The organism is Myxococcus sp. CA033 (genome assembly GCF_013336625.1).
In the GTDB taxonomy this organism is placed as follows: domain Bacteria; phylum Myxococcota; class Myxococcia; order Myxococcales; family Myxococcaceae; genus Myxococcus; species Myxococcus llanfairpwllgwyngyllgogerychwyrndrobwllllantysiliogogogochensis.
Genome location: NZ_JABUMU010000001.1, coordinates 1,144,887 through 1,202,557, shown reverse-complemented (window position 1 = coordinate 1,202,557; position 57,671 = coordinate 1,144,887). Strand labels below are relative to the sequence as shown.

Genomic DNA, 57,671 nt, shown 5'->3' with positions numbered 1-57,671 from the left:
GAATGGCCGACAGCGCCTGTGTGCCGTCATGGGCTTCCTTGAAGACGTACCCCCGCGGCGCCAGCCCCTCGCGCACATGTGCCACGTGCGATGGATCGTCATCGACGATGAGCACCGTCCGGCCGCTCAGCTCGCCGCCTGCCCCAGTCCGCCGGGCTACCTCCGGCGTCCTCTTCCTGTCACCCTCCGCCATGCGGTTGCGCCCCCAGTGCAATCATCCCGCGCTGCCAGAATGCCTGTGATTGTCTCCCGCCGACTCCAGGAAGCCAAGGGGTAGGGCAAGTCCCCGTCTTTCGGAGGCTCAGGCGGGTTTGACGAGGCGGGCCCGGTACACCGGCTCTCCCGAGGTGAGATACCGCCGCTCACGCGTCGAGGGCACCTCCTCCGGGTCATACGGATGGAAAACACCGGAACCCAAGGGGTTGTGGAAACCCACGGATTCCAGGATGGAGAGCATGTTGTGGGCGCGGTCCTCGACGTCGGTGCGCATGTCGAAGCGGCCGCCGGGGGCGAGCCTGGTGAGCAGGAGGGCGGCGAAATCCGGCTGCACGACGGCGCGCTTGGCGTGGGCGCGCTTCCACCAGGGGTCGGGGAACTGGAGGTGGATGGCGGAGAGCGAGCCGGCCGCGAAGATGCGGGGGACGGCGAAGCGGGCGTCGGACTCGACGACGCGCAGGTTCTTCATCCCGGCCTTCTGGGCGCGCTCCTGGGTGTCGCGCGCGTACTTCTTGCGCCACTCGAAGGCGACGAAGCGGATGGTGGGGTTGCGGCGGCAGTACTCCAGCGCGTGGCCCCCGGCGCCGGAGCCGATTTCAAGCTCCAGGGGGCCCGGGAAGCCGAACTCGGCGTCCCAGTCCGGAGGGGTCTCCTGGGCGATGAGGTGGAGGCCGACGGGGTCTGGCAGCAAGCGGGGGCGTGGCATGAGGAGGGCGCTCCAACCACGGCCGAGCGGGGTCTGGCCAGGGAAAAACACTGGTATAGGGGAGGGATGAAGGTCTTCCAGTCGGTGGCGGAGGCGGGCCGGGCGCTGATCGGCCGAGCGCTCGCCCTGGGCAACTTCGACGGGGTGCACGTGGGCCACCAGGCCCTCTTCGCGGAGGCGCGCAATCACGCTTCCCCCGCGGCGTTCACCTTCAACCCCCACCCGGGCAAGGTGCTCCAGCCAGACCTGGCGCCCAAGCTGATTACCTTGCTGCCCCGCCGCCTGGAGCTGCTCGCCGACCTGGGGCTGGAGGCCACGGTGGTGCAGGCCTTCTCGCGTGACTATGCGCGCACGGGCCCCGCGGACTTCGAGGCCACGCTCTTCGACGCGCTCGGCGTGGCGCACGTGGTGGTGGGCAGCGACTTCACCTACGGCGTGGCGCGCGCGGGCAACGTGGAGACGCTGCGTGAGGCGGCGTCCCGGCGGGGCGCGCGCGTCCATGTGGTGACGCCCGTCACGGTGGACGGGGTGGTGGCCTCGTCCTCACGGGTGCGTGAGTACATCCTCGAGGGGCGCGTGTCCGCCGCGTGCCGGCTCCTGGGTCGCCCGTTCGATTTGGACGGGATGGTCGTGGCGGGGGCGGGGCGGGGGAGGACCATCGGCTTTCCCACCGCCAACGTGGACACCCAGAACGAGCTGCGGCCCGCGCCGGGCGTCTATGCCATCCGCGTGCGCTTCCTCACGGGGGAGGGCGTGGGCACCTGGCATGGGGGCGCGGCCAATATCGGCATCAAGCCCACCTTTGGCGGCACCGAGGTCACCATCGAGGCGCACCTGCTGGATTTCGCGGGGGATATCTACGGGCGGGAGCTGCGCGTGCAGTTCCTGGAGCGCCTTCGCCCCGAGCAGCGGTTCGGCTCCGTGGCGGAGCTGACCGGGCAGATCAAGCGCGACGTGGAGGCCGCTCGCACGGTGATTGCGCGGGCCGGGGAGTGACGCACGCACTTTTCCCGTGATTGTTCAACGGGTTGGCGAGTCCGGGCCCCCCAGAGGGCGCCTTGACGGATGTGCGCGGCTCCCCTCTAATTCGCTGTCAGGAACCGTGCCAAAGGTGCTGTGGGGCCCCGAGGCAACGCCCCTGTCTCCCAAGAGCGAGGCGGGCCCCCGCCCGTCTCATCCTTCTGTGCCACAAGGAAGAGGCTTCACGAATGTCCGGTCGATTGGGTGAACTGCTGGTCCGCGAGAATCTCATCTCCGTCCAGCAGCTGCGCAAGGCCCAGGAAGAACAGCAGAAGAGCGGCACGCGCATCGGCACCGCGCTCATCAAGACGGGCGCCATCGAGGAGTCGAAGCTCACCGACTTCCTCTCCAAGCAGTACGGCGTGCCGGCCATCAACCTGAAGGACTTCGATATCGACCCGGACATCATCAAGCTCGTGCCGAAGGAAGTGGCCGAGAAGCACCTGGTGATTCCCGTCAATCGCGCCGGTCCCTCGCTGATCGTCGCCATGTGCGACCCGTCCAACATCTTCGCGGTGGACGACCTGAAGTTCCTCACCGGCTACAACATCGAGACGGTGGTGGCCTCGGAGGTCTCCATCCGCGAGGCCATTGAGCGCTACTACGCGGAGAAGGGCCCCTCGATGGAGGAGATCGTCGGCGACGTCGACGACGAAGTCGAGCTGGCGAAGGAGGAGACGGAGAACATCGACGAGATGGCGAAGGCCGCGGATGACGCGCCCGTCGTCAAGCTGGTGAACCTCATCCTCATGGACGCCATCAAGAAGCGCGCGTCCGATATCCACATCGAACCGTATGAGCGCGACTTCCGCGTCCGCTTCCGGATCGACGGCGTGATGTACGAGGTCATGCGCCCGCCGATGAAGCTGCGCAACGCGATTACGTCGCGTTTGAAGATCATGGCCTCGCTGGACATCTCCGAGCGACGCCTGCCGCAGGACGGCCGCATCAAGATCAAGATTGGCGGCGGCAAGGAGATGGACTTCCGCGTGAGCGTGTGTCCCACGCTCTTCGGCGAGAAGGTCGTGATGCGTCTGCTCGACAAGAGCAACCTGCAGCTGGACATGACGAAGCTGGGCTTCGACGCGGAGCCCCTGGCCTGGTTCAAGGAAGCCATCGACCGTCCCTACGGCATGGTGCTGGTGACGGGCCCCACCGGTTCCGGCAAGACGACGACGCTGTACTCGGCGCTCTCCAGCCTCAACGACGTTGGCACCAACATCTGCACCGCCGAGGACCCGGTCGAATTCAACTTCGCCGGCATCAACCAGGTGCAGATGCATGAAGACATCGGCCTGAACTTCGCCGCGGGCCTGCGCTCGTTTCTCCGCCAGGACCCGGACATCATCATGATTGGTGAGATCCGCGACTTCGAGACGGCGGAAATCGGCGTGAAGGCCGCCCTCACCGGCCACCTGGTGCTCTCCACGCTTCACACCAACGACGCCCCTGGCACGGTGAGCCGTCTGCTCAACATGGGCATCGAGCCGTTCCTCGTGACGGCCTCGCTCAACCTCATCCTCGCCCAGCGTCTGGCACGCCGCCTGTGCCCCGCCTGCAAGAAGCCGGCGGACAAGGTGGACGAGCAGGCCCTCATCGACGCCGGCATCCCCCCGGACAAGATGGGCACCTTCACCGTGTACGAGAAGGTCGGCTGCCGTGACTGCAATGACCGCGGCTACCGGGGTCGCGTGGCCATCTACGAGGTCATGCCCTTCTGGGACGGCCTCAAGGAGCTGGTCATCAACGGTGGGTCCGCCGCGGAGCTCAAGCAGGAGGCCATCCGTCTGGGCATGAGCAGCCTTCGCATGAGTGGCCTCAAGAAGGTGATGGACGGCTTCACCACTCTGGAAGAAGTGGTCGGCAACACCGCCCCGGACCGTTTCTAGTCACCCCCTCCCCCAGCCTCACCGAAGGACATCCCCACCGTGGCCAACCTGCACCAGCTCCTCAAGGCGATGGTCGAGAAGGGCGCTTCCGACCTCCACGTCACCACCGGCTCGCCGCCGCAATTGCGCGTGGACGGCGAGCTCGTCCCCTTGAAGACGGCGCCGCTGACGCCCGTGGAGACCAAGCAGCTCTGCTACTCCATCCTCACGGACGCCCAGAAGCACAAGTTCGAGGAGGACAACGAGCTGGACCTGTCCTTCGGCGTGAAGGGGCTGTCGCGCTTCCGCGCCAACATCTTCATGCAGCGTGGCGCGGTGGCCGGGGCGTTCCGCACCATTCCCTTCAAGATCCTGACCTTCCAGGAGCTGGGCCTGCCGCCCGTCGTGGCGGAGCTGGTGAAGAAGCCGCGCGGCCTCATCCTGGTGACGGGACCCACGGGGTCGGGCAAGTCCACCACGCTGGCCTCGATGATCGACAAGATCAACACCGAGCGTCATGAGCACATCATGACCATCGAGGACCCCATCGAGTACCTGCACCCGCACAAGAACTGCCTCGTCAATCAGCGCGAGGTGGGTGCGGACACGCGGAACTTCAAGACGGCCCTCAAGTACATCCTGCGTCAGGACCCGGACATCGTGCTGGTGGGCGAGTTGCGCGACCTGGAGACCATCGAGGCCGCGCTCACCATCGCCGAGACGGGCCACATCTGCTACGCGACGCTGCACACCAACAGCGCGGTGCAGACCATCAACCGCGTGCTGGACGTGTTCCCGCCGTACCAGCAGCCGCAGGTGCGCGCCCAGATGTCCTTCGTGCTGGAGGGCGTGATGAGCCAGGCGCTGGTGGCCAAGGCGGGCGCTCCGGGCCGCATCCTCGCCCTGGAGGTCATGATTCCCAACCCCGCCATCCGGAACCTCATCCGCGAGGACAAGGTCCACCAGATCTACTCCTCCATGCAGGTGGGTCAGGCCAAGTACGGCATGCAGACCTTCAATCAGGCCCTGGCGGCGCTGCTTCTGCGCCGGCTCATCACCCAGGACGAGGCCTTCGGTCGCTCCAGCGACCCGGACGAGCTGCGCAACATTCTTTCCACTGGCGGTGGCGGGCTCCCGGGTACCCAGCGACCAGCCGGAGGAGCGACGGGTCGTTAGTTCCTGGTTTCGAGATTCAGCGGTTAGACTCGCGCGGCGTTTGCGGAGGTCGAGCTCATGGCAGCACCGGCAGTCCAGAAGGCAACAGCTTCCAAGAAGAACACCGCCCAGTTCCTCTGGGAGGCGAAGACCAAGAGCGGGGAGACGAAGAAGGGCGAGATGGAGGCCTCGGACAGCGAGGCCGTCAACGCCCGGCTCAAGTCCCTGGGCCTCAATCCCGTCAAGGTGCGCAAGAAGAGCGCGCTGGACGGAGAAATCAGCCTCCCGGGCTTCGGCGGCGTCACGGGCAAGGACATCCTCGTCTTCACGCGTCAGTTCGCGACGATGATCGACGCGGGTCTGCCCCTGGTGCAGTGCTTGGACATCCTCGCCAACCAGATGGACAACCCCGCCTTCAAGAAGGTGGTGCTGGCCATCAAGGCGAAGGTGGAGCAGGGCAGCACCTTCGCGGATGCGCTCAAGGAGCACCCCAAGGTCTTCGACGAGCTCTACATCCAGCTCTGCGCGGCCGGTGAGGTCGGCGGTATCCTCGACACCATCCTCAACCGTCTGGCGGCCTACCGCGAGAAGGCGGAGAAGCTCAAGCGCAAGGTCAAGGGCGCGATGACCTACCCGGCCATCGTCATCCTCGTGGCCATTGGCGTGACGGCGCTGCTGCTGCTCAAGGTGACGCCCGTGTTCGCGGCCATGTTCGCGGACTTCGGCTCGGCGCTGCCCGCTCCCACCCAGTTCGTGGTGGACCTGTCCGCCTGGGCGGAGGCGTACTGGCTGCATGTGATCAGCATCATCACCGCGCTGGTCGTCTCCTTCACCTGGAGCTACAGGCAGCCCAGGGGCCGCAAGTTCTGGGACAAGGTCTTCCTGAAGTTGCCGCTGTTCGGTCCCGTGCTCCGCAAGGTGGCGGTGGCGCGCTTCACGCGCACGCTGGGCACGATGATCTCCTCGGGCGTGCCCATCCTCGACGCGCTCGACGTGACGGCGAAGACGGCCGGTAACCGCACGGTGGAAGAGGCCATCTACTACGTTCGCGGGAAGATCTCCGAAGGCAAGAACATCGCCGGTCCGCTGCTTGAGACGAAGGTGTTCCCGTCCATGGTGGTGCAGATGATTGGCGTCGGTGAAGCGACGGGCGCCATGGACACCATGCTCAACAAGATCGCCGACTTCTACGACGACGAAGTGGACACCGCCGTCAGCGCGCTGACGGCCATGATCGAGCCCCTGTTGATGGTGTTCCTCGGCGGCGTGGTCGGTGGCTTCCTCATCGCCATGTACCTGCCCATCTTCTCCATTGCCGGTGCCATCAAGTAGCTCCGCTGTCGCCAGGGCGCGCGCGGACGAGTCCGAGAGGCTCCGCGCGCGCCTGGTCTGGCTGGTGTTGTTCCGGACGGTGGCGGCGAGCCTGTCGCTCGTCATCACCGTGGGTCGCCTGCTGCTCCAGCCCCTCGAGGAGCCGAGCCGGGCAGACTCGCTCTCGCTCTCCGTCATTGTCGCCGCGTATGTCTCCACGGTGGTGGTGGGCATCCGGCTGCGGCGGGAGAAGGCCGGCCGGCTGGACGCGTGGGTGCAGGTGCTGGGCGACGTCGTCATCGCCACGGGCCTCGTGTTCCTGAGTGGTGGTTCCGACTCCCCGCTGACGTTCCTCTACAGCCTGGCCGTCATCGGCGCCGCAGTGGTGCTGGACTGGCGAGGGGCCCTCTGGGTGGCGGCGGCGGCGGCGCTGTCCTTCGCCGGGCTGGTGGGGGTGCTGCGGCTGTCGGACGTCGCGCCGCTGGGGCCGCTCTTGTCCAGCCGGGGCTTCTTCGTGCTGGGCAGCAATCTGCTCGCGCTGGCGCTCATCGCCGTGTTGGCGGGCTACCTGTCCCGGCAGCTCTCCGCGACGGGCGGCGCGCTGTCCGCGCGAGAGGCGGACCTGCGCAGGTTGGGAGGGCTCCAGCAGCAGATTCTCTCCTCCATGCCGTCGGGGCTCATCACCTGCGATGCCCAGAAGCGCGTCACATACGTCAACGCCGCCGCGCACGGCATCCTTCAGCTGGAGGACATGGTCAGCACCGGTCAGCCGCTGGAGTCGCTGCTCCCCGGAGTGTCGGGGCTCGCGCCCCGCTCGTCGCGCGGCGAGCTGGTGGTGGGCATGGACGGGGGGCGTCGTCGCATCATCCTCGGGCTGTCGGTGACGCCGCTGGAGGGCGAGCCGGGGGCGCTGCTCATCGTCTTCCAGGATTTGACGGAGCTGCGGCGGATGGAGGAGGACCTGGAGCGCTCGGACCGGCTCGCGAGCCTGGGGGCGCTCTCCGCGCAGCTGGCGCATGAGCTGCGCAACCCGCTGGCGGCGATGCGAGGCTCCGCGCAGCTGCTGGCGCAGGAGTGCTCGCGGGACGTGGTGGTGCAGAAGCTCACCAACATCCTGGTGCGCGAGTCGGATCGGCTCGGGCGGCTGGTGGAGGACTTCCTGCGCTTCGCGCGTCCTCCGGAGCCCATGCGTCGCGAGGTGTCGCTGGACGCGCTCCTGGCGGAGACGGTGGACATGTTGCGGGCGGACCCCCTGGCGCGGGACGTGCGGGTGGAGGTGTCCGCGCAGGAGCGGCTGACGGCCGCGGTGGATCCGGACCAGCTGCGTCAGGTGCTCATCAACCTGGTGCGCAACGGGTTCCAGGCGGCGGGACCCAGGGGCGAGGTGCGGGTGGGGCTGGCGAGAAGCGAGAAGGAAGCGCAGATTCGGGTGTGGGACTCGGCGGGAAGCATCACCGAGGAGATGATGGGCCATCTGTTCGAGCCTTTCTTCACCACGCGGGACGGAGGCACGGGACTGGGGTTGTCCACCGCGCACTCCATCGTCCGCGCGCATGGCGGCTCCATCCGCGTGCGCTCGGACCCGGCCGAGGGAACGGAGTTCGTCGTGGGGTTGCCGCTGTGACGACCGCGCATGCAGCAGAGAGCGGAGTGAGAGGCCACATTCTCGTCGTGGACGACGAGCTGTCCATGCGGGAGTACCTGGAGCTGTTGCTGCACCGCGAGGGTTACGCGGTGACGAGCGTGCCCGGGGTGAAGCCCGCGTGCGAGGTGCTCGCGCGCGACGGGGTGGACCTGGTCATCTCCGACATGAAGCTGGGGACGGGCAGCGGCCTGGACGTGCTGCGCACGGCGCGGGCGCGCAAGGAGCCTCCGGAAGTCGTGCTGATTACGGCCTACGGGACGCCGTCCGCCGCCGTGGAGGCGATGCGCGAGGGGGCGTACGACTACATCTGCAAGCCCTTCGACAACGAGGAGCTGCGGCTGCTGGTGCAGAAGGCGCTGGAGAAGCGCACGTTGCGGCAGGAGAACATCACGCTGCGCGCGCGGCTGTTGCCCGGGCTGGGCGTGGCGGTGGGGCAGAGCGCGCGGATGCAGGCGGTGTGGTCCCTGGTGGAGAAGGTGGCGCCGGGGCGCAGCACGGTGCTGGTGACGGGGGAGAGCGGCACGGGCAAGGAGCTGGTGGCGCGTGGCATCCACATGCGCGGCAATCGGGCGGCCCAGCCCTTCCTGCCCTTCAACTGCGCGGCGCTCAACGAGGGCACGCTGGAGAGCGAGCTGTTCGGCCACGTGAAGGGGGCCTTCACGGGGGCGTTGCACGAGCGCGCGGGCCTGCTGGTGTCCGCGGGTGAGGGCACGGTGATGCTGGACGAAGTCGGCGAGATGCCGCTGGCCACGCAGGTGAAGCTCCTGCGGGTGCTCCAGGAGCGGAAGGTGAAGCCGGTGGGGAGCGCGGCGGAGGTGCCCTTCCAGGCGCGAGTCATCGCCGCGACGAACCGGCGGCTGGAGACGGAAGTGAAGGCGGGGCGCTTTCGCGAGGACCTCTTCTACCGACTCAATGTGATTACGCTGGAGCTGCCACCCCTGCGCGAGCGCGCGGGCGACATCTCGCTCCTGGCGGGCCACTTCCTGTCGAGGATGGCGGAGGAGCTGGGGCGGCCGGGCCTGCGCTTCGCGCCAGAGACGCTGGCGTTGCTCGAGCGCTACGCGTTCCCCGGCAACGTGCGGCAGCTGCAGAACATGGTGGAGCGCGCGGCCACGCTGTCCGACTCGGACCTGCTGGGGCCGTCCACGCTGCCGCCCGCGGTGCGCGGCGAGGCGGAGCCGGTGGCGCGTCCGGGCGAGGGCGGCGAGCCCCAGTTGAGCGGCGGCTTCAACCTGGAGCGCCACCTGGACGACAGCGAGCGGCGCTACCTGCTGGCGGCGCTGAAGCAGGCGGGTGGGGTGAAGACGCGCGCGGCGGACCTGCTCGGCCTGTCCTTCCGCTCGTTCCGCTACCGGCTGGCGAAGCATGGCCTCACGGACGAACTGGAGGACCCCGCGCCGGTGCGAAGCGGTGAGTGACGCTCCCCTCGCGGGCCCGGACCTAGAAGCCGAGCGCCGCCCTGGCGCCGTCCGCGGCCTCCAGGCCCATGCGCCAATTGGCGTCCTGGCTGTTGTAGGAGAAGCGGCCGCCGCGGCCGATGGAACTCAGGCGCTCGAAGTTGTCGAGGTGCTCCTGGAGGGGCTGGAGGACGCGTTGGAAGCCGGGCTGGTACACCGGATAGCAGCGCGGCAGGCGCACCACGTGGAATCGCCCGACCGGGGCCGGCCCCAGCAGGCCCACGGACTCCAGCTCCTTCCAGGCGAGCGCCGCCATGGCTTCATCGGACTCGCTCCAGAGGGCCTCGTCCTGGGAGCACCAGTACTCCGCGCAGAGGATGGTGGAGCGCTCCGCGCCGTAGAGTCCGGGGACCCAGTTGCGGAAGTTGGTGACGCGGCAGGTCCTGACCGCGCGCGTGTGCATCTCCAGCCAGGACTCGGGGAACAGCCCCGTCTCGTGGACCTCCAGGTACACCAGGAGCGCGCTTCGGAAGGTGAGCACGTCGCGCGCCTCGGTGAGCGCCCGTTGCACCTCGGGGGGCTGGCCTGGAAGCTGTGCCACGAGCGGCACCAGCGGGGCGCTGGAGATGATGTAGTCGTAGGCCCGCGAGCCGTGGGAGGACTTCAGCCCCGTCACGCGGCGGCCCTCGACCTCCAGCGCCTCCACCCGGCTCTCCAGGAACACCTCGCCGCCGTGGTCGCGGACGAACTGGGCCATGCGCTCGTACACTTCACCGGTGCCGCGCTGGGGGTAGGGGAACTGCTCGGTGACCTGCTTGACGGCGCGTGCCCGGGCGTTGCTCGCGCCCGTGCGCAAGGCGGCGAGCACGGTGTCGACCAGCGAGGCGTCCTTGGCCGCGGCGCCGGACACGCTGGCGTCCACCGCGGAGCAGGGCCGTCCGAAGAACTTCTCGTTGAAGTCTCGGAAGAACTGCTCGTAGACGCGGCGGCCAAAGTGCTGCACCAGCCAGTCCTCGAACGTTCGAACCTCCGGAAGCGGGCGCAGTTGCTGGCGCCCGTAGTCGAGCACGCACCGGATGGATTCGGTGAGGCCCACCTTGCGCACCACATCCACCACCTGGAGCGGGTAGCGCAGCACCTTCCCATCATTCCGGAAGACGCCGGGATGGGACTCGACGGTGGCCCAGTCCTCTCCCACCACGCTCTTCCAGAGCGAGTCGATGCGCGCATCCTGCGTGTGGAAGCGGTGCGGCCCCAGGTCCACCCGCTGGTTCCACAAGTCCAGGGTGCGTGACAGTCCGCCGACGACGCGGCTGCCCTCGTGGACCTCGACCTGGGCCCCGGCCTTCGCCAGGACATAGGCGGCGGTGAGGCCCGCGGGGCCGGCACCCACCACCGCGATGCGGGGACGGGGCGACAGGGGCGAGGGGGCGCTGGAGGCGGAGATGCTCATGGCGAGACGGGGCGCGGGGCGGAGCGGAAGTAGCGGGCGAAGGCGGGGTCCGCGTGTCGCGCGTGGACGTGCTCGGGGCGGTACACGCGCAACGTGTATTCGTAGAGGGGCCCCGCGGCATCCAGCTCCCAGAACCGACTCAGCTTGCCCACCACGAAGTCCAGCAGCGCGCCCGGCGGCTGATAGTACAGCTCCTCGCGCGTGTACTCGGGGTCGTGGAACGTGGTGAGGAAGTTCACCGAGAAGCCCTTCGTGCACAGCGCGTACATGGCGGCCAGCATGCCCTCGACGAAGCCGCGCCAGGCCTCGGGCGTGGCCGAGAGCCGGACGTTGAAGGTCCCCGACAGCGTCAGGTAGTCGTACCGTTCGGGCGGAAGGCTCGCGACGATGTCGCGCGTATGGAAGGTGCCCTGGGGAAACTTGCGCGCGCACGACTCCGTGAACGAGGGATGGACGTCGCTGCCGGAGTAGCGGGCCTCTGGGTGATGGTGCTGGAGGAACTCGCCGAAGTGCCCCATGCCGCACCCCACCTCGTGCACGGAGAAGGGGCCTGACGCGCCTTCGAAGAGCCGGGCCAGCCGGTGGAAGCGCTCGTATTGGGTGGCCTGGTCCCGGTGCGACAGGGCACGGGGGTCGTCTCCGTACTGGTCCAGGAGCGCGCCGTAGAAGGCGCGCTGCTCTTCAGCGATGTCCATGGAGGGTCTCCTGTCGCGCGGGCTCGGCCCGTGGCTCCGCGACGGCCAGCCTGGAGGTGCTCGTCGCCTGCCGCACCACCGCCTGGGGCTTCTGATTGATTTGGAGGAAGATGCGCGCCACGTACTCGGAGAGGATGCCCACGCCGAGCAGCGTCACTCCCGAGGAGAACAGCACCGCCACCGCCAGCGATGCCCAGCCAGGCACGGTGATGGTCCCGGTGATGCGCGAGAAGACCACCACTCCGCCCGCGATGGCGGACAGCACGGACAAGAGGAAGCCGCCGACGGAGGCGAGCCGGAGGGGGAAGGTGGCGTAGTTGAAAAGCAGGTTGAAGAACACCGTCACCAGTCGGCCCAGCGTGTACGAGCTGCGCAGCCCCTCGGGGTGCTCGTGGCGCACCTCGGCGGCGGTGATGCGGTCGGTGACCCAGGACAGGTAGATGTCGAGGATGATGTCGTGCCGCTCGCTGCGGGCGACCTCGGCGGCGACGCGCCCGGAGATGAGCCGGAAGGCGGAGATGTCGAAGGCCACCCGCATCACCCTGCGAGGGATGACCATGATGAGGCGCGAGGCCAGCGAGCGCCACCCGGGGCCCTGCCTCACGCGGGGCAGACCGTAGACGACATCCGCGTCGGCCTGCTCGGCGCGGGCCAGCAGCGCGCCAATCTCCTCGGGCGGGTTCTGCAGGTCCTCGTCGAGCGTCACGACCCAGCGCCCACGGGCATGCCGGAAGCCGCACACCGTGGCGTTGTGTTGCCCGAAGTTGCGCATCAGCCGCACGCCCACGATGTGCTCATCCCCCTGCGCCAGCTTCTCGATGACGGCCCACAGCGCGGGCCTGGCGCTGTCGTCGACCAGGATGATTTCGAAGGGGGTGTGGCGGGCCTCCAACGTGCGGACCAGCCGCGCGCACAGCTCGGGGAGCGAGGACTCCCCACGGAAGCAGGGGACGACCACGGAGATGTCGACGACGGGTGGGCTCATGCGAAGGGGGGCGGGCGGGGGAGCCCAACGCTCGCGAATCCTACCGCGTTCCCTGGACCTGTCGCGCGGCGGAGTGCGCTCGCCTGGTCGCCGCGAGTCCCTGGGGCACCCCGAGCACGGTGTCCTCCGGGCGGGCGGGGGAGCCCCTCCGAGGCTCGAGCGGCTCCCGGAGCCCGGGAGGGTGCTGTAGCCTGGAGGCCCTCCCGCCTGCTTCATCGTGACGCCATGACCATTCCCTTCAATCGGCTGCAGATGCTTGGAGACGAGGCGAAGTACATCGAGCAGGCGCTGGCCAACAGCCACCTCATGGGAGATGGGGGGTTCACGCGCAAGTGCCATGCGCTGCTGGAGGAGCTGCTGGGCGTGAGGCGGGCGCTGCTGACCACGTCCTGCACCCACGCGCTGGAGATGGCCGGACTGCTGCTCGATTTGCAGCCGGGGGACGAGGTCATCGTCCCGTCCTTCACCTTCGTCTCCACCGCGAACGCCTTCGCGTTGCGGGGCGCGCGTCCCGTCTTCGCGGACGTGCGGCCCGACACGCTGAACCTGGATGAGCGCAAGCTGGAGGCGCTCATCACCGAGCGCACGCGCCTCATCGTCCCCGTCCACTACGCGGGCGTGGGCTGTGAGATGGACGCCATCATGGACATCGCCACGCGCCGAGGCGTGGCCGTGGTGGAGGACAACGCGCATGGCCTCTTTGGCCACTACCGGGGACGGGCCCTGGGCACCTTCGGGACCTTCTCCACGCTCAGCTTCCACGAGACGAAGAACGTGAGCTGTGGAGAAGGGGGGGCGCTGCTCATCAACGACGCGCACCATGCCGAGCGGGCGGAAATCATCCGCGAGAAGGGCACCAACCGCAGCCGCTTCTTCCGCGGAATGGTGGACAAGTACACGTGGGTGGACATCGGCTCCAGCTACGTCATGTCGGACTTGCTGGCGGCCTTCCTCTACGGGCAGCTGCGCGAGCATGAGCGCATCCAGGCGCGGCGCCGGGCGCTCTGGGACACGTACCACCGGGAACTCTCCGCCTGGGCGACCGCCCAGGGCGTGGCCCAGCCCCACGTGCCCGCGCACTGCGAGCAGGCCTATCACATGTATTACCTGCTGATGCCGTCGCTGGAGGCCCGCACGCGCTTCATCCAGCAGCTGCGTCAGCAGGGCATCAACGCCGTGTTCCACTACCTGCCGCTGCACAGCTCGGAGATGGGCCGGAAGTTTGGCGGAGAGGTGGGCGCCTGTCCGGTGACGGAGGACGTCAGCGACCGGCTGGTGCGGCTGCCGTTCTACAGCACGATGACGGAAGCGGAGCAGTCCACGGTGCTCTCCGCCGTGAGGGACTTTCGGTGCTAGCGGCCCGGCACTCCGTCGCCATCATCCAATCCAACTACCTGCCCTGGAAGGGCTACTTCGACATCATCCACGATGTGGACACGTTCATCTTCTACGATGACGTGCAGTACACGCACCGCGACTGGCGCAACCGCAATCGCGTGAAGACGGCCCAGGGGCCGGTGTGGCTCACGGTGCCGGTGGGCTCCAGCACGGATCGGCTCATCTGCGACGTGCGAATCGAAGAGGGCACATGGGCGCGCAAGCATTGGGAGACGCTGCGACACCAGTACGGCCGCGCGCCCCACTTCGAGCGCTATGCGCCACTCTTGCGTGAGGTGTACCTGGAGCGGACGTGGACGCACCTGTCGGAGCTGAACCAGTTCCTGGTGCGCCGAATCGCCGAGGAGTGTCTGGGCATCCAGGTGCGCTTTCGCGACTCGCGCGAATGGACGCTCACCGGCGCGAAGCGGGAGCGGATCCTCGACCTGCTGCGGCACGCGGGCGCCACGCACTATGTTTCGGGCCCCGCGGCTCGCGACTACCTTCGACAGGAGGACTTCGACGCCGCGGGAATCCAGCTCACCTACAAGGACTACGCGGGGTACCCCACGTACCCCCAGCCCCATCCACCCTTCGAGCACGCGGTGACGGTGCTGGATGTGCTCTTCCACCTGGGGCCGGAGGCACCCGAGGCCATCTGGGGCTGGCGCCAGCGGGCTCGCTGAGGGGCTGCCTGCCCCCTGTTCGTCCTCGCGTCCGTGCTTGCGGCTTTGCCCGGCGCGCGAGGGGTGTGCTACCCCACGAGAGCGATGACTTCGGCTCGTGGCAGTACGGGATGGAACGCGGTGGCCCAGGGCGCCCTGGGGTGTTTTCTGGTGGCGGCCTTCTTCGGGTTGAAAGAGACCGCACCCGGGCTGACCGTCTCCTTCCGCATGCCCTTCAGCGCCAGCTCTTCCGGAGAGCTGTACCAGTGGCTGGGCCACGCGCTGTTGCTGGTGCCGGGAGGCGTCCTGCTGGGGCTGTCGCTCGTGCATGGGCTGTCGGCGCCAGCGGTCCGGATGTGGCGCCGGCTGGAGGCGCTGAGCGCGCAGGAGCGGCGCGCTGGAGCCGTGTTGGTGGCGGTGGTGGCCTTCCTGCTCGCGCGAGTCGGGCGCTTCGTGTTCCTGCTGGACCGTCCCATCACGGATGACGAGCAGGCGGCTCGCTTCGGTGGGCAGGTGCTCGCCAGCGGCAGGTTCCTGGTGAAGCTGACGGACCCGCTGGAGTCCTTCCCCACCATCTTCCTCTACGTGCGGGATGGCATGGGCTCCAGCTTCGAGTGGCTTGGGCTGCAGGTGGCGTGGGCGTTGGGGGAGCTGACGGGGACGGGCTCGCTCGTCTTCTCGCTGGCGGCGGCGGTGCCCGCGGTGGTGGTGGCCTGGGTGGCCACCCGGCGGCTGGGCCCGGCGTGGGGTGGGGTGGCCGCGCTGCTGGTGCTGCTGTCACCGATGTCCGCGCTGCTGTCGATGACCGCTCATGCGCACCTGCTGTCCCGCGCGGCCTTGTCGGTGGCGGTGGTGTGCTTCCTCAAGGCGGAGGAGAAGGGCGGGCGTTGGTGGACGTGGCTGGGGCTGGTGAGTGGTGTCTCCTTCCTGTGCCGGCCGTTCGAGACCCTCTTCTTCCTGGCGCCGTTCTACCTCTGGGTGCTCTGGCGGCTGGTGCGCCGGGAGCTGCCCGTGGGAGCGTGCCTGGGAGGGCTGGTGCTGGGCTGGTTGCCGGCGGTGGTGGCCTTCCTCGCCTTCAACCATGCGGTGACGGGGGACGCGTTGCTCCCCGCGCGCGTGTCCATGTACACCTTCCCGGCGAAGCTCTCCGCGCATGACGCCTCGATGCTGGAGCGCTTCGGCGCGAACACCAGCTACAACGCGTTGATGCTCGCGGTGTGGTTCCTCGGGCCGGTGGGGGTGCTCCTCGTGGGAGTCGGGGCGTCGTGGGACCGGCTGACGAAGCTGTTGCTCCTGTCGGTGCTGGCGCTGCTGGGGCTGGGGCTCTTCCACGACAACCACGGCATCCACTCGGTGGGTCCCATTCACTATTCGGAATGCGCGCCGGCGCTGGCGCTGGTGGCCGTGCATGGGCTGCGGAGGCTGGTGGATGTGGCCCGCCGGGCCGAGCTGCCGTCCGCGACAGTCATGGCGGGAGTGCTCGGTTCCCTGGTGGTCGGACTGGGCATCTTCGACATGCGCAACGCGCTGGCCCTGCGAGAGCAGGCCCTCATCCACGAGTCGATGGAGGCGTACCTGAATGACGCGGGGCTGGGGCGCGCGGTGGTGCTGGCGCCTCAGTACGCCGTGGCCTGGAATCAAGTGCCCGCGTTCCGGAAGGTGGGGAGCTTCGTCCTGGAGTGGCCGCCTCCGCACCCGGGCTACGAGGAGGACCTCATCGTCCTGCACGATGGGCCGGGCTTCGCGGAGAAGCTGCGACCGCGGTTCCCGGATCGCCGCTTCTTCCGAATGGTGCCCGGCAAGGCCCCGGACCCCTTCCGGCTGGAGCCCCTGGACGTCGGTGGCGCGCCTCCTCCCGCCTTGCCCGCGCCCACCGCGGAAACGGGCGGACGTTGAGGCGCGTCATGCGAGCGCGCGAACGTGTGGGCGCCGCGAGTCCGTCCCTCGCGGCGTTTCAATCCGCCGTCATCCCGTCCTTCTGGCCCTGAGCTTTCGAGGCCCCTCATGGCAACCTCCGCCGCGCGCCCCAGCTCCCTCCGTCCTTCTCCGCACTCCCTCCTCGTCTTCGTCACGGCGCTGGCGGTGTATGCGGGGACGCTGCGCAACGGGCTCGTCTATGACGACATCCCGCTCGTGGTGCAGAACCCGTGGTTGCGCTCGCTGGACACGCTGGCCGAGGCCTTCCAGCGCCCGCTGTTCGCGTTCGACGACGAGCCCACCTCCCAGGTGGATCGCAGCCCCGCGGAGAGCTACTTCCGGCCGCTCGCCCACGTGCTGTTCTTCGCGCAACGCGCGCTCTTCGGCACCACGGCCTGGCCGCACCACCTCGTGCTGATGCTCCTGCATGGCCTGGCGTCGCTCCTGGTGGGATGGCTCCTGCGTGAGTGCCTCCGTCGCCCCGGGGAGAACCTCTCCGAGGCAGGAAGCTGGGCCGCGCTCGCCGGCGCGCTGCTCTTCGCCGTGCACCCCGTGCACACGGAGTCGGTGGCCTGGGTGAGTGGGTGTATGGACGTCGCGGCCACGCTGATGGTCCTGCTCTCGGTGCGCCTCATGGTGGGGAGCTCCGGCTCATGGCGATGGGGCGTGGGAGCGGGCCTGTTGTGGTTCGCGGGCCTGCTGTTCAAGGAAGTGGCGGTGGTGTTCCCCGTGGTGCTGTGGGCCACGGACCGTGCGGTGGGCACGCGTCCCGCCCGCCCGGGGCTTCGGGGGTGGGCGCTCCGATATGCCCCCCTGGGGCTGGGGCTGCTGGGGTACGCGGCCCTTCGGCTCAACGCGGTGGGCCTGTCTCTTCCCGTCCCCGTGGGGTCGGGGCGCACGGGGCTGTATCCCCTGCACATGCTGGCCCTGGCGGGGAAGCTGCTGGGCAAGCTGCTCTGGCCCCATCCGCTCGTGCTGACCATTCCCCTGCGTGTTCCGCCCGAGCCGACCCAGGTCGCCCTGGGCTCCGTGTTGCTCGTGGCCCTGCTCGGCCTGCTGTGGTGGAAGCGCCGCGACGCGGGGCCGGCCTTCGCTGGCGGCGTGTGGCTCCTGGCCCCGCTCCTGCCCGTCTTCTTCTTGCAGCTGAGGGGCGTGGAGGCCTACGCGGAGCGGTTCCTCTACCTGCCTTCCGTGGGCTTCTGCCTGTTGGCCGCAACGGGGCTGCGAGGGCTCCTGGAGCGATGGCGCGAGCATGCGCGAGCAGTGAAGCTCCTGGTGGGGGGTGTCGTCGTGGTGTGCTCCGTGCTGACGCTGGTGCGTGTGCCCGCCTGGCATGACGAGGTCTCGCTCTGGGAAGACACGGTGGCGATGACGCCTGGCCAGCCCATCCTCAGAGGCTATCTGGGCGGGGCCTATCTCAAGGCGCGTCGCCCCGAGCAGGCCCTGGCCGAGCTCCAGCTTGCCGCGGTGGAGCTGCCACGCAGCTATCAAATCCAGAGCGACCTGGCGGTGGCCTACGCGCTCCTGGGAAGGATGGACCTCGCCATCGTCCAGTTCGAGCGCATCCTCCAGCTTCGTCCTGGCGAGCCGGTGGTCATCCACAACCTCGGGCTCGCGTTGCGGCGGACGAAGCGGATGGAGGAGGCGGTTGCTCGCTTTCAGGAGGTCTTGCGGCTGGCTCCGCGTCGCGCGGATTCTCACCTGGAGCTCGGGCGTACGCTGCTGCAGATGGGACGCCCAGCGGAGGCGGTGGCTCCACTGGAGGAGGCCTTGCGCCTCCAGCCAGAGTCAGAGCCCGCTCGGCGAGGATTGCAGCAGGCCCGGATGGCCCTGGGCTCCCCGCCCTGATTCAGGCGACAGCGTGAGTGAGGGGTGGCCCGTTCGGTCCAGCCCCGCCTCGTCAACGGAAGTCGCGCCGCTCGAAGATGAAGATGGCGGCGGCGGTGAAGAGCGCCGCCCAGCCCAGGCCGTAGCCCACGCCCGAGAGGAAGGTCGAGGTATCGACCGGGAGGCCGTACGTCGCATAGGGGCGGAAGTTCATCCGCTCCAGGTTCGGCAGCAGGTAGTAGAGCGCCTTCGCGAAGGTCTTCACCGAGCCGTCATCCAGTCGGTTCGCGATGTCGTAGAGGTCCGAGGCCAGGTGGCCGGTGAAATAGATGCCGGTGGTGGCGATGGCCGACACCGCGGGGCCCGTGAAGCTCGAGAAGAGGATTCCCGCGCTGGTCAGGACCAGCAGTTCGAACCAGAGACCCACCGCCGCGACGATTTGCGTGGAGTGGATGCTCACCTGGAACATCAGCAACTGGCTGGCGAAGATGAGCATCATCGCCCCCATCATCACCGCGAGCGTCAGCATGTTGCCCGCCAGCCGCGCCAGCAGGAACTGGGTGCGCGACACGGGCTTGCTCACGACGAGGAAGATGGTGCGCCGCTCGATTTCGCGGCTCAGCAGCCCACTCGACAGGAAGATGGTGAGGAAGACGAGGATGAGGCTCATCATTCCCAGGCCAAAGTCGGTGAGCACCCGGTCGAACGTGGCGACCGTCACCTCCGTAATCAACGTCGACGACAGCAGCACCACCGCCGCGAAGGCGCCGACCACCACCGTGACGCGGTTGCGGCGTGCCTCCCGGAACCCGTTCCAGACCATCGCGCCGAACGCGCTCATGTGTTGATCTCCCCGCCGACACTCGTCGTTCGTCCGGAATCCTTGAGGGCGTCCATGAAGAGCTGCTCCAGGGAGAACTGAGCCGCCTGGAGGCTGTTGACGCGTCCGCCGGCCGCCAGCACCTGGCTCAGCATCTTCTGGCTCTGGGCATCGGGCACCTGCACCCGCACACGCCCGTCCAGGGACTGGGTGGACTCCAGGGCCACGCCCAGGCTCTTCACCTGCTCCAGCGGCAGGCCTTCCACCACCATCTCCACGGTGGGCACCTGCGTGGAGAGCAGCTCCCTGACGCTGCCCTCGCGCACGCGACGGCCACCCACGAGCACGGCCAGCCTGTCACAGAGTGCTTCCACGTCCGGGATGATGTGGCTGCAGAACAGGACGGTGGTCCCCCGGTCTCTCTCGGCGAGGATGAGGTCGCGCATCTGCCGTCGTCCGACGGGGTCCAGACCGCTGGTGGGCTCGTCGAGGATGAGCATCTTCGGTCGGGCCACCAGCGCCTGCGCGAGCGCCACGCGCTGCACCATGCCCTTGGAGTAGCGCCGAATCTGGAGCTTCTCCGCGGCCCCCATCTCCACGGAGCCGAGGACCTCCGTCACGCGCACGTCGAGCTCGTGGCCGCTCATGCCGCACAGCTGGCCCGCGAGCGTCACGAACTCACGGCCCGTGAGGTACTCGTAGGGCGCGGGATTCTCTGGCAGGAAGCCCACGAGTCGCCGCGTGGCGGCCTTGTCCACGGGCTGGCCGAACAGCAACGCGTTGCCGCTGCTCGGCCGCACCAGGTTCATCAGAATCTTGATGGTGGTGGACTTGCCGGCGCCGTTGGGACCGAGCAGGCCGTAGATCTGCCCGGCGCCCACCTCGAGGTCCAGGCCCTGGAGGGCGCGAACGGTGCGGTTGAACCAGAAGCCTACCTTGTAGGTCTTCGAGAGTCCCCGGACTTGAATGGGAGGGGCGTCAGGGCTGAGGGGATTCATGGTTCTTCGCGTCCATGGGCTTTGGAACGAGGCGCTCCCCGTCCGACGTCTTCTCGTTGTAGATGATTCCCAGCCGGAACCGCGTCGCCGTGGAATAGGCGCGTCCGTCGTCACCCAGGAAGAGCTTGCCGCCCAGGGGATCGCCAGGAAGCTCGCTCAGGTCTCCTGCTGAGACGAGGGCTTCAAGGGAGCCGGGCAACTGGCCGGTGCGAGCCTTGTGGTGTTCTAGGGCCTCGTCGAGCTGCCGGAGAAGCCGCTCCTGGAGGATTTCATTCACGCGGCGCTCGTAATACGTGCGCGTCTCCTCGTCTTCGGCGCTGTCGCGCAACGTCTGCGCGAGACCCAGGCTGGTTTCGAACTCCCCGGCCTGGGCATACAACCGGGTCGCCAACCCCGAGTACCACTCCGGCGCGCCGGGCTCCCTCGCGAGCGCTTCGATGATGGCGGCCGCCTCTTGATAGCGGCGCTCGAAGAACATGAGGTTGTAGGCGAGCTGGAAGTGGATGCGCTTGTCCTCCGGCGTGTTGGCCATGCCCTTGCGGAGGATGGTCGAGGACTCCTTGACGTTCGCGTACTGCTCACGACCCATGTGGATGGGGATGGTGATTCCCGCGAACGTGTAGACCTTGGCGAACCGGGGGTCGAGGTCCGTCGTGAGGTCCGCGTAGTAGTAGACGTCGCGGTAATCAGACACAGACCTGGCCGAGCCGACCCGGTTGATCGTCAGAATCCAGAAGTAGTCGGTGACCAGGCCGAGCTGCGCCTTGAACAGTGCCTTGAGGAAACCGGGGCGCGGCAGGATGGGACGGTCACCCAGATGCGGAGGGGGGCGGGGCTGGCCAGAGAGGTAGACCACCAGAAGCAGTCCAGCAACCAGCAGCACGGTAGGCAGCTTGCGCATCATTCCCTTGAAGAAGCAGACACGGGACACCCGAGGAGCCCCGGATGTCCCGTTGATACAGCGCGGCGCTTCACCCAACCAGAGGTCCAGCGCCTACATGATTACGGGCAGCTCACGTCGTTGTACGCGTTACCCGGCTCGCCGCCACCGATCGTGCCCGGCGGGTCGATGCCGCACGTGTTGGTGAGCGCGGTGGACACCGTCGCGAGGGAGGTGATGCCCCAGGTGTCGCCGAACGCATCGTTGTCGACGTTACCGGCCGCCGTCGCGTAGAATTCGCAGTTCGGGCAGTTGCCGTCCACGCCGATCTTGCCCATGGGCGCCGCGACCGTGGGGGCCTGATTGAAGCGCGCCGAGTCCTGGCCGATGCAGCCCTGATCATATTGGCGCGCGTTGACTGCCTGCGCCGCCGGAGCGCAGCCCGCCTTGATGGCGTAGGTGAAGCGGTTGCCCGGCTCCGGATCAAAGCCGACGACCTTGAAGTCCGAAACATACTTGTCCTTCTCGCCGAAGTACGCCTTCTGGGCCGTGAAGATGGCCTTCAGGTTCGTCTTGGCCTCGGACTGCTTGGACTTGGCCTGGAAGCGGATGAAGTTCGGGATGGCGATGGCGGCCAGGATGCCGATGATGGCGACCACGATCATCAGCTCGATGAGGGTGAAGCCACCCTTCTTCTTCAGGAGACGGTTCAGCATGTCGGGAGTGCTCCGCAGGTGCAGAGGGGGGTTGAACGACAGCCCGGATTCATAGCACGAACGGTGCCATGGCCAACAGTTGCCCCAACCCGGTGAATTCCCACAGCGGGGTGGGGCGGATCTCGCTCGCTCCTCGCCCGAGCTGCCAAAAATTGTCACCGCGCCTGCCGCAAATCGTCGATCCCCGATGCTGTCCTCCCTGGGCCGCGACGCTAGGATGCCCGACTCCGTGACGGACTCCTCACTCGTGCCAGGCTGGGCCGGGCCCCTCTTCACCGCCTTCCTCCTGGTCCTCGGCCTGTGTATCGGCAGCTTCCTCAATGTCGTCATCGCCCGTGTCCCTGAAGGACTGAGCATCGTCCGGCCAGGTTCGCGCTGCCCCAAGTGCGGGCATGTCCTGTCCTGGTACGAGAACATCCCCGTCCTCTCGTGGCTCGCGCTGAGGGCTCGGTGTCGTTCGTGTCACGCGCCCATCTCCCCGCGCTACGTGCTGGTGGAGCTGCTCACCGGACTGCTCTTCCTCGCGTGTTTGCGGAGGTTCGGGTGGACGTACGAGTTGTTCCCCGCGCTCGTGCTCGTGTCGTTGCTGATACCGCTCACCTTCATCGACCTGGCGCACTGGATCCTTCCGTTTTCGCTGACGGTTCCGGGCATCGCCGCGGGGCTGGTGCTCGCGGTGCCCCGAGGCGCGGACGCGGTGGTGGACGCCACGTTGGGAGCGGTCATCGGCTTCCTCGCCTTCCGCCTGATGGAGTACGTGGGCTGGAAGGTCTTCCGAAAGGAAGCGCTGGGCGGCGGTGACAAGTTCCTCGTCGCGCTCCTGGGGGCGTTTCTTTCCTGGCGAGCCTTGCTGGGCATCCTCTTCTTGTCATCGCTGCAAGGCGCGGTGGTGGGACTGGCCATGCTCGGACTCACCGGGCGCGCGGGGCCGTCGACACCTCCCGATGCCGCGCCCGTGACGCCTCCCGAGGGCGTTGCGCCACCTCCGGATGCTCCGCGCGTCAAGGCATCCGAAGGCGCGGCTTCCCCTTCCGAGGAGAAGCTCGTCTCGCACACGACCGAGGGCGCCGCCCTGCCTTCCGGTACCGAGAGCGCGGCGCTTCCGCCTGTCGTTCCGGCTGACGCGTCGTCTCCTGGCCTCGGCGCGACGACGGCCGGGCCCGAGGGCACGAATGAGTCCGAGCCCGAATCCACGATGACGTGGGAGTTCACCCGGCCGGGGATTCCGTTGTGGAAGCGCTTGTTGCTGGTGCCCTGGTGCCTGCTCTTCCAGCCGATTCCCGATGCGCCCATGGACGATGAAACGGGCGAGGAAGAGGAGTGGGTGCCCGGGCCCACCAACATTCCCTTCGGGCCGTGGCTCGCGCTGGCGGGCTTGGAGGTGATGTTGCTGGGGCCGTGGCTCGCGCGCGTGCTGCCGATGGACATCGCGATGTTGCTCGGGGGCGCGCCGTGAAGCGCGCGCACGCGCGATGAAGTGGCGCATCGCCAGCGTGGCGTTCCTGCTGAGCTCGCTCTGCACGGGACTCTCCTGGTTGTCGCTGCAGCCCGTCCTCATCCGGTTGTTGGAGCTGGGGCGCCGGCTCGTGTCGCCGGGGACACCGGACGCGGAGGTGCTGACGCAGGTGCGAGGCTTTCTGCCGCTCGCGCTGGGACTGGACCTGGTCGCGCTCACGTTGCTGTCGTACGTGGTGTTGGACCTGACGGTGGGCCGTCCGCTGCGCTCCGCCGAGGCCATGGTGGAACAGCTGGGGCGACTGGAACTGGACCCGCACCTGACACCCACGCAAGGCGGGCCGCTGCTGTCGAGGATGCAGCGCGCGTTGCAGCGGCTGGCGGAGGCGCTGCGTTCGGAGCAGGCCCTCACGCGCTCCCAGGTGGAGTCGCTGCGGGAGGCCAACACCCGTCTGGCGCGAGCCCAGACGGAGCTGGTCTCCGCCGAGCGGCTGGCCACGGTGGGCAGGCTCGCGGCGGGCGTGGCTCACGAGGTGGGAAACCCCCTGGCGGGCATCCTCGGGTACCTGTCGCTGGCTCGGATGAAGGCGCCCACGGAGGAGCTGAAGGACTACCTGGAGCGCATCGACCACGAGGTGCAGCGCATCGACCGCATCGTCCGGAGCCTGCTGGACCTGGGGCGTCCAGAGACGGCGTCCCCAGGACCGGTGGATGTCGGCTCGGTGGTGGAGACGTGTGTGCGGCTGGTCCGCGCCGCGCCCGAGCTCGCGGGTGTGTCGGTGGACCTGGCGCTGGAACCGGGGGTGTTCGCCCGGGCGGAGGCGGGCCCGCTGTCGCAGATCCTCATCAACCTCCTGCTCAACGCCGCGCAGGCCATGGGAGGGCAGGGGAGCGTCAGTGTGGTGACCCTTCGTGAAGAGGGAGAGGCCCGGCTGGTGGTGAGGGACCACGGCCCAGGCATTCCGCCCGAGGTCATGCCCCGGTTGTTCGAGCCCTTCTTCACCACGAAGGGGCGACAGGGCACGGGGCTGGGGCTGGCGGTGTCGCTGCGGCTGACGCAGGTCATGGGCGGGCGGCTGGGGGCGGAGAACCTGCCCGAAGGTGGCGCGCGCTTCACCGTGTCCCTGCCCGCCGTGTGAGCGGACGCTGTCCGGCCAGAAGCTATCTCCTGCCTCGGGACTGGGGGATGATGCCAGAAGGCCCCCATGTCCTTGTTCCGCACCATCCTCGTCGCCGATGACGAGCCCTCCATCCGGCACATCCTCACGTTGGTGCTCACCGACAAGGGCTACGACGTTCGCGCTGTCGCGGACGGGGAGGAGGCGCTGCGGGAGCTGGCCACGCGCGACTACGACGTCCTCGTCTCCGACGTGCGGATGCCTCGCAAGGATGGGCTCACGCTGCTGCGCGAGGCGCAGGCCGCGCACCCGGGGCTCACCGTGGTGGTGATGAGTGCCTACGGCTCGCAGGAGCAGGCCCTGGAGGCGGTGTCCGCCGGCGCGTACGACTACGTCCAGAAGCCCTTCAAGCCCGAGGAAATCGTCTTCGTCCTGCGCAAGGCCGAGGAGCGCGAGCGGTTGCTGCGCGAGAACCGGCGCCTCAAGCAGGGCGGTCTTCCCTCCGTGCCCCAGGGGCACATCCTCGGAGGGAGCGCGTCGCTGCATGCGGTGCTCAAGCAGGTGGCGCGCCTGGCACCGGTGGACACCACCGTGCTCATCAGCGGGGAGAGCGGTACGGGCAAGGAGCTCATCGCCCGGGAGCTGCACGCGCGCAGCCCGAGAGCCCCGCTCCCCTTCGTCGCCGTCAACTGCGGCGCCATTCCGGGAGGGTTGCTCGAGAGCGAGCTGTTCGGTCACGCGAAGGGCGCCTTCACCGATGCGCGCACGGCCAAGCGCGGCCTCTTCTCCGAGGCTGACGGCGGCACGCTCTTCCTGGACGAAGTGGGCGAGCTGCCGCTGCCCGCGCAGGTGAAGCTCCTGCGGGTGCTGCAAGAAGGAGAAATCCGTCCGGTGGGCGAGAACCGGGTGGAGAAGGTGGACGTGCGCGTGGTGGCGGCGACGCTGCGGGACTTGGGCAAGCTGGTGGAGAAGGGGGAGTTCCGCGAGGACCTCTACTACCGCCTCAACGTGGTGAACGTGAGGGTGCCTCCCTTGCGAGAGCGCCGCGAGGACGTGCCCCTGCTGGCGAGCGCCTTCATCCACCGCTTCAACCGCGAGCTCAACCGCGAGTCTCCCGTGGAAGGCCTGTCGCCAGAGGCCGAGGCCCTGATGTCCGCCTACGCCTGGCCGGGCAACGTGCGCGAGCTGGAGAACGCCATGGAACGGGCAGTCCTCCTGGCGGATGGCCCGCACATCCTTCCGGCCAACCTGCCCGAAAGGCTGTGGGCCGCGCCCGCACCCGGGCCGACGGGAACCAACACCGGCGGGATGCCACAGGTCGGTAGCGACCTGTCGCTCAAGCGGGCCATCCGGGAGCTGGAGGAGTCCTACATCCGGGCGGCCCTGAGACGGACGAAGGGGAACCGGACCCGGGCGGCGGAGGTCCTGGACATCAGTCACAGGGCGTTGCTGTACAAGATCAAGGAGTACGGCATCGACCCGGACGCGGAGGCCGAACGGAGCTGAAGGGGGAGATTCCGTCGGGCCGTATTTGACGGAATGCGGCCGGAGCCGGAAAATCGGGCCTCCGCGACCGTGGTGGGGGGCCCGGCGCAGTTTGGACGCAGGGGTCCCGGCCGAACGGAGAGCAGGCGGGCTCCGGGCACTTTTTAGGAGGGGTTGACGGCCAGTGCTACGCTGGCTGCCTCTCGACGGAGTCAAGCATGGCGAAGGGCAAACTGGCACTCGGTCTGGACATCGGATCGACCTCCATCAAGATGATCCTGCTCAAGGAGCAGCGCAAGCGGGGTGAGGTCGGCTTCGCGTTGCAGAGCTTCGGCATGAAGCCGCTGCCGCCCGAGGCCATCGTGGATGGCGCGCTGATGAACTCCACCGCCATCGTCCAGGCGGTGCAGGAGCTGATGTCCGAGCTGAAGGTGAAGGGCAAGGATGTCGCCATCGGCGTGTCCGGCCACTCGGTCATCATCAAGAAGATTCAGATGCCGCGCATGTCCCAGGAGGAGCTCGAGGAGAGCATCCAGTGGGAGGCCGAGCAGTACATCCCATTCGATGTGAAGGACGTGAACATCGACACGCAGATCCTCGACGGGGGCGGCAACGACGCCACCGGGCAGATGGACGTGCTGCTGGTGGCCGCCAAGAAGGACATGATCAACGACTACACCACGGTGGTCTCCGAGGCGGGCTTGGCCCCGGTGGTCGTGGATGTGGACGCCTTCGCCGTGCAGAACATGTTCTCCGTCAACTACGACCTGCCGGAGAAGGAGACCGTCGTCCTCATCAACGCGGGCGCCTCGGTGGTGAACATCAACATCATCGCCAACGGCGTGACGGTCTTCACCCGCGACGTCACCATCGGTGGCAACCAGTTCACCGAGGAGATCCAGAAGCAGCTCAACGTCTCCTACGAGGAGGCGGAAGCGCTGAAGATCGGCGGCAACCGCGCGGACGCGGATGCCGTGGTGCCTCAGGAGGTCGAGCGCGTGCTCTCCAGTGTCGCCGAGCAGGTGGCCGGTGAAATCCAGCGCTCGCTGGACTTCTACGCGGGCACCGCGGCGGACTCGAACTTCACCAAGGTCTACCTGTCCGGCGGCACGGCGAAGATTCCGGCCCTGTTCAAGACCATTGAAGCGCGCACCGGGGTGCCGGTGGAGATCCTCAACCCGTTCCGCAAGATTGAAGTGGACAACCGCAAGTTCGACCCCGCGTTCATCATGGACGTGGCGCCCATGGCCGCGGTGGCAGTGGGACTGGCGCTCCGGCGTCCTGGCGACAAGCTGGCCTAGACCGTCCACTTCCTGGAGACGACGCACATGATGATTCGCATCAACCTGCTTCCCGTCCGGAAGGTTCAGACCCAGCAGAAGGGCCGGCAGATCCTGGTCCTCTTCGCGCTGGCGCTCATTGGCGCCGCCGTGGGCAACTATCTCTGGTTCGACGACCGCGACAGTGAGTTCCAGCGCAACGCCCTGGCCATCACACAGACGCGCGCGAAGATCGCCGAGCTGGAGAAGGTCATCGGCGAGGTGAAGAACATCAACGCCCGCAAGACCGAGGTGGAGAAGAAGCTGGCCGTGCTGGACTCGCTGCGCAAGGGCCGCAACGGTCCGGTCCGGATGATGGACGCGCTGGCCTCCGCCACGCCGAAGAAGGTCTGGGTGAAGGCCTTCGTCGAGACCAGCAGCGCGGTCGCCATCGATGGCTCGGCCGTCAGCCACGATGAGGTCGCCGAGTTCATGCGCGGCCTCAACGGCGTGGTGTGGACGCCCAAGGGCATGGGGCGCCTGGTGGATCAGCGCCGGGACACGAAGACGTCTCGCGTGGAGCTCCTGACGGCGGAAGCCACCATTGAGGAGTTCCCCGCCGGGCAAATCACCCCGTTCTTCACCAACATCGACCTGACCAGCGCCGTGCAGACGAAGGGGGCCACCGGGCCCACGGGTGTGCCCTCCCTGGTTGACTTCAAGATCACCCTCACCGCGAACTACGCCATCTGACCGAGGCCACCGCCATGGACAAGTACCTGGACCAATTCGTCAAGGCGTCCCCGGCCGCCAAGTTCGGTGGCCTGGCAGCGGTCATCATCTTGATGACCGTCGCCAACTTCTTCCTGCTCATCGACCCCACCGAGACCCGCATCAAGTACCAGCTGTCCGAGCGGCGCACGCTGGACCTGGAGCTGGCGGAGAAGAGTGAAATCGCCCAGAACCTCAACGAGCGCCGGCGTGAGATGGACGTGCTGGAGCAGAAGCTCGCCGAGGCCCTCACGGAGCTGCCGGAGAAGAAGGATGTCGAGGAGCTGCTCGCGCAGATCAACGACATCGGCAAGAAGAGCGGCCTGGAAATCTCACTGGTGCAGCCCGACCGCGAATACGTGGGCGGCGGCGAGTTCTTCGCCCGCATCCCCATCCGGATGACGGTGAGCGGCAACTACCATGAGATCGGCATGTTCCTGCAGGAGATGGCGAACATGCGCCGCATCGTGAACGTCAACAACATCAACCTCGGCCAGCCGACCCTCAAGAACGAGAAGGTCGTGCTGCAGAGCACCTTCCTGGCGACGACTTTCCGGTTCGTCGAGACCAAGAACTAGAAACTTGATCCGTCCGGAAAGTAGGGCGACAAGGGGATTGAGGATGAAGATGTTCAAGGCCACCATGACGACTGCCGCGCTCGCGCTGACGCTCGCTGCCTGCGAGGAGGCACCTCCGCCCCCTCCGCCGGTGGCGGCGCCACCTCCCGCGGCGCAGGCCGCGGCGCCCGTGGAGACGGCACCGACCGCGGTCGAGGCCGCGGCCGTGGCGCCATACGTCTACAGTTACAACCCGGTGGGCAAGCGGGATCCGTTCCGCAGCCCGTTGGAAGAGCTGGGCCCGGTGGCCCAGGCCAATCCCGTCACGACGTGCATGGAGCCTTTGTGCGCGTTCGACCTGGACCAGCTCAAGCTGGTCGCGGTCGTCACGGGGGACGCCAATCCACTGGCGATGGTCGAAGACCCGCTGGGTCGAGGTCACATCGTGCGCCGCAACACCCGGGTTGGACGCCAGGGTGGCAAGGTCACGCAAATCCTTCGCGATTCGTTGACGGTGACCGAGGTGTTTTCGGGCAACGGAGAGATCATCAAGAATCCGGTGACTCTGCAGCTCAAGCCCGATGACCAGCAGGACCCTAGTTACAATCTGATGACGGGCAAAAACTACGGGGAGTAGCGCCCCCTGTGGCGCGCCCGCGGGCGGCAGCCCGCTTCCAACTTGGTGAGGGGACGCATGCTCGAGAGGAGCGCTGTGACGAGGGGCAAGTGGATGTTGGCGACCGCTTTTGCGGTCGTCCTTGCGGGCGCCAGCAGCAGTGGCGCCGAACTGAATACGCTTCGGGACCTGGATGTGTCCCGTACCGGCTCGGGCGCCCAGGTGGTGGTGACCGGAACCCGGCCCCCCACCTTCACCGTGTTCCGGCTGAGTGGTCCGGAGCGGTTGGTGGTGGACCTCTCGTCGGCTGACGCGACGGGTATCAAGGGCCACCACGACGGCTCCGGCCCCGTGGCCGGTGTCGTGGCGTCGCAGTTCTCGGACGAGCGCGCGAGCGTCGGCCGGGTGCTGCTGGCGCTGGACAAGGCGTCGCAGTACGACGTCCGGGCGGATGGCAACCGCGTGGTGATTTCGGTGGATGGCGCGACGCCCGCCGCCGAGGTCAAGCGTCCGGAGCCCGTCGCCGCTCCTGTCGCCACGGCTCCCGCTGCCCCGACGCCCGCACCGGTCGCCGAGGTCAAGCCCGCCGCGCCCACCGCCGTCATGGTGGCTGAAGCGCCGGCGAAGCCCGCCGCTGAAAAGCCCGCGCTGCCAGAGAACGTGGTCGCCGCCGAGGCGGATGAGCGTGAGGTGGCTCAGCCAGCTCAACGCATCACGCAGCTGGCCTATTCCGACGACACGCTTCGCATCCGCGCGGATGGCGACATCGCGCGCTATGAGGTGCTGGAGCTGGCGGACCCGCCGCGGCTCGCGGTGGACCTGTACGGGGTGGGGCTCTCCGCCCGCGCCCCTCGCGTGAATGGCGCGACCCTCCGGGACGTGCGTGTCGGCGCCCACTCGGACAAGGTCCGGCTGGTGCTCGACGTGCGCGGCAAGATGCCCGCCTACCGGGTGGACCGGGCCGAAAAGGGCCTGGAAGTGGTGCTGGGTGGAGCGGTGGCCCGCAAGGCCGCGCCCGAGCCCTCGCCGCAAGAGGTCATCGCGTCGGTGGCTGAAGTGGAGCCGCTGCGCCCCGCGCCCCAGCCGGTGGAGGCGCCTGTCACGGTCTCCCTGGTGGAGGTGAAGGACCTGTCCTTCCAGGAGGGTGGGGCGGGTGGTCGCGTGGTGCTGAAGCTGTCCGGAACGGCCGCCTGGAAGGTGGACCGTCCCGACCCGCGCAGCGCCGTGCTGACGCTGGACAACGCCCGGCTGCCGAAGAAGCTGGAGCGCAGCCTGGACACCAGCGCGCTGGAGACGCCGGTGAAGATGATCAGCGCCTTCAGTGTCCCCGGTGAGGGCCGCAAGGTGCGCGTGGTCGTCGCCGCCGACGGCGCCATCGAGGAGAAGGTCACCCAGAACGGCGGGACGCTCTCCTGGCGCCTGGACGTGAAGGGCGTGAAGACGGACGAGGTGTCCGTGGCGCAGCGCACCGCCGGCTTCACCGCCGAGGCGCCCGCCTACGCCGCCGAGGGCGCGCCGCAGCAGGCCCGCTACCGTGGCAAGCGCGTCTCCTTCGAGTTCAAGGACATCGACATCCAGAACCTCCTGCGGGTCATCGCGGAGATCTCCAAGAAGAACGTGGTCGTCGCGGACGACGTGTCCGGCCGCGTCACCATCCGCCTGCGCAACGTTCCCTGGGACCAGGCGCTGGACCTCATCCTGCGCACCAAGCAGCTGGGCAAGGAGGAGTTCGGCAACATCATCCGCATCGCTCCCCTGAAGACGTTGGAGGAGGAGGCCCGGCTGCGTCAGGAGCGCAAGAAGTCGCTCCAGCAGCAGGAGGACCTGCTGGTCAACCTCATCCCCGTCAATTACGCGGTGGCGTCTGAGATGGCCGCGCGGGTGAAGGACGTACTGAGCGAGCGCGGCAACGTCACGGTGGACACGCGCACCAACGTGCTCATCGTGAAGGACGTGCGCTCCAACACGGAGAAGGCCCGCGCGCTGGTGCGCAGCCTGGACACTCAGACTCCGCAGGTGCTCATCGAGAGCCGCATCGTGGAGGCGAGCACCGCCTTCAGCCGTCAGCTCGGCGTGCAGTGGGGCGGCCAGGCGCGCGCCTCCCAGGGCACGGGCAACCCCACGGGCCTCATCTTCCCGAACAACGTCGCCGTCACGGGCGGCTCCGTGGGCACCGCCGCGGGTCTTCCCGCCGCGCCGAACTTCGCGGTGAACCTGCCGGCGACGGTGGGTGAGGGTGCCGGTGGCGCGCTCGGCTTCGTCTTCGGCTCGGCCGGCGGCGCGCTGCAGCTCAACCTGCGGCTGTCCGCGGCGGAGAACGAGGGCACGGTGAAGACCATCTCCGCGCCCCGCGTGACGACGCTGGACAACAACACCGCGCGCATCAGTCAGGGTGTGTCCATCCCGTTCAGCCAGACGTCGGCCGGTGGTGTGAACACGACCTTCGTGGAAGCCCGCCTGTCGCTGGAGGTGACGCCGCACATCACCCAGGACGGCAGCATCCTGATGTCCATCAACGCCTCCAACAACCAGCCGGACCAGTCCAACACGGGAGCGAACGGGCAGCCGTCCATCCAGCGCAAGGAAGCCAACACCCAGGTGCTGGTGAAGGATGGGGACACCACGGTCATCGGCGGCATCTACGTCCGCCGTGGCGCGACCACGACCAACGCGGTGCCCTTCCTCTCGAAGATTCCGGTGCTGGGCCTCCTGTTCAAGAACTACTCGGAGCGGGATGAGCGCCAGGAACTGCTCATCTTCATCACGCCCCGCATCCTCAACCGGCAGACCATCGCGCAGAGCCTGTAAGGCATCGCGCCTCTTCATGCAGGAGAGCGTTCGCTCATGAAGCCCATCTATCTCGCCGCGCTGCTGGTGTTCGGCACGGTGTCTTGTGTCGACAACCTCCCGAAGCTCCAGATTCTCCAATCCGCTCCACCCGAAGAGGACTGCAATGTTCCGGATGACGTGGCGTTGCTGAGCGGCTCGTTGAACCTCGCGCTGGCTGGTGACTACCTCGCCGGGCTCACTGTCACCTCCAACCTGTCCGACACACCTATCGTCGTCGGGGAGGGGCCGGTCTCCGATATCGACTCCACCGCCGTCTATCTCACCGAACTCGAGCTCAGCTATCAGACGGAGCCCGAGCTCAACATCCCCAGTGCGACGGTTCCCATCTACGGGACCTTCCGTGGCAATCAGGATGGTTCCATGGTGCTCGGCCTGTTGACGCGCGACGCGCAAAGCGCACTGCGGTCCGCGGTCGGGGGAGGAGGCTCCGTTGTCGACGTGCTCGTGACTCTGCGGGTCCGAGGACACACGGTCGCTGGCGGCGACGTGGAGACGAACGAGATTTCCTACCCGCTGGTCGTGGGCTTTGCCCCCTACGTGTGCCCCAAGCCTGGCGATGTCCACGGCCCCAGCGTGGGGCCGTGTGACCCGCGCGGGCAGAATGGCGTTGTCCCCGAGTGCGTGTCGCCCTGAGCGGCGCCGCTGCCCAAGAACCCTGAGAGCCCATGTCCTTTCGCACGCACCTCGAGTCAGTGGTCAACCAGGTGGACGGAGCCCTCGCCTGCAGCGTGATGGGCTTCGACGGCATCTCCGTGGACACCTTCCAGCGCGAGGAGGCAAGCGAGCTGGACTTGAGTGGTGCCTGGGTGGAGTACGCCAACCTCCTCACGCAGCTGCGCAACGCCGCGGAGACGCTCAAGACGGGGACGGTCAGTGAGGTCAGCGTCAACAGCGACAAGGTGCTGACGCTGATGCGGTTGGTGTCACCGGAGTACTTCCTGGTGCTGGCGCTGCGCGCGGATGGCAACTACGGCAAGGGGCGCTATGTGCTGCGCGTGACGGCCCCCAAGGTGAGCGCGGAGCTGTAGCCGCGCTCGCTGTAAACCAGTCATCCAGACGACGCGCCGCTCCACTGGTTTCCCCTTCCCATGGAAGGGGGCATGGGCTAGACACCCCCGACTTTTCAAGCTTCCGCTATTTCGAGTCTGAAGGAGTCGGTCCCCATGGCCGGATTCATTGATACGTCCGAGTTTCACAACAACATGAAGATCGAAATCGACGGTGAGCCGTTCGTCATCGTCGAGTTCCAGCACGTGAAGCCCGGCAAGGGTTCCGCCTTCGTTCGCACCAAGATTCGCAGCCTCCTCTCGGGCCGCGTCCTCCAGCCCACGCTGAAGTCCGGCGAGAAGGTGGGCAAGCCGGACATCGAAGAGAAGGACATGCAGTACCTGTATGTCCAGGGTGACGACTACTACTTCATGGACAAGCGCGACTTCGAGCAGACCTTCATCAGCGAGAAGGCACTCGGCGACGCGAAGAACTTCCTGAAGGAGAACATCGACGCCACCATCCTGTTCTGGAACGGGAAGGCGATTGCCGTCACGCTGCCCAACTCGGTGGACCTCAAGGTCGTCAAGTGCGACCCGGGCGTGCGCGGCGACACGGTGTCTGGTGCGCTGAAGCCCGCCACGCTGGAGACCGGCTTCGAGGTCTACGTGCCCCTGTTCATCAACGAGGGTGACGTCCTGAAGATCGACACGCGCGACGGTGGCAAGTACCTGACCCGCGTCGCCACCGCGGGCTAGCTCAGGCTCCGCTCGGAGGGACGCGAGAATGGCAACCAAGCGCAAGTCGACCCGGGCGTCCGCGCCCACCAGCGCGCCCGCCCCGGCGAGCGCGCGAGACGCGGGCAACACGTCCCTGGACGTGGAGGCCCTGCGAGAAATCGTCAACATCCTGGAGGCCTCGGACGTGACGAGGCTGGTGTGGAAGCGCGGGGAAGAGAAGCTCTTCATCCGCCGCGGCCACGCCCCGGAGACGACCATCGTCCACCACTCGGCCCCCTCGGCCGTCCAGGTGGGCCCGGCCGTCGAGTACACGGCTCCGTCGGCGCCTCGCGCCGCCCCGGTCGCCGCTGCCCACTCCGTGGCCGCCGCGGCCCCCGTGGCCGAGAAGGCGCCGGAGAAGCCGGGCCACGTGGTCACCAGTCCCTTCGTCGGTACCTTCTATCGGACGCCGGCGCCGGATCAGCCCGCCTTCGTCGATGTGGGTTCGGTGGTGAAGAAGGGCCAGGTGCTCTGCATCATCGAAGCGATGAAGTTGATGAACGAAATCGAGTCCGAGGTGTCCGGCCGCGTGGCCGAGATCCTCGTGGAGAACGGTCGCCCGGTGGAGTTCGGCCAGGCGCTGTTCCGCATCGAGCCGGCTTGACGCGGCGCGCGCGCCTTCGCTTTTCGCGGGGCGCGCGCCCGAGCCGGCCGTTTCAGGAGACACCCCCGTGTTCAAGAAGGTGCTGATTGCCAACCGCGGGGAGATTGCCCTGCGGGTCATCCGCGCCTGCCGGGAGCTGGGCATCGCCACGGTGGCGGTGCACTCCACGGCGGACGCCAACGCCCTCCATGTCCGCTTCGCCGATGAGGCGGTCTGCATTGGCCCTCCGGCGTCCAAGGAGAGCTACCTCAACGTCCCGCAGTTGCTCTCCGCCGCGGAAATCACCCGCGCGGACGCCATCCACCCCGGCTACGGCTTCCTCTCCGAGAACGCCGAATTCGCCGAGGTGTGTGAGAACTGCAAGATCCGCTTCATCGGTCCGCGTCCGGAGATGCTGCGGATGATGGGCAACAAGGTCCGTGCGCGGCAGGCGGCGCGCGAGGCGGGCATGCCGCTGCTGCCCGGCAGCCCCGGCACGGTGAAGGACCCCCGCGAGGCGGAGGCGTTCGCCCGGGAGATTGGCTTCCCCGTCATCCTCAAGGCCGCCGCGGGTGGTGGTGGCAAGGGGATGAAGATCGTCCGCGAGCCGAGCGCGCTGGCCCAGGCGTTCTCCACCGCGCAGGCGGAGGCGGTGGCCTCCTTCGCCAACGGCGACCTCTACATCGAGCGGTACGTGGAGAAGCCGCGCCACATCGAAATCCAGATTGTCGCCGACGAGCACGGCAACGTCATCCACCTCAACGAGCGCGAGTGCTCGGTGCAGCGCCGGCATCAGAAGCTCATCGAGGAGTGCCCGTCACCCGCGCTCACGCCGGAGCTGCGGCAGCGGATGGGTGAGGTGTCCGTCCAGGCGATGCGCAAGCTGCGCTACAACAACGTCGGCACCATCGAGTACCTGCTGGACGAGCGCGGCGAGTTCTACTTCATGGAGATGAACACGCGCATCCAGGTGGAGCATCCAGTGACGGAGCTCGTCATGGGCGTCGACCTGGTCCGTGAGCAGATCCGCATGGCCTACGGCCACCCGCTGCGCTTCAAGCAGGAAGACGTGCAGATGCGCGGGCACTCCATCGAGTGCCGTGTCAATGCCGAGGACCCGATTACCTTCGCGCCGTGGCCCGGCAAGATTACCGGCTACAGCGTCCCGGGTGGCTACGGGGTGCGCGTGGACTCGGGGGCCTACGAGAACTACACGGTGCTGCCGTACTACGACAGCCTCCTGGCCAAGCTCATCGTCCACGCGGAGGACCGCGAGACGGCGATCCGCCGCATGCAGCGCGCGCTGGGCGAGTACGTCGTGGAAGGCATCCGCACCAACATCCCCTTCCACCGCGCGGCGCTGGCGGACGAGTCGTTCCAGGAAGGCAACTACGACACGCGTTTCGTCGAGCGTCTCCTGGCCAGTGAGACAGGTTCTCGCCGGCTGAAAAAAGCAGTCGAAGAGACGCCGTAGCACACGTCCGCCTACGTGGCGTTCCCGCCCGTGGGGCGGGCATGCAAGCAGGTGAGCTGGCCCCGGGGGGAGCCGGGCTGTTTCTTGACCCGCGTTGGAGGATTCCGTTAGCCTCCGACTCTCCCCCTTTTGAAGATAGAAACCCGCGAAGTTCCAAGGGGTTTCGGCTTTCCGGAAGCCCACGCTCGATGGACAAGAACAAGATCATCGAAGCCGCCGCGAAGCTCGTCGCGAAGGGCGCCTACGACAAAGCCATCAAGGAGTACCAGAAGGTCCTGGAGGTCGACCCGAAGGACATCCGGGTCCTCCAGAAGATGGGGGAGCTGTACGTCAAGAAGAACGACAACGCCCAGGCGGCGCACTTCTTCACGAAGGTCGCGGAGAGCTACTCCTCCGATGGGTTCTTCCTCAAGGCCGTCGCTCTCTACAAGCAAGTCCTCAAGCTCAATCCGAACCTGCTGGAGGTGAACCTCAAGCTGGCGGAGCTTCACCAGCAGCTCGGGCTGATGTCCGAGGCGATGGCGTACTTCCAGATCGTCGCCAACCACTACGACAAGGCGGGCGACACCAAGTCGTCGCTCGATACCTTGAAGAAGATGGTGGATCTCGACCCGGAGAACGTGGCGTCGAAGATCAAACTCGCGGAGCTCTATGCGCGCGAGAACATGACGCGCGAAGCCATCCAGGAGTTCAAGCGCGCCGCCGAGTACCTCAAGCGCAACAGCCGTGGCGATGACTGGGCCCGCGTGGCCGAGCGACTGTCCACGCTCGAGCCGGACAACCTGCCCCTGGCCAAGGAGCTGGCGTCCTCGTACTTGCAACGCGGTGACCAGAAGCGCGCGCTCGCGAAGCTGCAGGTGTGCTTCAAGGCGGACGGCCGCGACGTGGAGACGCTGTCGCTCCTGGCCCAGGCGTTCCAGGGACTGGGGCAGACGTCCAAGACGGTGTCTGTCTACAAGGAGCTGGCGAAGATCCACCAGGAGCGCGGCCGGCCCACGGAGGCGGAGGCCGTCTGGACGCAGATTGAAGTGTTGGATCCGCAGGACCCGGATCTGCTCGCCCGCCGCGCGCCCGCGCCGCAGCCCGCCGCCGCGCCGCAGCCTGCTCAGGCCCCGCAGTCCGCCGCCGCGCCGCAGCCCGCCGCTCGCGCCGCGCCGCAGCCCACGCCCCAGGCCGCTCCGGCTCCAGTGGCGCCGCCCGCGCAGCAGGGCGGACTGGCGCGCGAGCAGCTCTCCAAGCTGCTCACGGAGACCGACGTCTACGTGAAGTACGGGCTCCACGACAAAGCCCTGGAGCATCTGCGCAAGGTCTTCTCCGTGGACCCGGAGAACCTGGATGCGCACGAGAAGGCGTATCAAATCTATGTCGCGTCCGGGAACGCGGCGCAGGCGTCCGAGCAGCTGCTGAACGTGCTGCGACTGTGCACGCGCGCGGCGGACTCGACGCGCGCGCAGCAGTACCTGGCGACCATCCTCCAGCAGAACCCCTCCCACCCGGAGGTGCCGGCGTTCCTGTCGGTGCTGCGCGTGGAAGGTCCGGTGACGACGGCGCCGTCGGCCACGGTGGTGGAGTCGGTGGGCGAGGACGCCATCCTGGTGGACTCCAGCGACGACGAGGTCCTCGTCGCGCCGCCCCCCGAGGACGCGCTGCTGCACCCGCCCGGCGACGAGCTGGCGCTGGCCACGCTGCCCTCGAACGACTCCGACGAGGTCATCGACGACGACGGGGATGCCACCGTCGTCAGTGAGGAAGCGCTCGTCGGCGAGGCCATCACCTCGGGTGAGCACGACGTCTTCGACACGCCCGCGCCGGAAGACCTGGCCGCGGACTCCGCGGACGAGACGCTCGTCTCCAGTGACGACGACGGGCTGATGCTGACGGATGAGCCCGGCCTCGTGTCGTCGGAGGACGAGCCGCTCGTCGAGTCGGCCGACCTGGATGCGTCGTACGCCAGCGACGAGGGCCTGTCGCTGGGGGACTCGGACGACGAGGCCACGTCGACGTCGATGGCGGCGCTGTCGCTCGGAGACGAGGACGAACCGCCTCCGACGATGGTGCGCGCGCCCACGCGGGCCCTGCTCCAGGAAGCCGCGCCGAACACGCGCAAGCAGCCGGTGTACGTGGAAGAGGCGCAGCTCGACGTGGACGAGATGCCCACGCGGGTGGGCATCGCTCCGCTGGATGCCTCCATGCTCGACGAGCTGGAGGAGGCGCCGGGCTCGGACATGCCCTCGCTGGGGGATCCGTTCGAGGAAGAGGAGCCCACCGCCTCACACGCCGTCGTGTCGCTGGACGACATGCCGACGGAGGACCCAGAGACCGACTTCGGCTCGGAGCCTCAGGCCGAGTCCGACTTCGAATCGGAGCCCCAGGACGAGACCGACTTCGGGTTGGAGTCCCAGGCCGAGCCCGACTTCGAGTCGGTGGAGGAGCCCGAGGAGGCGTCCGCCGAACTCGTCGCCGACAGCGCCAGCGAGGGTGACGAAGAGGAGCCGGCGGCCGAGGAGTGCGACGAGGCGGCCTTCTTCCTGGACCAGGGCCTGATGGAAGAGGCCCGCGAAATCCTGGAGACGGTGTCGATTGCCTTCCCGGGCCATGCGCGCGCCACCGAGCTGATGGAGCGGCTGGAGGCGATGGAGGCCAGTGGTGGGGCGGCGCCCGAAGAGGAGCCGCTGGAGCCCATCTCGGTGCCTTCCGTGCAGCCGGTGACGGATGCGGGCGCGGAGCGCGACGCGTTCGACCTGGCGGCGGAGCTGGCCGGCGAAATCGACAACCTGGGCGACGACACGGCGGCCGCGGCGCCCGCGGAAGAGGACTTCCAGTACTCGGTGGAGGAGGTGTTCTCCGAGTTCAAGAAGGGCCTGGCCAAGGTGGTGAAGCCCGAGGACGTGGACACGCACTACGACCTGGGCATCGCCTACAAGGAGATGGGCCTGCTGGACGACGCGCTCCACGAGTTCGAGGTGGCCCGGCAGGGCTGCGCGGGCACCAAGCGCGAGGTGGACTGCCTGACGATGATGGGCATGCTGCACCTGTTGCGCGGTGACGGCGGCTCGGCGGTGGAGACCTTCCGAGAGGGGCTCGCGAGCCCGTTCGCCACGGGTGAGGCGGCCAAGGCGCTCGGCTTCGAGCTGGCGACGGCCTACGAGGCGAACGGCGAGCCAGGCAAGGCGCTGTACCACTACCAGCGAGTGGCGGTGATGGACGCGAAGTACCGCGACGTGGGGACGCAGGTGTCCCGCATCGCGGCGAGTACGCAACCGGAAGAAGACCCCCTGCCGACCCCGGCACCCGCCGCGGTGAATGGCTCCAAGGCCCATGGTGCCGCACCCGCAGCGGCGGTGGCGAATCCCCCGGTGCCAGCGGCCGGCGCGCCCAAGGCGCGCAAGGTCGGTTACGTGTAGTTGCCCCCGAGGTCCGGCGAGCCCATGACGACCTACCTCGATTTCTTCGACCTCACCCAGGAGCCCTTCTCCAACGCTCCGGTGAGCCGCTTCTATTACAACTCGGCGCAGCACTCCCAGGCGCTCACCCGACTGATGCATGCGGTGAGCTACATGAAGGGCCTGTCCATCCTCGTTGGCGACATCGGCGCGGGGAAGACGACGCTGGCCCGCCGCATGCTCGATTCGCTGCCCGAGTCCGAGTACGAGGCCGCGCTGCTGGTCATCATCCACTCGGGCATCACCGCCAACTGGCTCTTGCGGCGCATCGCCCTGCAACTGGGCGTGGAGAACCCCGCGCAGGAGAAGCTGGCGCTCCTGTCACAGCTCTACCAGCGGCTCCTGCAAATCTACGAGTCCGGCAAGAAGGCCGTCGTCCTCATCGACGAGGCGCAGATGCTGGAGACGCGGGAGTTGATGGAGGAGTTCCGCGGCCTGCTGAACCTGGAAGTGCCGGAGCGCAAGCTCATCTCCTTCGTGTTCTTCGGCCTGCCCGAGATTGAGAAGAACCTGAAGCTGGACCCGCCGCTCGCCCAGCGCGTGGCCATGCGTTACAAACTCGAGCCCTTCACCGCCGAGTCCACCGAGGCCTACATCAAGCACCGCCTCCGGCTCGCGGGCTGCCCGCGCATGCCGTTCTCTCCGGAGGCCCTGCTGGCGGTGCACGAGCACTCGTCGGGCTCGCCGCGTGTCATCAACACGCTGTGCGACAACGCGCTCTTCGAGGCCTTCCTCGCGCGCGCCGAGACGGTCTCCGCCGAGCTGGTGCATCGCATTGGAAAGAACCTGGGACTCCAGGGCATCAATGCGGCCGCTCCCGGAGCAGGCGAGCGGGCGAGCGCCCCGGCGACCCATCTGCCCCGAGCGTCGAACAACAAGCTCGATCTGGCGGAGATAGACCGTTACCTCGAAGGGCTGGGTAAGCTCTAGGGGCTTTGGCGACACAGAGCCGCAACGGTGCGCTTCGAGCGCTGCTGCTCGTGCTCCTCGTTCTATCGGGGAGTGTGCTCGCGTTGCGCATGCCCGAGACGTGGGAGGTGGCCTGCACCGTCGCGCGGCGGCACCTGCCGGACGTGCTCGGGCTGGACGTAGGCATCGGCCGGTGTGAGATGGATCCGCTCGGCTCGCGCGTGGTGGTGCACGGCTTCTCGCTCTTCCTCCCGGGCGAGGACACGCCGCTGGTGGCGGCGGACACCGCGGAAGTGCAGTTCGGGTTCCTGCGCCCCTTCTCCGGACGGCTGACGCTCGCGCTGGTTCGGGCCCAGCGGCCGCGCGTGACGCTGGATTTGTCCCAGCCCTCGACGGACCCGGCGAAGAAGTCGGAGGGCTGCTTCCTGGATCCACTCGAGCGGGTGCGGGTGTCCCACCTGGACATCAGCGGGGCGGAGCTGCGACTGGCGCTGCCCGAGGGCCGGCGCGTGGAGGTGGCGGACCTGGACGTGCGCTGGACGGAGCGCTGGGGCGTCATCGAGCTGGATGCGGAGGCGCGTCGCGGCCTCGTGCGGTTGGGCGCGGATGGCGCGGAGCTGGCGCTGCAGCGGCTGGCCTTCGCTGGCGCCTTGGACCCCGACGAGGCGCTGCTGGAGCTGGAGCGCGCCGAGGTGTCCCTGGATGACATCATCACCACGGTGTCGGGACGCGTGGACTCGCTGTGCCAGCCCCACCTGGCGCTGGACGCGCAGGTCTTCCTCCCGCTGCGCACGCTGTCGCAGGCGAAGCTCCTGCCGAAGCCCGCGACGGGGCACCTGTGGAGTCGCGTGTCCATCGCCGGCAAGCCGGAGTCGCCCGCGGTGTCGCTGGAGCTGTCGGGCAACGGCCTGGGGTACGACAGGTTTGGCCCGGCCAACATCTCCGCGCGCCTGTCGTACTCGGGCGATGAGCTTCGGGTGGAGGAGGTGGTGGTGCCCGTGGGTGCAGGCCGGGTGCGCGCCACGGGCAAGCTGGGGCTGACGCCGCTGTTCCCCCTCGAGGTGAGCCTCAAGACGGAGGATGCGTCATTGGCGCGCATCCTCGACAAGGCGGGGGTGAAGGGCGCGTGGGTGGACTTCGCGGCTTCGCTCGACGCGCAGCTCACGGGCAACCTGCTGCCGCGCTTCTCGCTGTCGGGACCGCTGGATTTGCGCACCAGCCGTTTCAAGCTGGCCACGCGGGCCTATGACGCGCCATCGACCGATGGAATCACCATCCTGGAGTTCGACAAGGGGCGCGCGCAGGCGCAGGTGAAGCTCCAGGCGGACCGCGTGTCGTTCAATCACGTCTCCGCGGAGGTGGGGCGCTCACGCGTCCAGGGCGACGTGGGGCTGCTCATCGGCGGCGGGCTGGGGCTCGACATCCACGGACAGGGCGAGCTGGACCTGGCGGACTTTGGCCACATCGCGGGCCTGAAGTGGGCGGGACGGGGCAACGCCACGTATTCAGTGACGGGGCCCGTGTCGCAGGTGAAGGTGGAGTCCGGGCTGTCGTTCCGCGACTTCGTCTTCTGGGGCTTCTCGCTGGGCGTGTTGCAAGGGAAGCTGAGCTACTCCGACGGGGTGTTGGCCTTCCCTTCGTTCACCGGACAGAAGGGGCGCACGCAGTACTACGGCAAGGCCGGCGTGGGCTTCGGACGGTTGCTCAACCTGCGGCTCGAGGTGAATGTCCCGCAGGGACGCACCGAGGACCTGGTGGACGTGGTGGCGGGCCTGACGCCGTCGCTGGCGGTGATGCAGGGCACGCTGGGTGGCACGGCTTCGGGCCGCGTGGAAATCGACAGTCCCATCGAGCGACTGGAGGGGCTGGTGGCCTTCGACGTGAAGGACACCACGTACTACGGACGCCGGCTGGGGGATGGCTCGGCGCGGCTGCGCTTCGTGGACGGCAAGGCGATGGTGCTCGAGCGCACGGAGCTGCGCGGTCCACTGGGGCGCACGTGGGCGGAGGGCACGCTGCTGTTCGCGGGAGGGCTGGATTACCGCTTCGGTGGAGACGGCCTGTCGCTGGCGGAGACGGTGGAGCCGGAGCTCGCGCGACGCATGGGCATCCAGGGGACGATGGTGATGGACGGCGTCGTGTCCGGAACCTCCGACGTGCCCGTGGTCGACGTCACGCTGCGCGCCCCGCGTGTGACGTTCGCCGAGCGCGGCCTGGGCGCGATGGACCTCACCGGGCGACTGGTGGGCAAGGACCTGGAGGTCTGGGGCCGCCCCTTCCAGGACGCCAACGGCCGCGTGAAGCTCAGGGTCCAGGACTCGTGGCCCTATGACGCGTCGCTGACGCTGTCGCTGCCGGAAATCCGTCCGCTGCTTCCCTCGGAGCCGCTGTGGGCGGGCGTGTCCGGCGCGGTGTCCGGCGCGCTCACGGCGAAGGGGCCGCTGATGGAGCCCGAGGCGGCGCACCTGCGGGCGACGGTGGACAAGCTGGTGCTGTCCCGCGACGACGTGCGGGGCGAGAACACGGCGCCCATCAGCCTCGCGTACGAGAAGGGTCGGTTTGAGGTGCAGCCCTTCCGCTTCCTCGGGCCGTACGTCGACCTGAACCTGGGCGGCTGGATGACCACGCGCGGGGGAATCGGCTTCACCCTGCGCGGCGGCGGAGACCTGCGCCTCCTGGAGTCGCTGCTGCCGGCGATGGTGGAGCGCTCCACGGGCCGCGTCACCGTGGACGCGGAGGCCACGGGCACGCTGGAGGCGCCGTCCGTGGTGGGCAGCGCGGAGCTGCTGGACCTGCGCCTCGCCATGCGGGACCTGCCCGTCAACATCCGAGGCATGTCCGGCCGCGTGGAGATGACGGGTCAGCGACTGCTGCTGGAGCACCTGCAGGGGCAGCTCAACGAGGGGCGCATCTCCGCGCGCGGCGACGTGCGGCTCGCGCGATTCATGCCCCAGCGGCTGGGCCTCACGGTGCAACTGGACGAGGTTCCCTACCGCCTCACGGAAGACCTGCCGGCGACGTTCTCCGGGCTGCTCCAGGTGGTGGGGCCGCCCCGAGGCTTCACCGTCACGGGCGGCATGGACATCGTCAAGATGCGCTACCAGAAAGCGCTGGACGTGGAGTCGCTGCTCAAGTCCATGCAGAAGCGCGCCAACGTGGCGTCGGCGGCGAACGTCATCGCGGGCGAGCAGCAGAAGCCCTGGGTCATCTGGGACGTGAACGTCCACTTCGGCGACGTGCTCGTGGACAACAACCTGGCGAAGGCGCGGATGCTGGGGGACGTGCGGCTGACGGGCACGGACCTGCGGCCGGGCCTCCTGGGCCGGGTGGAGCTGGCGGAGGGCAGCCAGGCGTTCTTCCGCAACAACCCCTTCACCATCAGCCAGGGGCAGCTGGAGTTCCAGGACCCCACCAGCCTGGAGCCCGTCTTCGAGGTCCAGGCCCAGACGCTGGTGCGCGAGTACGTGGTGAAGCTGCACGCCTTCGGCAAGCCCTCGGACCCCCAGGTGCTCCTGTCCTCGGAGCCGGCGCTGGTGGAAGGCGACATCGTCTCCCTGCTGACGCTGGGTTTCACCTCGTCGGACCGGGACACGGCGGCGTCCGCTGGGGCCGGGCTGGCGGCCGAGGCCCTCTTCAACGTGTCGGGCCTGGACCGGCAGGTCCAGCGGTTCCTCCCCAGCAATCCGGTGCTGCGGGATTTGTCCCTCCAGATTTCCACGACCTACAACGACGCCACACGTCAAGCGGAGCCCACCGCGCAACTGGAGTCGAAGTTCCTCAGCGAGCAGCTTAAAATCGGTATGACTCAACCGGTGAGTGGGCGAGGAACGCGGGCGCGTGCCGAGTACCGCTTCGACGACAGACTTTCCGCGCAGGCCCAGTGGGACAACGAGAACAGCGAAGCCTCGTTTGGCAACCTCGGGCTCGAGCTGAAGCTGAGCTGGGAGGTCGAGTAGCCCGCGCCGCCATGGCGCTGGCACTGGGGCTCTGCGTCCTGTGCGCGGGCCTGGCGCGAGCCCAGCTTCGCGAGGTCGACGTTCCCGGGCCGGAAGTGGTGGCCGTGGAGCTGCATCTGCCGGGCGGTGTGGACGGACAGGGGCTCAGCGGACTGGTGGCGGTGCGCAAGGGCCAGTTGCTGACGCCCGCGGCCGTGCGCCGCTCGGTGGAGCGACTGTGGGCCACGGGGCGCTTCGCGGACGTGGTGGCGAGCGTGGTGGACGTGCCCGGTGGGGTGCGCCTGGTGTTCCAGCTCACGCCCGTGTCGAGGCTCGCGCGGCTGCGCTTCGAAGGCAACGCGGTGCTGTCGGACGGCGAGCTGCTGGATGCCAGTGGCCTCCTGGAGGGCGGCCCCCTGGATGGCGAGGAGCTGGAGGGGGCGGTGTCCTCCGTGCTCCAGGCGTACCAGCGCAAGGGCTACGACTCCGTGAAGGTGACGGCGCGGCAGGAGCCGGTGACGGACGGCGTGGCGGTGTTGCTCCTCGTCTCCGAGGGCCAGCCGACGCGCGTGCGACAGGTGAGCTTCTCGGGCAGCCCGGGGCTGCCGCTGCCGCGCCTGCTGGAAGTGCTGGCGATGCCGCCGGGCGACGTGTTCGACCGGGCGCGGCTGGAGTCGGGGCTGGACCAGTTGCGTGCGCTGTTGCGTGAGTCGGGCCACTGGAGAGCCCAGGTGGGTACGCCCTCGGTGCTCGTGGAGGGCAGCTCCGCCTCGGTGGCGGTGCCTTTGTCCGCGGGGCCTCGGTATTCGCTGCGCTTCCATGGCAACCACCGCTTCTCCGCGGAGATTCTGGAGGGTGTGCTGGCGCATGACGCCGCGGAGCCGCTCGACGAGGTGGTGGCGGGACGGCTGGCGCGGCGGGTGGAGTCCTTCTACCGGCACCGTGGCTTCCACGACGCGAAGGTGCGCTCGCGCGAGGTGGTACGGCCGGACGGAGAGGTGGCCGTGCTGGCCTTCGACGTGGACGAGGGCCAGCCCCTGCGCGTCAACGAGGTCCGCTTCCATGGCAACGCCTCGCTCGGCTCGGGGACGCTGAGGGAGTTCCTCGCGGAGCGCATTCGCGCGGGCGAACTCCAGCCGGAGCTGGACCTGCGACTCCAGGACGACCCGCTGGATGCGGAGGGTCGCCATGGCCGTCGCGCCGCGGCGATGGAGCCCGTGCCGGACCCGTCCACGGTCTACGTGGAAGAGGCGTGGCTGGAGGCGACGGAGGCGATGAACGAGGCGTACCGCGAGCGGGGCTTCCTGTCCTCGTCCGTGGTGTTCCGTGGGCTGACGGTGGATGCGCGCACGCGGACGGCGGTGGCGGACTTCGACGTGGAGGAAGGGCCGCAGGCGCGCGTGACGGAGGTCCGCTACGAGGGGCTGCCGGAAGGTACGGCGCGGCTCTCGACGGGGGCGGGGGTGGGGGTGCACAAGGGCCTGCCCCTGAGCTTCGAGGCGGTGGAGGCGGCGCGCCTGTCCCTGGAGCGAGGGTTGGGGCAGCAGGGATATCTCTTCGCCCGCGTCACCACGGAGTCGTCTGTTGGAGAGGACGGACGGGCGGCGACGGTGGTGTTCCGCGCGGACGCGGGGCCCCAGGTGAAGGTGGGCAAGGTGCTGGTGCAGGGGCTGACGCGCACGGACCCGGACCTCATCATGGCCAACCTCAACCTGGAGGAAGGGCAGCCGCTCGCGCTGGAGGCGCTGACGGAGGGCCAGCGTCGACTGGCCCGGTTGGGGTTGTTCCGACAGGTGGATGTCTCGCTCGCGGACCCGACTCGCCGCGAGCCGTCCAAGGACATCGTGGTGACGGTGCACGAGCGGCCGCGCCTGGATGGGCAGGTCTCCGGTGGCTACTTCCTCGTCGACGGTCCTCGCATCACCCTGGACACGACGTATCGCAATCTCGATGGGCTGGGCTTGAGCCTGCTGGCCCGCGGGAAGGTGAACTACGCGGGCTGGAGCGCGGAGGCGCTGTCCGCGGACCGGCGCATCGCCTGTCAGCAGTCCGGAGGCGCGGCCTCCGCGGGCTGTGACGTGGAGCTTCAGGGGCTGGCGGGCCTGGGAGGTCGTGGCAACCTGGCGCTGTCGCAGCCGCGCCTGTACTTCCTGCTGCCGTTCGAAGTGGGCGCGCGACTGGATTTGATTGCCGAGCGCGTGCACCGGCCCTCGTATGTGTCCGCGCGATTCGCGGCGGCCGCGGCGCTCGACTGGGCGGTGACGTCCTGGTTCAACGCCTCGCTGTCGTACGAAGTGGAGAACAACCGGCTGCGCTCGCGCGCCGGCGTGCTGGAGTTGCTCAACCGCGCCGACCAGGAGCGGCTGCGCTACCCCTACGGCGACTTCGCGCTGCATTCGCTGCGGCCGTCCATCACCCTCGACTTCCGGGACGACCCGGCGAATCCCCGGCGCGGCCTGGTGCTCATCAGCAGCGCGGAGCTCACGCGAGGCATCAGCGTGAAGCCCACGGACGTGGCGGGCAATGCCGTGGCGGCGTTCCCCATCAACAGCGTGAAGCTGGCGAGCAACCTGAGTGGCTACATCCCCCTGGGACGCAGGGCGAGTCTGGCGCTGTCGGCGCGCGCGGGGACCATCGTCCCGCTGGAGCCGGGCGCGCAGACCATCGGCTCGAAGTTGTTCTACCTGGGCGGCTCGTCGAGCCTGCGCGGCTTCCGCGAGGACGGTGTGTTGCCGGAGGACGTGCGCGAGGCGCTGCATCAGCGGCTGCGGGATTGCCGCTCACTCATCAGCCCGTCGGGGTGCTCGGGAGAGCTGAAGGCGGTGCTCGCGGGGCAGGTGCCGGGGAGCCAGGGCGGTGAGCTCTTCACGCTGGGCAAGGCGGAGCTGCGGGTGCCGGCGCTCACGTCGCTGGACCTGGGGCTGTTCCTCGAGGCGGGCAACCTGTGGTTGGACCGGACGCGGTTGGATTTTGAGCGACTGCGCTACGCGGCGGGTGTGGGCCTGCGGTACGTGACGCCGGTGGGCCCGCTGGCGTTCGACGTGGGCTTCAACCTGGACCCGGATGAGGAAGTGAACGAGGCGCGGACGCAGTTCCACTTCAGCATCGGTACGTTCTGAGGAGGCGGGATGCGCGGGTCCGCATGGCTGACGGCGCTGGTGGTGGTGGCGTGGGGCGTGGGGTGCGGCCACACGGAGGACGCGGCGATGAAGCCGGAGCGCCCCAAGTGGATGCCTCCGGAGGGGACGTGTCCGAAGGGCGCGCTCGTCCAGATGGAGCGGCTGGGGTTGAAGCCAGGGGACAAGGTCCCCGTCATTGTCGATGCCATCCAGGACCATCCGGGTCCCGCCCGGTACAACTACAGCTTCGTGATTGCGCTGCCTCGGGACGACGGGGAGAAGAAGCTGCCCGGCGCGCGCATCGGTGGACGGTTGTACGTGACGAAGCACCGGGTGTTCGGTCGCTATGACCGGGTGTTCCTGCCGGAGAGCGGCGCGATGTCGGTGCCGTTCTGCGGCATCCTGTTGGATGCGCGGTGGGACCGTGACGGCGAGGGGCTGATTGCCTACCCGAGCCCGATGAAGGGCTTCTCCGTCGTGCAGGACAACACGGGCGTCATCCTCGTCGTGGACCAGTACCCGTGAGCTGTCGCGCCCTCCCGTGAGGTACAGTCCGGGACGTGTTCTACGCGTGCGTCCGGGCCGTGGTGGCGGTGTGTCTGCGACTCTTCTACCGGGTGAAGGTGAATGCACCCGGCGCCGAGCCGGAGGGCCCGGTGTTGTTCGTGGGCAACCACCCCAATGGCCTCATCGACCCGGCCCTGGTCTTCATCCTCACGCGCCGCAAGGTGACGTTCCTGGCGAAGGCGCCGCTGTTCCGCATGCCCGTCCTCGGCTGGCTGCTCAAGGGACTCGATGCGCTGCCCGTGTACCGCAAGCAGGATGACCCGACGAAGATGGGAGGCAACGAGGGCACGCTCGACGCCGCCAAGGGCGCGCTCGTGCAAGGCCGCGCCATCACCATCTTTCCCGAGGGGAAGAGCCACTCCGAGCCCGGCCTGGCGGAGCTGAAGACGGGGGCCTCGCGCATCGCGCTGAGTGCCGCGAAGGAAGGTGCCCCGGTGCGCATCGTTCCCGTGGGCCTCACCTACGCGGAGAAGCACGTCTTCCGCAGTGAGGTGCTCATCGACGTGGGCCCCGCCATCGAAGTGGCCACCTTCCTCCCCGCGGATGCCGCCTCGGAACCTGATTCCGTGCGCGCCCTGACCGAGCGCATCGCGGAGGGGCTCCGCGCCGTGACGCTCAACCTGGAAGAGTGGGCGGACCTGCCGCTCGTGCAGCTCGCCGAGCAGCTCTTCTCCTTCAAGCAGGGGGGAACGCTGGACGCGGAGCGGCTGCGCCTGTGGGCGCGTGGGGTGCAACTGTTCCGCGCCCAGGAGCCCGAGCGGTTCGAGGACGTGCGCACCCATCTCGCGTCCTTCCAGCGTCGTCTATCGCTGGTGCACGCGGAAGGGCCCAAGGACCTCGCGCTCGTCTACCGCACAGGCAACGTCGTCCCCTTCGTCGTGAAGAACCTGCTGGCGCTGGTGTTCGGCCTGCCGCTCTTCGCGCTGGGACTGGTGCTCTTCTGGCTGCCCTACCAGGTGCCCAGGGTGGCCAGCCGCAAGGCCGAACTCGACGTGCAGGCGACGGTGAAGTTCCTCACGGCCTTTGTCGTGGCGCTCGTGTGGTGGGCCGCGCTCACTGTCGCCGCGGGATTGTGGGGAGGCACCTTCTGGGCGCTCCCGACCTTCCTCATCGTGCCGCCCCTGGCGCTGTTCACGCTCTACTTCGCGGAGCGCTGGGATGTGCTCCGGCGGGACATCGACGTGTTCTTCACGCTGGGCAACCGCGCGCGCCTCAAGGCCCTGCTGCTCTCCGACGGAGAGCGGCTGGCCGCGGAGGTGGAGCGACTGGCGGAAGAGTACCGGCCGAAGGTCGACGCCACCGTCAGGCGGTAGCGCGCTCTCCGCACCGCAGCATCCGGATGCGGAGGGGTGCGCCCCGGGTAGGGCACCCAGCCGTCAGGCCGTAGCGCGCTCTCGCGGCACGGCCTCGCGGAACAGCCGTGCGCCGATGAGCAGGGCCACGCCGCCCAGCAGCACGGGCAGGGCATTCACGGCGATGGCGGTGCGCAGGTTCGCCGCGTCGGCGATGTTGCCGATGAGCGTGGGCGAAATCGCGTCCCCCAGCAGGTGGATGCACAGCACGTTCAGCCCCATGGCGAAGGCGCGGAACGCGGGTGGCACGCAGTTGACGATGGCGGCGTTGATGGGGCCGCTGTTGAGGAAGATGAGGAACTGCGCCACGCCCATCGCCGCGAGCGCGGGTCCCACGTCCTTCAGGTTGACGGCGAGGTACATGCACGGCGCCGCCAGCAAGAGGCCGATGCCGGACATCCACAGTCCACCACCCTCGCGCTTGCGGTCCATCTTGTCGCCCAGCCATCCGCCGGCCACCGTCCCCAGCAGGCCCGCCACCGCCGTAATCGCGCCGAAGATGAAGCCGGAGCTGTCCGCCGCCATCCCTCGCTCGCGCACCAGATAGGTCGGCATCCAGAAGCCCAGTCCGCCAATGGAGAACGTCATCAGCGTGTAGCCCGCCGTCACCGCCCAGAAGGCCGCGTTGCGACCCAGTCCCTTGAGCCCCACCATGAAGGGCAGCTTCGCCGCCGCGTCCGGACCATCCATGGCCCCGCGCTTCGGCTCCGGCATGAAGAAGGCCAGGGCCCCCAGAATCAGGCCCGGCACGCCTCCCGCGAAGAAGGCCACGTGCCACGAATAAGCCTGCGTCAGCCACCCGCCCAGCCCGTAGCCCGCCGCTGCGCCCACCGGAATGGCGATGTAGAAGAACGCGAGCATCCGGGTGCGCTGCTCGCGCGGGTACAGGTCGGAGATGATGCTCGGCGCCACCGCGCCATAGCCCGCCTCACCGATGCCAATCACCGCGCGCGCGACGAGCAGCGCGATGAAGGACGTGGCCAGTCCACTCGCCCCCGTCGCGAGGCTCCACAGCAACACCCCGCCCGCCACCAGCAGCCGGCGTGGATACCTGTCACCCAGGAAGCCACCCACCGGGGAGGCCAGCATGAACACCACGATGAACATGGTGCCCAGCAGCCCCGCCTGGGTGTCGTTGATGCCGAACTCCTTCTGGATGCCCGGCAGCGCCACCGCGACGATGTACCGGTCCAGGTAGTTGACCAGGTTGATGAGCGTGAGGACGAGCAGCGCGTACCCGGCATTCGCCGCGGGAGCGATGGGCGCGGTGGTCGGGGAAGGGGAGAGGCTCACGGAAGACGTGCTCATGACCGGGCCGCCCCGGCTCCGAAGCGGTGCGCGAGCAGTCCCCACCTCAAGCCCCTGTCACTCACGCGGCATCCGTCCAATCCCAGCGCCCTCACCGACTCCAGCAGGATGATGGCGCCCGCGGGGATGACGTCCGCGCGCTTGGGCTGCATGCCCGGCAGCGCTCTGCGCTCTTCCAGTGGCATCTGGCACAGCCGGTCCGCCAGCGCGGTCAGCTCGCCCACGGACAGCGTGCCGCCATGCACCCGCTCCGCGTCATACGGGTCGATGGCGTGTCGCACCGCGTACAGCGTTGTCACCGTGCCCGCGACGCCCACCAGCCCCGAGGCGGGAGGTGGAGGGGGCAGCGTCTTGAAGGTGTCGCGAAGGTGCGACTCGATGCGCGCCCGGTCCTCGGGGGACATCGGGTCGGAGCGCACGAAGCGCTCGGTGAGCCGCACCGCGCCCACGTCGAAACTGTGCCGAAACTCCACGTGGCCCGCGGGGTTGCCGAAGATGAACTCCGTGGAGCCTCCGCCGATGTCCAGCACCAGCAGGGGCCCCGCCGCCTCGCCCGCGAAGTCCGAGTACACCGCGGCGAAGGACAGCTGCGCCTCCAGTTGCCCGGAGATGATTTCCACCGTGACGCCCGCGCGCTCCTTCGCGGCGGAGAGGAACTCCGCGCCGTTGCTCGCGTCGCGTGCCGCGCTGGTGGCGGACACCGCGATGTCCTCCGCGCCCAGCTCCCGCGCCTCGCGCGCGAAGGCCTCCAGCACCGAAAGCGTGGCCTCCATGCCCTCCGCCGACAGCCGACGGGTGGCGTCCACGCCACGGCCCAGCCGGGTGATTTCCGCGCGCTCCCGGACGGCCTCGAAGCGGCCCTCCGCCGTGCGTTCCGCGACCAGCAACAGCACGGAGTTGGTACCGATATCGATGGTGGCGAATCGCGGCATGCGCGCAAGCCTACTCAACGCAGGAGCGCTTCCAAAGCATCCGCCAGCGCCCGGTACTCCTCCGGCGTGTTGTAGAGCTGCGCGGACACGCGGACGTGACGGTGGGGCGGCTTGGGCCAGGCGACGATGGGCACCTCGATGCGGTACTCGTCGAACAGGCGAAGGTGGACCGGGTCCAGGTAGAGGGGCGGCTCGGGCTGCTCCGGGTAGCCCGCGGGCAGGGTGACCACCGCCATGCTGCCCACCATGTCCTCGGGGCAGGCGGGGGCGGTCTTCATCCGCTCGCACAGCAGTGCGCGCGCGGCCAGGGCCTTGCTCCGGTTGGCCGCCATCACCTCGGGCCAGCCTCCGGGTAGCAGGCCACCCACCACTCGCAGCGCTTCCGGGACACAGAGCGCGGCGGTGGGGTCCATGGTCCCCGTCCAGTCGAAGAGGAGCCGGAAGCGGGAGCGGTCCGTGCGGGGCGAGTTGCGCCCATGGCTCACCGCCAGGGGCGTCATGCCCTCCTGCAGGTCGCGGCGCACGTGGAGGAAGGCCGCGCCCTTGGGGGCGCACAGCCACTTGTGGCAGTTGCCCGTGTAGTAGCCCGAGCCCAGCGAGCGCAGCGACAGGGGCACCATGCCCGGCCCGTGCGCGCCGTCCACCAGCGTCTCGATTCCCTTGGCTCGCAGCTCGGAGATGAGCCGGGCCAGGGGCATCACCAGCGCCGTCTGGCTGGAGACGTGGTCCACCAGGAACAGGCGCGTGCGGGGCGTCACATGCGCGAGCACCACGTCCACGATGGACTGCGCGGAAGTCACGGGCCAGGGGAGCTTCGCCACCACGACCTTCGCGCCCCACTGCGCCGCGACGAAGTCCAGCGCGTTGCGACTGGCGTTGTATTCGTGGTCCGTGGTGAGCAGCTCGTCACCCGGCTCGAAGCGCAGCGAGCGCAGCACCGTGGTGACGCCGCTGGTGGCGTTGGCGACGAAGGACACGTCCTCCGCATCCGCGTCGACGAAGTCGGCGAGCGTGGCCCGGGCCTCGTCCAGCAGCGGCTCGATTTCGCGGTGGAGGAAGCGGACGGGCTCGGCCTCCATGCGCGCGCGCAGCTCCGACTGCTTCTGGAGCACGGCGGTGGGGCACGCACCGAAGGAGCCGTGGTTGAGGAACAGGACCTCGGGGTCCAGTCGCCAGTGGGAACGGAGGGGGGCGCTCATGCGCGGGAACTGGACCCGAGCACGCGCCCCCTGTCAACGCGCCACGAGTCCTACGGCTGCGCGTCCGCGAGCGGCGCCCAGTCGGGCGTCAACAGCGTGCCCTTTTCCGCCCGGAGGGGGAGCTGGTTGTTGCCGTCCGCCGTCATCACGAACAGCTGCGAGCCGCCTGCCCGGGTGGTGGAGAAGAGCACCAGCCGACCGTTGGGCGAGAAGGCGGGCTCCTCGTTGTTGCCCTGGTCCTGCGTCAGGCGCGTCACCTTGCCCGACTCGACGTGGATGGTGAACAGGTCGAACGCGTTGCGCTCGTCGCGCGCGGTGAAGACGATGAGGTCGCCGCGCGGAGACCAGTCCGGCGTCTGGTTGTAGTTGCCCTGGAAGGTGAGGCGCCGCACGCCCGAGCCATCCGCGCCCATGATGTAGATTTGAGGGCTGCCACCCCGGTTGGACACGAAGGCGATGCGCTTGCCGTCGGGCGACCACGCGGGGCTGGTGTTGAGGCCGTAGGGCGTGTCAGTGATGGCCTTCGCGCCGCTGCCGTCGGCGCCGGACACGTAGATTTGCGCGCTCTCTCCCTCGGCCAGCGAGTACGCCAGGCGCTTGCCGTCCGGAGAGAAGGCGCCACCGGTGGCCATCTGCCCGGCGGAGACCACCGAGCGGGCTTCGCCACCCGGACGCTGCACCCAGATGTCCGGCCGGTTCTTCCGGTAGGACGTGTACGCCACCTGCGCGCCGTCCTGGCTCAGCGAGGGGAGGATGTTGATGCCGCCCTTGGTGAGCGACACGGGATTGCCGCCGTCCCAGTCCGCCACCACCACGTCGCGGTTGTTGCCCGCCTTGCGCACGTAGGTGATGCGCGACAGGAAGGGGCTGGGCTCGCGGGTGAAGTGCCGGTACAGCGCGTCCGCCAGCCGGTGGGCCAGCAGCGACGGGTTGTTGGCCGGCGCGTCCTTGGCGACCTTGAGGTCCTCGCGGCCGGTGCCCACGTTGAACAGGCGCAGCTCGCCGCGCAGCGTGCCCGCGTCGTCCGCGAGCGACACCTTGACGAGCGCCTCGGCGCCCACGTCCGCCCAGCGGCTGAAGGTGATGGTGCCGGCGGCCATGCCTTCCTTGGGGTCGGCCGTGAAGCTCTTGCGGTCCAGCACCTGGAGGATGCCGGAGGCCACGAGGTCGAAGTTGAACGCCGTGTCGAACGTGTTGGCCTGCGCCTTGGCACCCTCGTTCTGGGTGATGGGCGCGGGGACCGCCACGGGCAGCGGGCGGAAGTTGGCGCCGGAGATTTCGATGGTCGGCGTCTGGGCGAATGCCGCGAGCGGCACGAGGACGAGGGAGAGGAGCAGGGCTTTCATAGGGCGTTGAACATCAGGTTGACGCCGTTCTTCTGCAGCGCGTCTCGGAGGTGGTCGGGAGGAGGCGAGAAGGGTGAGGCCTTGCGCACGGCGTTGAGGACCGCCGCGTCGAACAAATCGTTGCCACTGGGCTTGGTGAGGCTCACGTCCAGCACCTCGCCCGCGCGGCCCAGGCGCAGCGCGACGAGCGCCTTGAGGTGCAGACGCTCCGATTCGGGGATGGTGTCCGCGACGCTGTAGTTGCGCCGCACCTGTGCCTGGAGCATCCCGAAGTAGCGCTCGCCCTCGGCGGTGGCCGAGTCGCCGTCCGCGTCTCCATCCTCGGCGCCCTCGGGCTCTTCATCCGGCGACGCCTTGGCCGTCTTGTCGAAGGCGCCGAAGAGCCGCTTGCGGCGGTCCTCGCCTTCCTTCTCACCCTTCACGGGCGTGGGCTTGGGCGCGGAGGAGGGCTCCGGCTTGACGCCGGGGATGGGCACCGCGACGGCGGCGGAGGACGGCGGAGGCGGCGCTTCAGGCGCGGGCTTGGGCGCGTTCACCTGCTTGGGCGGCGGTGGCGGCTGCTCCTTGCGCGGCAGGAGCTTGGCGTCGCGGGGCTTGCCCAGGCGCACCAGCGTGGCGCGGATGGGCTGCGCCGTGAGGTCCACCGGGGGCGATGCGTTGAAGCGCGCATACAGCACCGCGGCGAGCAGCAGGGCGATGTGCCCCACCACCGACGCGATGACGAACGGCGACACCCGCGCGGAGCGATTGACGAGCAGGCTGTGGCTCACCGCGGAGTGCATGGGCTAGCGCTTCGCCTCCTTCGGCTTCTTCGAGGTCGACGAGGTGTTGGACGTCTTGGCCCCCGTGGAAGGGTCCGTGATCATCCCCACATTGTTGATGCCCGCCCGCTGCGCGGCCGCCATGACCTCCACGACGGTGCCGTAGGGCACGTCCCGGTCGGCGTGGAGGAACACTTCTTTATCGGCCTGCACCTTGGCGTTGGCGGCGAGCTTCGCCTCCAACTCCTCCAGGGGCACCTCGGCGTCGCCGATGTAGACCTTCTTGCCCGCGTCGATGGAGAGGACCACCTTCTTCTCCGTGGCCTCCACGGGCGCGGCCTTGGTCTCCGGCAGGTTCACCTTCACGCCCTGCTGGATGAGGGGCGCGGTCACCATGAAGATGATGAGCAGCACCAGCATCACGTCCACCATGGGCGTGACGTTGATCTCGCTCATCGTGGTGCGGCCACCACTGCGATTGCCTCCGCCCATTCCCATGGTCGCGCCCGCCTAGCGGAAGAAGTGACGCTTGATGATGTTGAGGAAGTCCGCGGAGAAGTTCGACATCTCCGTGTCGAACACCTTGATGCGGCTGACGAACGAGTTGTAGGCGACCACGGCCGGAATCGCCGCGAACAGGCCCGCCGCCGTGGCGAACAGCGCGTTGCCCACTGGCGCCGCCACCGTGGCCAATGTCGCATTGCCCTGCTCGGCGATTTGATTGAAGGCGCTGAGGATTCCGATGACGGTGCCGAACAGGCCCACGAAGGGCGAGGCCGCGCCGACGGTGCCCAGGAACGACACCCGCGCCTCCAGCTCCGTGATTTGCGACGTGGAGGCTCGCATCAGCGCGCGCTCCACGTTCTCGATTCCGCCCAGCCGCTCCGCCATGGCGCCCTCGGCGCCGCCTTCCTTGGCCTGGGCCAGCTTGGACAGCTCCTCGTAGCCGGCGCAGAAGACCTTGGACAGGGGCGAGGCGTCGAGCTTCTGGGCCGTCTGGTAGATGGCCTCCAGCCGGGACGCCTTCCAGAAGGTGTCGAGGAAGGTGAGAGACTGTGCGCGGGCCTTGGCGAGCTGGGTGGCCTTCATGGCGATGAGGGCCCAGGAAGCCACGGAGACACCCATCAGGAGCAGCAGGACGGCCAGCTCGATGAAGGAAGCGTCGCGGATGATCTCCACGTAGTTCATGGCGCCAAGCGCCAGGGGCAGGTGGGGCGTCATGAGGTGGAGCGCGTAACACTCCGCTACAACTGGGTCAAACAAACGGGGACGGGGGCCGGTTGCCTGCTTGAAGTTGCTTGGCCGTACGGATGAATAATTCCCGGAGAGGGTCGTCAGAGGTGACTGAAACGGGCCGAACACCTCAACACCCCACGGACAGGTTGCCCCCCATGAACTCCAGACTGCTGGTCGCTCTCCTCTGCCTGGCGGCGGTCTCCACCGGCTGCATCATCCACGGCGAAGACGACTACGACGAGCCCATCTACCCGGGCGACGCGACGTTCCGCTGGACCTTCGGCGGACTGCGCTGCGACGAGGACCGCGACATCAAGGGCGTCAACATCACGATTCCCGGTGAACGGCTGGCCAACGACGGCCAATACGCGTGTCAGGCCAACGGCTTCGACGGCATCGTCCTCCACGACTTCGCGCCGGGCATCTACAGCTTCAACGTGGAGGCGATCAGCTACACCAACGAGGTGCTCTACGAGGCGAGCGGCACCTTCCGCGTGGATGGCGACGTGACGGTGAGCATCGACCTCGCGCCGCTGGGCGCCCCGCCGTCCTTCGCGTACGTGAACTGGCTGTTTCCGGCGAACTCCAGCAGCGGCAACCCGAACTGCAACCAGGCGGGTGTGGCCTTCGTGGATGCCCGGGTGGATGGTGGGCAGTGGGCGCGCTTCGACTGCACGGCGGGCCATGGCGGCAACAGCGTGAAGACGCCGTACCTGGACCCGGGTGAGCACGACCTGGAGCTGGTCGCCCTCGACTCGCAGCAGCGCACGCTGTACGCCCACAGCGGGCGGTTCTCCACCCGCTACGGCGAGCCGACGTCGTACACCGCCACCCTTCGCACCACGAGCAGCGGCGCCACCATTCGCTGGGAGTTCGTGGAGGGGTCGAGCAGGCTGGGCTGCGGGCAGGCCGGCGTGACGCACGTGGAGGCCCGCATCGATGGGGGCGAGTGGGTCCGCTTCAGCTGCTCGGAGGGCAGCTCGGGCGCCAGCGTCACCACGCCCACGCTGAACGCCGGCAACCACGACCTGCAGCTGGTGGCCGTCGATGGGCAGAACCGTCCCTGGTATTATTACAGCGCGCAGTTCTCGATTCAGTCCGGCGAGACGAAGCAGGTGCTGGCCCCGATGTGGGTGATTGGCGGGGCGTCCATCAAGTGGGAGCTGCGCGCCGGTGGCTCCGCGCTGAGCTGCTCGCAGGCGGGCATCACCGAGGTGGCCATCAACTTCCGCGATGTCTTCACTGGGGAGCTGGTGTACGGCATCGTCGGTGACCGGCACGGCTGCAACGACGCGCCGGTGGTCTACGAGTTCCTCCGCCCGGGCCGCTACGAGGTGGAGATGTACGCGAAGGCGGGCAACGGCACGGAGTACTTCTCGGTGAACGACAGCGTGTTCATCAATGTCGATGGCCACGTATTCCCGGGAGCGAGCAGCGCCGCGCTGGTGTCGCTGTTCCCGTAGTCGAGCCCGCTCGCTCGTGGGGTGAAGAAGAGGGTCGGGGCCACGTGCCTCGGCCCTCTTCGCGTTGCGGGGGAGCCCGTGGCGTTGGCATCAAACGTGATAGGGACACCGGACATGCGGCAAGGCAGCCACAGTCCCATTGGCGTATTTGATTCAGGTGTCGGAGGGCTCACGGTCCTCAAGTCCCTCATGGAGCACCTCCCCCACGAGAGCACGGTGTATCTGGGGGACACGGCCCGGGTGCCCTACGGCACCAAGTCCGGCGAGGTGGTGACGCGCTACTCGCTGAAGAACGCGGAGTTCCTGCTGGAGCGCGGCATCAAGCTGCTGGTGGTGGCGTGCAACACGGCCTCCGCCGCGGCCCTGCCCGCGCTGGAGGCGGCGCTGCCGGTGCCGGTGGTGGGCGTCATCCAGCCAGGAGCCCAGGCGGCCCTGGAGCGCACGCGAGGCGGCGGAGTGGGCGTCATCGGTACGCCGGGCACCATCCGCTCCGGGGCCTATCAGCGCGCCCTGGAG

47 protein-coding genes (2 of these 47 cut by a window edge) are annotated in these 57,671 nt (G+C 68.4%); 31 read left to right on the top strand and 16 right to left on the bottom strand.

Annotated elements, in window-relative coordinates:
* Positions 1–193: the beginning of a diguanylate cyclase gene (locus HUA78_RS04765; RefSeq protein ID WP_141649420.1), read on the bottom strand. The gene continues 851 nt to the left of window position 1, outside the view; only the first 193 of its 1,044 coding nucleotides appear in the window; the start codon lies at positions 191–193; its stop codon lies beyond the left edge, outside the window.
* Positions 194–301: 108 nt separating this feature from the next.
* Positions 302–922 (bottom strand): tRNA (guanosine(46)-N(7))-methyltransferase TrmB, encoded by a 621-nt coding sequence (locus HUA78_RS04760; RefSeq protein ID WP_141649419.1) that lies wholly within the window; start codon positions 920–922, stop codon positions 302–304.
* Positions 923–988: 66 nt separating this feature from the next.
* Between HUA78_RS04760 and HUA78_RS04755 the strand changes: the two genes are divergently transcribed.
* The 6 genes from HUA78_RS04755 (at position 989) to HUA78_RS04730 (ending at position 9,339) form a co-directional block, all read left to right on the top strand.
* Complete coding sequence (locus HUA78_RS04755; protein ID WP_174475732.1) at positions 989–1,918, top strand: bifunctional riboflavin kinase/FAD synthetase; 930 nt, start codon at positions 989–991, stop codon at positions 1,916–1,918.
* A 212-nt stretch (positions 1,919–2,130) separates the two neighbouring features.
* Positions 2,131–3,831 (top strand): type IV-A pilus assembly ATPase PilB, encoded by a 1,701-nt coding sequence (gene pilB, locus HUA78_RS04750; RefSeq protein ID WP_141648911.1) that lies wholly within the window; start codon positions 2,131–2,133, stop codon positions 3,829–3,831.
* A gap of 39 nt (positions 3,832–3,870) precedes the next feature.
* A complete protein-coding gene (locus HUA78_RS04745; RefSeq protein ID WP_141648910.1) occupies positions 3,871–4,986 on the top strand; it encodes a type IV pilus twitching motility protein PilT in 1,116 nt (371 codons plus the stop codon).
* A 57-nt stretch (positions 4,987–5,043) separates the two neighbouring features.
* The gene (locus HUA78_RS04740) at positions 5,044–6,297 is read left to right on the top strand and encodes a type II secretion system F family protein (protein ID WP_174453011.1); all 1,254 of its coding nucleotides are present in this window, start codon (positions 5,044–5,046) and stop codon (positions 6,295–6,297) included.
* 61 nt (positions 6,298–6,358) lie between these two features.
* Positions 6,359–7,900, top strand: a complete 1,542-nt coding sequence (locus HUA78_RS04735; protein ID WP_174475854.1) for a nitrogen regulation protein NR(II) — start codon at positions 6,359–6,361, stop codon at positions 7,898–7,900.
* A gap of 26 nt (positions 7,901–7,926) precedes the next feature.
* Positions 7,927–9,339, top strand: a complete 1,413-nt coding sequence (locus tag HUA78_RS04730; protein ID WP_281291621.1) for a sigma-54 dependent transcriptional regulator — start codon at positions 7,927–7,929, stop codon at positions 9,337–9,339.
* Between the two features lie 22 nt (positions 9,340–9,361).
* Here the strand turns inward: HUA78_RS04730 and HUA78_RS04725 are convergent, their stop codons facing one another.
* Genes HUA78_RS04725 through HUA78_RS04715 form a run of 3 tightly spaced genes read right to left on the bottom strand, consistent with a single transcriptional unit; the run spans position 9,362 to position 12,451 of the window.
* On the bottom strand, positions 9,362–10,771 hold the full coding sequence (locus tag HUA78_RS04725; protein WP_174475731.1) for an FAD-dependent oxidoreductase: 1,410 nt from the start codon (positions 10,769–10,771) through the stop codon (positions 9,362–9,364).
* Positions 10,768–11,466, bottom strand: a complete 699-nt coding sequence (locus HUA78_RS04720; RefSeq protein ID WP_141642900.1) for a class I SAM-dependent methyltransferase — start codon at positions 11,464–11,466, stop codon at positions 10,768–10,770. Before HUA78_RS04720 ends, HUA78_RS04725 begins: the two co-directional genes overlap by 4 nt.
* Positions 11,453–12,451 (bottom strand): glycosyltransferase family 2 protein, encoded by a 999-nt coding sequence (locus HUA78_RS04715; protein ID WP_174453014.1) that lies wholly within the window; start codon positions 12,449–12,451, stop codon positions 11,453–11,455. The genes HUA78_RS04720 and HUA78_RS04715 overlap by 14 nt, the downstream gene beginning before the upstream one ends.
* A gap of 225 nt (positions 12,452–12,676) precedes the next feature.
* Here HUA78_RS04715 and rffA point away from each other — a divergent pair, with 225 nt between their 5' ends.
* The 4 genes from rffA (at position 12,677) to HUA78_RS04695 (ending at position 18,258) form a co-directional block, all read left to right on the top strand.
* Positions 12,677–13,807: a dTDP-4-amino-4,6-dideoxygalactose transaminase gene (gene rffA, locus HUA78_RS04710; RefSeq protein WP_174453015.1), complete on the top strand. Its 1,131-nt coding sequence runs from the start codon at positions 12,677–12,679 to the stop codon at positions 13,805–13,807.
* Positions 13,801–14,514, top strand: a complete 714-nt coding sequence (locus HUA78_RS04705; protein ID WP_141642897.1) for a WbqC family protein — start codon at positions 13,801–13,803, stop codon at positions 14,512–14,514. Before rffA ends, HUA78_RS04705 begins: the two co-directional genes overlap by 7 nt.
* An 84-nt stretch (positions 14,515–14,598) precedes the next feature.
* A complete protein-coding gene (locus HUA78_RS04700; protein WP_174468830.1) occupies positions 14,599–16,389 on the top strand; it encodes a glycosyltransferase family 39 protein in 1,791 nt (596 codons plus the stop codon).
* Between the two features lie 108 nt (positions 16,390–16,497).
* Positions 16,498–18,258, top strand: a complete 1,761-nt coding sequence (locus HUA78_RS04695) for a tetratricopeptide repeat protein (protein WP_174453017.1) — start codon at positions 16,498–16,500, stop codon at positions 18,256–18,258.
* A 52-nt stretch (positions 18,259–18,310) separates the two neighbouring features.
* On the opposite strand, the gene HUA78_RS04690 is transcribed toward HUA78_RS04695, so the two are convergent.
* From HUA78_RS04690 to HUA78_RS04675, 4 genes are all read right to left on the bottom strand, one after another.
* Positions 18,311–19,078, bottom strand: coding sequence for an ABC transporter permease (locus HUA78_RS04690; protein WP_174453018.1), 768 nt, complete (start codon positions 19,076–19,078; stop codon positions 18,311–18,313).
* On the bottom strand, positions 19,075–20,055 hold the full coding sequence (locus tag HUA78_RS04685) for an ABC transporter ATP-binding protein (protein ID WP_174453019.1): 981 nt from the start codon (positions 20,053–20,055) through the stop codon (positions 19,075–19,077). Before HUA78_RS04685 ends, HUA78_RS04690 begins: the two co-directional genes overlap by 4 nt.
* Positions 20,036–20,959 carry a pilus assembly protein PilG gene (locus HUA78_RS04680; protein WP_254614273.1) on the bottom strand — a complete coding sequence of 308 codons (924 nt, stop codon included), beginning with the start codon at positions 20,957–20,959 and terminating at the stop codon, positions 20,036–20,038. The genes HUA78_RS04685 and HUA78_RS04680 overlap by 20 nt, the downstream gene beginning before the upstream one ends.
* 98 nt (positions 20,960–21,057) lie before the next feature.
* Positions 21,058–21,636 carry a prepilin-type N-terminal cleavage/methylation domain-containing protein gene (locus HUA78_RS04675; RefSeq protein WP_254614326.1) on the bottom strand — a complete coding sequence of 193 codons (579 nt, stop codon included), beginning with the start codon at positions 21,634–21,636 and terminating at the stop codon, positions 21,058–21,060.
* Positions 21,637–21,880: 244 nt separating this feature from the next.
* Between HUA78_RS04675 and HUA78_RS46180 the strand changes: the two genes are divergently transcribed.
* The 19 genes from HUA78_RS46180 (at position 21,881) to HUA78_RS04575 (ending at position 48,871) form a co-directional block, all read left to right on the top strand.
* Complete coding sequence (locus HUA78_RS46180; RefSeq protein ID WP_371745494.1) at positions 21,881–23,107, top strand: prepilin peptidase; 1,227 nt, start codon at positions 21,881–21,883, stop codon at positions 23,105–23,107.
* 16 nt (positions 23,108–23,123) lie between these two features.
* Positions 23,124–24,245, top strand: coding sequence for a sensor histidine kinase (locus HUA78_RS04660; RefSeq protein ID WP_141642890.1), 1,122 nt, complete (start codon positions 23,124–23,126; stop codon positions 24,243–24,245).
* A 66-nt stretch (positions 24,246–24,311) separates the two neighbouring features.
* Positions 24,312–25,730, top strand: a complete 1,419-nt coding sequence (locus tag HUA78_RS04655) for a sigma-54 dependent transcriptional regulator (protein ID WP_141642889.1) — start codon at positions 24,312–24,314, stop codon at positions 25,728–25,730.
* Between the two features lie 197 nt (positions 25,731–25,927).
* Positions 25,928–27,010, top strand: a complete 1,083-nt coding sequence (gene pilM / locus HUA78_RS04650) for a type IV pilus assembly protein PilM (protein WP_141642888.1) — start codon at positions 25,928–25,930, stop codon at positions 27,008–27,010.
* A gap of 27 nt (positions 27,011–27,037) precedes the next feature.
* Positions 27,038–27,721, top strand: a complete 684-nt coding sequence (locus tag HUA78_RS04645; protein ID WP_174453021.1) for a PilN domain-containing protein — start codon at positions 27,038–27,040, stop codon at positions 27,719–27,721.
* Between the two features lie 14 nt (positions 27,722–27,735).
* A complete protein-coding gene (locus HUA78_RS04640) occupies positions 27,736–28,317 on the top strand; it encodes a type 4a pilus biogenesis protein PilO (RefSeq protein ID WP_174453022.1) in 582 nt (193 codons plus the stop codon).
* A 43-nt stretch (positions 28,318–28,360) separates the two neighbouring features.
* Positions 28,361–28,933 (top strand): pilus assembly protein PilP, encoded by a 573-nt coding sequence (locus tag HUA78_RS04635; RefSeq protein ID WP_174453023.1) that lies wholly within the window; start codon positions 28,361–28,363, stop codon positions 28,931–28,933.
* A 57-nt stretch (positions 28,934–28,990) separates the two neighbouring features.
* Complete coding sequence (gene pilQ / locus HUA78_RS04630; protein ID WP_174453024.1) at positions 28,991–31,720, top strand: type IV pilus secretin PilQ; 2,730 nt, start codon at positions 28,991–28,993, stop codon at positions 31,718–31,720.
* A gap of 36 nt (positions 31,721–31,756) precedes the next feature.
* The gene (locus tag HUA78_RS04625) at positions 31,757–32,395 is read left to right on the top strand and encodes a hypothetical protein (protein WP_174475730.1); all 639 of its coding nucleotides are present in this window, start codon (positions 31,757–31,759) and stop codon (positions 32,393–32,395) included.
* A gap of 32 nt (positions 32,396–32,427) precedes the next feature.
* Positions 32,428–32,790: a hypothetical protein gene (locus HUA78_RS04620; RefSeq protein WP_141642882.1), complete on the top strand. Its 363-nt coding sequence runs from the start codon at positions 32,428–32,430 to the stop codon at positions 32,788–32,790.
* A 135-nt stretch (positions 32,791–32,925) separates the two neighbouring features.
* Entirely contained in the window at positions 32,926–33,507 is a 582-nt protein-coding gene (gene efp, locus HUA78_RS04615) for an elongation factor P (protein ID WP_141642881.1), read from the top strand.
* A gap of 28 nt (positions 33,508–33,535) precedes the next feature.
* On the top strand, positions 33,536–34,132 hold the full coding sequence (gene accB / locus HUA78_RS04610; protein WP_141642880.1) for an acetyl-CoA carboxylase biotin carboxyl carrier protein: 597 nt from the start codon (positions 33,536–33,538) through the stop codon (positions 34,130–34,132).
* A gap of 67 nt (positions 34,133–34,199) precedes the next feature.
* Positions 34,200–35,585, top strand: a complete 1,386-nt coding sequence (accC, locus tag HUA78_RS04605; protein WP_141642879.1) for an acetyl-CoA carboxylase biotin carboxylase subunit — start codon at positions 34,200–34,202, stop codon at positions 35,583–35,585.
* Positions 35,586–35,773: 188 nt separating this feature from the next.
* Complete coding sequence (locus HUA78_RS04600; protein ID WP_174475729.1) at positions 35,774–38,989, top strand: tetratricopeptide repeat protein; 3,216 nt, start codon at positions 35,774–35,776, stop codon at positions 38,987–38,989.
* A gap of 24 nt (positions 38,990–39,013) precedes the next feature.
* Positions 39,014–39,958, top strand: coding sequence for an ExeA family protein (locus tag HUA78_RS04595; protein WP_141642877.1), 945 nt, complete (start codon positions 39,014–39,016; stop codon positions 39,956–39,958).
* Positions 39,959–39,963: 5 nt separating this feature from the next.
* Positions 39,964–43,893 (top strand): translocation/assembly module TamB domain-containing protein, encoded by a 3,930-nt coding sequence (locus HUA78_RS04590; RefSeq protein ID WP_174475728.1) that lies wholly within the window; start codon positions 39,964–39,966, stop codon positions 43,891–43,893.
* A gap of 11 nt (positions 43,894–43,904) precedes the next feature.
* Positions 43,905–46,991, top strand: a complete 3,087-nt coding sequence (locus HUA78_RS04585) for a POTRA domain-containing protein (protein ID WP_174475727.1) — start codon at positions 43,905–43,907, stop codon at positions 46,989–46,991.
* A gap of 9 nt (positions 46,992–47,000) precedes the next feature.
* Complete coding sequence (locus tag HUA78_RS04580) at positions 47,001–47,516, top strand: hypothetical protein (RefSeq protein WP_174453031.1); 516 nt, start codon at positions 47,001–47,003, stop codon at positions 47,514–47,516.
* Between the two features lie 35 nt (positions 47,517–47,551).
* Complete coding sequence (locus tag HUA78_RS04575) at positions 47,552–48,871, top strand: lysophospholipid acyltransferase family protein (protein WP_174468730.1); 1,320 nt, start codon at positions 47,552–47,554, stop codon at positions 48,869–48,871.
* Between the two features lie 63 nt (positions 48,872–48,934).
* On the opposite strand, the gene HUA78_RS04570 is transcribed toward HUA78_RS04575, so the two are convergent.
* The 7 genes from HUA78_RS04570 to HUA78_RS04540 are packed head-to-tail and all read right to left on the bottom strand — an operon-like array spanning position 48,935 to position 55,677.
* Positions 48,935–50,218 (bottom strand): MFS transporter, encoded by a 1,284-nt coding sequence (locus tag HUA78_RS04570; RefSeq protein WP_174453033.1) that lies wholly within the window; start codon positions 50,216–50,218, stop codon positions 48,935–48,937.
* Positions 50,215–51,150 carry a Ppx/GppA phosphatase family protein gene (locus HUA78_RS04565; RefSeq protein ID WP_174475726.1) on the bottom strand — a complete coding sequence of 312 codons (936 nt, stop codon included), beginning with the start codon at positions 51,148–51,150 and terminating at the stop codon, positions 50,215–50,217. The genes HUA78_RS04570 and HUA78_RS04565 overlap by 4 nt, the downstream gene beginning before the upstream one ends.
* 14 nt (positions 51,151–51,164) lie before the next feature.
* Positions 51,165–52,349: an aminotransferase class V-fold PLP-dependent enzyme gene (locus tag HUA78_RS04560; RefSeq protein WP_174475725.1), complete on the bottom strand. Its 1,185-nt coding sequence runs from the start codon at positions 52,347–52,349 to the stop codon at positions 51,165–51,167.
* 50 nt (positions 52,350–52,399) lie between these two features.
* The gene (locus HUA78_RS04555) at positions 52,400–53,695 is read right to left on the bottom strand and encodes an LpqB family beta-propeller domain-containing protein (RefSeq protein ID WP_141642869.1); all 1,296 of its coding nucleotides are present in this window, start codon (positions 53,693–53,695) and stop codon (positions 52,400–52,402) included.
* Complete coding sequence (locus tag HUA78_RS04550) at positions 53,692–54,477, bottom strand: energy transducer TonB (RefSeq protein ID WP_174453037.1); 786 nt, start codon at positions 54,475–54,477, stop codon at positions 53,692–53,694. Before HUA78_RS04550 ends, HUA78_RS04555 begins: the two co-directional genes overlap by 4 nt.
* Positions 54,478–54,480: 3 nt before the next feature.
* Positions 54,481–54,954 carry a protein TolR gene (gene tolR, locus HUA78_RS04545; RefSeq protein WP_141642867.1) on the bottom strand — a complete coding sequence of 158 codons (474 nt, stop codon included), beginning with the start codon at positions 54,952–54,954 and terminating at the stop codon, positions 54,481–54,483.
* 12 nt (positions 54,955–54,966) lie between these two features.
* Positions 54,967–55,677 (bottom strand): MotA/TolQ/ExbB proton channel family protein, encoded by a 711-nt coding sequence (locus HUA78_RS04540; protein ID WP_141642866.1) that lies wholly within the window; start codon positions 55,675–55,677, stop codon positions 54,967–54,969.
* Between the two features lie 170 nt (positions 55,678–55,847).
* On the opposite strand from HUA78_RS04540, the gene HUA78_RS04535 reads away from it, so the two are divergent.
* Both HUA78_RS04535 and murI read left to right on the top strand, forming a co-directional pair.
* Entirely contained in the window at positions 55,848–57,155 is a 1,308-nt protein-coding gene (locus tag HUA78_RS04535) for a hypothetical protein (RefSeq protein ID WP_174453038.1), read from the top strand.
* 114 nt (positions 57,156–57,269) lie between these two features.
* Positions 57,270–57,671, top strand: the 5' portion of a protein-coding gene (gene murI, locus HUA78_RS04530) for a glutamate racemase (protein ID WP_174453039.1). It continues 414 nt past the right edge of the window; only the first 402 of its 816 coding nucleotides appear in the window; the start codon lies at positions 57,270–57,272; its stop codon lies beyond the right edge, outside the window.

Bases quoted from the DNA above. Each gene is read 5' to 3' on its own strand.
- HUA78_RS04760 (WP_141649419.1), bottom strand. From the start codon at position 922: ATGCCACGCCCCCGCTTGCTGCCAGACCCCGTCGGCCTCCACCTCATC.
- HUA78_RS04755 (WP_174475732.1), top strand. From the start codon at position 989: ATGAAGGTCTTCCAGTCGGTGGCGGAGGCGGGCCGGGCGCTGATCGGC.
- pilB (WP_141648911.1), top strand. From the start codon at position 2,131: ATGTCCGGTCGATTGGGTGAACTGCTGGTCCGCGAGAATCTCATCTCC.
- HUA78_RS04740 (WP_174453011.1), top strand. From the start codon at position 5,044: ATGGCAGCACCGGCAGTCCAGAAGGCAACAGCTTCCAAGAAGAACACC.
- HUA78_RS04725 (WP_174475731.1), bottom strand. From the start codon at position 10,771: ATGAGCATCTCCGCCTCCAGCGCCCCCTCGCCCCTGTCGCCCCGTCCC.
- HUA78_RS04720 (WP_141642900.1), bottom strand. From the start codon at position 11,466: ATGGACATCGCTGAAGAGCAGCGCGCCTTCTACGGCGCGCTCCTGGAC.
- HUA78_RS04715 (WP_174453014.1), bottom strand. From the start codon at position 12,451: ATGAGCCCACCCGTCGTCGACATCTCCGTGGTCGTCCCCTGCTTCCGT.
- rffA (WP_174453015.1), top strand. From the start codon at position 12,677: ATGACCATTCCCTTCAATCGGCTGCAGATGCTTGGAGACGAGGCGAAG.
- HUA78_RS04700 (WP_174468830.1), top strand. From the start codon at position 14,599: ATGACTTCGGCTCGTGGCAGTACGGGATGGAACGCGGTGGCCCAGGGC.
- HUA78_RS04695 (WP_174453017.1), top strand. From the start codon at position 16,498: ATGGCAACCTCCGCCGCGCGCCCCAGCTCCCTCCGTCCTTCTCCGCAC.
- HUA78_RS04690 (WP_174453018.1), bottom strand. From the start codon at position 19,078: ATGAGCGCGTTCGGCGCGATGGTCTGGAACGGGTTCCGGGAGGCACGC.
- HUA78_RS04685 (WP_174453019.1), bottom strand. From the start codon at position 20,055: ATGAATCCCCTCAGCCCTGACGCCCCTCCCATTCAAGTCCGGGGACTC.
- HUA78_RS04680 (WP_254614273.1), bottom strand. From the start codon at position 20,959: ATGATGCGCAAGCTGCCTACCGTGCTGCTGGTTGCTGGACTGCTTCTG.
- HUA78_RS04660 (WP_141642890.1), top strand. From the start codon at position 23,124: ATGAAGTGGCGCATCGCCAGCGTGGCGTTCCTGCTGAGCTCGCTCTGC.
- HUA78_RS04655 (WP_141642889.1), top strand. From the start codon at position 24,312: ATGTCCTTGTTCCGCACCATCCTCGTCGCCGATGACGAGCCCTCCATC.
- pilM (WP_141642888.1), top strand. From the start codon at position 25,928: ATGGCGAAGGGCAAACTGGCACTCGGTCTGGACATCGGATCGACCTCC.
- HUA78_RS04645 (WP_174453021.1), top strand. From the start codon at position 27,038: ATGATGATTCGCATCAACCTGCTTCCCGTCCGGAAGGTTCAGACCCAG.
- HUA78_RS04640 (WP_174453022.1), top strand. From the start codon at position 27,736: ATGGACAAGTACCTGGACCAATTCGTCAAGGCGTCCCCGGCCGCCAAG.
- HUA78_RS04635 (WP_174453023.1), top strand. From the start codon at position 28,361: ATGAAGATGTTCAAGGCCACCATGACGACTGCCGCGCTCGCGCTGACG.
- pilQ (WP_174453024.1), top strand. From the start codon at position 28,991: ATGCTCGAGAGGAGCGCTGTGACGAGGGGCAAGTGGATGTTGGCGACC.
- HUA78_RS04625 (WP_174475730.1), top strand. From the start codon at position 31,757: ATGAAGCCCATCTATCTCGCCGCGCTGCTGGTGTTCGGCACGGTGTCT.
- HUA78_RS04620 (WP_141642882.1), top strand. From the start codon at position 32,428: ATGTCCTTTCGCACGCACCTCGAGTCAGTGGTCAACCAGGTGGACGGA.
- efp (WP_141642881.1), top strand. From the start codon at position 32,926: ATGGCCGGATTCATTGATACGTCCGAGTTTCACAACAACATGAAGATC.
- accB (WP_141642880.1), top strand. From the start codon at position 33,536: ATGGCAACCAAGCGCAAGTCGACCCGGGCGTCCGCGCCCACCAGCGCG.
- HUA78_RS04600 (WP_174475729.1), top strand. From the start codon at position 35,774: ATGGACAAGAACAAGATCATCGAAGCCGCCGCGAAGCTCGTCGCGAAG.
- HUA78_RS04595 (WP_141642877.1), top strand. From the start codon at position 39,014: ATGACGACCTACCTCGATTTCTTCGACCTCACCCAGGAGCCCTTCTCC.
- HUA78_RS04585 (WP_174475727.1), top strand. From the start codon at position 43,905: ATGGCGCTGGCACTGGGGCTCTGCGTCCTGTGCGCGGGCCTGGCGCGA.
- HUA78_RS04580 (WP_174453031.1), top strand. From the start codon at position 47,001: ATGCGCGGGTCCGCATGGCTGACGGCGCTGGTGGTGGTGGCGTGGGGC.
- HUA78_RS04570 (WP_174453033.1), bottom strand. From the start codon at position 50,218: ATGAGCACGTCTTCCGTGAGCCTCTCCCCTTCCCCGACCACCGCGCCC.
- HUA78_RS04565 (WP_174475726.1), bottom strand. From the start codon at position 51,150: ATGCCGCGATTCGCCACCATCGATATCGGTACCAACTCCGTGCTGTTG.
- HUA78_RS04560 (WP_174475725.1), bottom strand. From the start codon at position 52,349: ATGAGCGCCCCCCTCCGTTCCCACTGGCGACTGGACCCCGAGGTCCTG.
- HUA78_RS04555 (WP_141642869.1), bottom strand. From the start codon at position 53,695: ATGAAAGCCCTGCTCCTCTCCCTCGTCCTCGTGCCGCTCGCGGCATTC.
- HUA78_RS04550 (WP_174453037.1), bottom strand. From the start codon at position 54,477: ATGCACTCCGCGGTGAGCCACAGCCTGCTCGTCAATCGCTCCGCGCGG.
- tolR (WP_141642867.1), bottom strand. From the start codon at position 54,954: ATGGGAATGGGCGGAGGCAATCGCAGTGGTGGCCGCACCACGATGAGC.
- HUA78_RS04540 (WP_141642866.1), bottom strand. From the start codon at position 55,677: ATGACGCCCCACCTGCCCCTGGCGCTTGGCGCCATGAACTACGTGGAG.
- HUA78_RS04535 (WP_174453038.1), top strand. From the start codon at position 55,848: ATGAACTCCAGACTGCTGGTCGCTCTCCTCTGCCTGGCGGCGGTCTCC.